The sequence below is a fragment of the Marinobacterium sp. xm-d-579 genome, assembly GCF_013282935.1.
Taxonomy (GTDB): domain Bacteria; phylum Pseudomonadota; class Gammaproteobacteria; order Pseudomonadales; family Balneatricaceae; genus Marinobacterium_E.
The window spans coordinates 173015-229828 of the sequence record NZ_WBYP01000004.1 but is presented as its reverse complement, the minus strand read 5'-3'; the positions used below and the strand labels follow the sequence as shown (position 1 = coordinate 229828).

Annotated in this window: 58 protein-coding genes and 1 other RNA gene (2 of these 59 only partly in view); 39 read left to right on the top strand and 20 right to left on the bottom strand. The window is 48.7% G+C overall.

What is annotated here, in order from left to right:
- Positions 1 to 347: the 5' portion of an NAD(P)/FAD-dependent oxidoreductase gene (locus XMD579_RS10195; protein ID WP_173484610.1), read on the bottom strand. The gene continues 1012 nt to the left of window position 1, outside the view; the window shows 347 of its 1359 coding nt (coding positions 1-347); the start codon lies at positions 345 to 347; its stop codon lies off the left edge, out of view.
- Between the two features lie 162 nt (positions 348 to 509).
- On the opposite strand from XMD579_RS10195, the gene XMD579_RS10190 reads away from it, so the two are divergent.
- The 5 genes from XMD579_RS10190 to XMD579_RS10170 are packed head-to-tail and all read left to right on the top strand — an operon-like array spanning position 510 to position 4940.
- Positions 510 to 1115 (top strand): sigma-70 family RNA polymerase sigma factor, encoded by a 606-nt coding sequence (locus XMD579_RS10190; RefSeq protein WP_173506325.1) that lies wholly within the window; start codon positions 510 to 512, stop codon positions 1113 to 1115.
- Positions 1112 to 1762, top strand: a complete 651-nt coding sequence (locus XMD579_RS10185; protein WP_173481377.1) for a ChrR family anti-sigma-E factor — start codon at positions 1112 to 1114, stop codon at positions 1760 to 1762. The genes XMD579_RS10190 and XMD579_RS10185 overlap by 4 nt, the downstream gene beginning before the upstream one ends.
- A gap of 55 nt (positions 1763 to 1817) precedes the next feature.
- Positions 1818 to 3203 carry a deoxyribodipyrimidine photo-lyase gene (locus XMD579_RS10180; protein ID WP_173481376.1) on the top strand — a complete coding sequence of 462 codons (1386 nt, stop codon included), beginning with the start codon at positions 1818 to 1820 and terminating at the stop codon, positions 3201 to 3203.
- Between the two features lie 41 nt (positions 3204 to 3244).
- Entirely contained in the window at positions 3245 to 4564 is a 1320-nt protein-coding gene (locus tag XMD579_RS10175) for a deoxyguanosinetriphosphate triphosphohydrolase (RefSeq protein ID WP_173481375.1), read from the top strand.
- A 1-nt stretch (position 4565) separates the two neighbouring features.
- Entirely contained in the window at positions 4566 to 4940 is a 375-nt protein-coding gene (locus XMD579_RS10170) for a translation initiation factor Sui1 (protein ID WP_173481374.1), read from the top strand.
- Here the strand turns inward: XMD579_RS10170 and XMD579_RS10165 are convergent.
- The 3 genes from XMD579_RS10165 to XMD579_RS10155 form a co-directional block, all read right to left on the bottom strand.
- Positions 4937 to 5896, bottom strand: a complete 960-nt coding sequence (locus XMD579_RS10165; RefSeq protein ID WP_173481373.1) for a hypothetical protein — start codon at positions 5894 to 5896, stop codon at positions 4937 to 4939. The two genes, XMD579_RS10170 and XMD579_RS10165, sit on opposite strands and share 4 nt — an antisense overlap.
- 110 nt (positions 5897 to 6006) lie before the next feature.
- Positions 6007 to 6657 carry an O-methyltransferase gene (locus XMD579_RS10160; RefSeq protein ID WP_173481372.1) on the bottom strand — a complete coding sequence of 217 codons (651 nt, stop codon included), beginning with the start codon at positions 6655 to 6657 and terminating at the stop codon, positions 6007 to 6009.
- 11 nt (positions 6658 to 6668) lie between these two features.
- Positions 6669 to 6980: a hypothetical protein gene (locus tag XMD579_RS10155; RefSeq protein ID WP_173484612.1), complete on the bottom strand. Its 312-nt coding sequence runs from the start codon at positions 6978 to 6980 to the stop codon at positions 6669 to 6671.
- Positions 6981 to 7030: 50 nt separating this feature from the next.
- On the opposite strand from XMD579_RS10155, the gene XMD579_RS10150 reads away from it, so the two are divergent.
- The 4 genes from XMD579_RS10150 (at position 7031) to ftsZ (ending at position 10957) form a co-directional block, all read left to right on the top strand.
- Positions 7031 to 7387 carry a hypothetical protein gene (locus tag XMD579_RS10150; RefSeq protein ID WP_173481370.1) on the top strand — a complete coding sequence of 119 codons (357 nt, stop codon included), beginning with the start codon at positions 7031 to 7033 and terminating at the stop codon, positions 7385 to 7387.
- Between the two features lie 512 nt (positions 7388 to 7899).
- The gene (locus XMD579_RS11540; RefSeq protein ID WP_173481369.1) at positions 7900 to 8361 is read left to right on the top strand and encodes an Lrp/AsnC family transcriptional regulator; all 462 of its coding nucleotides are present in this window, start codon (positions 7900 to 7902) and stop codon (positions 8359 to 8361) included.
- A gap of 47 nt (positions 8362 to 8408) precedes the next feature.
- Positions 8409 to 9686 (top strand): cell division protein FtsA, encoded by a 1278-nt coding sequence (gene ftsA / locus XMD579_RS10140; RefSeq protein ID WP_173481368.1) that lies wholly within the window; start codon positions 8409 to 8411, stop codon positions 9684 to 9686.
- Between the two features lie 65 nt (positions 9687 to 9751).
- Entirely contained in the window at positions 9752 to 10957 is a 1206-nt protein-coding gene (ftsZ, locus tag XMD579_RS10135; RefSeq protein ID WP_173481367.1) for a cell division protein FtsZ, read from the top strand.
- Positions 10958 to 10992: 35 nt separating this feature from the next.
- Here the strand turns inward: ftsZ and XMD579_RS10130 are convergent, their stop codons facing one another.
- Entirely contained in the window at positions 10993 to 11757 is a 765-nt protein-coding gene (locus XMD579_RS10130; protein ID WP_173484613.1) for a TlyA family RNA methyltransferase, read from the bottom strand.
- 109 nt (positions 11758 to 11866) lie between these two features.
- Here XMD579_RS10130 and XMD579_RS10125 point away from each other — a divergent pair, with 109 nt between their 5' ends.
- Complete coding sequence (locus tag XMD579_RS10125) at positions 11867 to 12256, top strand: RidA family protein (RefSeq protein ID WP_173481365.1); 390 nt, start codon at positions 11867 to 11869, stop codon at positions 12254 to 12256.
- A 2-nt stretch (positions 12257 to 12258) separates the two neighbouring features.
- Positions 12259 to 13326 (top strand): alanine racemase, encoded by a 1068-nt coding sequence (gene alr / locus XMD579_RS10120; RefSeq protein ID WP_173498383.1) that lies wholly within the window; start codon positions 12259 to 12261, stop codon positions 13324 to 13326.
- Positions 13327 to 13449: 123 nt separating this feature from the next.
- Here the strand turns inward: alr and XMD579_RS10115 are convergent, their stop codons facing one another.
- On the bottom strand, positions 13450 to 13992 hold the full coding sequence (locus tag XMD579_RS10115; RefSeq protein ID WP_173481363.1) for a DUF2058 domain-containing protein: 543 nt from the start codon (positions 13990 to 13992) through the stop codon (positions 13450 to 13452).
- A gap of 64 nt (positions 13993 to 14056) precedes the next feature.
- On the opposite strand from XMD579_RS10115, the gene XMD579_RS10110 reads away from it, so the two are divergent.
- The 10 genes from XMD579_RS10110 (at position 14057) to XMD579_RS10065 (ending at position 21991) form a co-directional block, all read left to right on the top strand.
- Complete coding sequence (locus XMD579_RS10110) at positions 14057 to 14671, top strand: LysE family translocator (RefSeq protein ID WP_173484615.1); 615 nt, start codon at positions 14057 to 14059, stop codon at positions 14669 to 14671.
- A gap of 71 nt (positions 14672 to 14742) precedes the next feature.
- Positions 14743 to 14839: signal recognition particle sRNA small type (ffs, locus tag XMD579_RS10105), an RNA gene on the top strand.
- 98 nt (positions 14840 to 14937) lie between these two features.
- Complete coding sequence (gene dnaX / locus XMD579_RS10100) at positions 14938 to 16950, top strand: DNA polymerase III subunit gamma/tau (RefSeq protein WP_173481361.1); 2013 nt, start codon at positions 14938 to 14940, stop codon at positions 16948 to 16950.
- Positions 16951 to 16960: 10 nt separating this feature from the next.
- Positions 16961 to 17287 (top strand): YbaB/EbfC family nucleoid-associated protein, encoded by a 327-nt coding sequence (locus XMD579_RS10095; RefSeq protein WP_173481360.1) that lies wholly within the window; start codon positions 16961 to 16963, stop codon positions 17285 to 17287.
- A gap of 2 nt (positions 17288 to 17289) precedes the next feature.
- Complete coding sequence (gene recR, locus XMD579_RS10090) at positions 17290 to 17892, top strand: recombination mediator RecR (RefSeq protein WP_173481359.1); 603 nt, start codon at positions 17290 to 17292, stop codon at positions 17890 to 17892.
- Positions 17840 to 19075 carry a ribonuclease D gene (gene rnd, locus XMD579_RS10085; RefSeq protein WP_254442830.1) on the top strand — a complete coding sequence of 412 codons (1236 nt, stop codon included), beginning with the start codon at positions 17840 to 17842 and terminating at the stop codon, positions 19073 to 19075. The genes recR and rnd overlap by 53 nt, the downstream gene beginning before the upstream one ends.
- Positions 19075 to 19362 (top strand): YcgL domain-containing protein, encoded by a 288-nt coding sequence (locus tag XMD579_RS10080; RefSeq protein ID WP_173484617.1) that lies wholly within the window; start codon positions 19075 to 19077, stop codon positions 19360 to 19362. Before rnd ends, XMD579_RS10080 begins: the two co-directional genes overlap by 1 nt.
- Positions 19362 to 19802: a YcgN family cysteine cluster protein gene (locus XMD579_RS10075; protein WP_173483100.1), complete on the top strand. Its 441-nt coding sequence runs from the start codon at positions 19362 to 19364 to the stop codon at positions 19800 to 19802. The genes XMD579_RS10080 and XMD579_RS10075 overlap by 1 nt, the downstream gene beginning before the upstream one ends.
- A gap of 93 nt (positions 19803 to 19895) precedes the next feature.
- The gene (locus XMD579_RS10070; RefSeq protein ID WP_217362075.1) at positions 19896 to 20153 is read left to right on the top strand and encodes a FeoA family protein; all 258 of its coding nucleotides are present in this window, start codon (positions 19896 to 19898) and stop codon (positions 20151 to 20153) included.
- Entirely contained in the window at positions 20153 to 21991 is a 1839-nt protein-coding gene (locus tag XMD579_RS10065) for a ferrous iron transporter B (RefSeq protein ID WP_173506324.1), read from the top strand. The genes XMD579_RS10070 and XMD579_RS10065 overlap by 1 nt, the downstream gene beginning before the upstream one ends.
- Here XMD579_RS10065 and XMD579_RS10060 read toward each other — a convergent pair.
- Positions 21969 to 22766, bottom strand: coding sequence for a DeoR/GlpR family DNA-binding transcription regulator (locus XMD579_RS10060; protein ID WP_173484619.1), 798 nt, complete (start codon positions 22764 to 22766; stop codon positions 21969 to 21971). The two genes, XMD579_RS10065 and XMD579_RS10060, sit on opposite strands and share 23 nt — an antisense overlap.
- Positions 22767 to 22833: 67 nt before the next feature.
- Positions 22834 to 24348, bottom strand: coding sequence for a glycerol-3-phosphate dehydrogenase (gene glpD / locus XMD579_RS10055; RefSeq protein WP_173506323.1), 1515 nt, complete (start codon positions 24346 to 24348; stop codon positions 22834 to 22836).
- 175 nt (positions 24349 to 24523) lie between these two features.
- Between glpD and XMD579_RS10050 the strand changes: the two genes are divergently transcribed.
- Genes XMD579_RS10050 through glpK form a run of 7 tightly spaced genes read left to right on the top strand, consistent with a single transcriptional unit; the run spans position 24524 to position 31933 of the window.
- Positions 24524 to 26257 (top strand): ABC transporter substrate-binding protein, encoded by a 1734-nt coding sequence (locus tag XMD579_RS10050; protein WP_173481353.1) that lies wholly within the window; start codon positions 24524 to 24526, stop codon positions 26255 to 26257.
- Positions 26258 to 26312: 55 nt separating this feature from the next.
- Positions 26313 to 27377, top strand: coding sequence for an ABC transporter ATP-binding protein (locus XMD579_RS10045; protein WP_173506322.1), 1065 nt, complete (start codon positions 26313 to 26315; stop codon positions 27375 to 27377).
- A 5-nt stretch (positions 27378 to 27382) separates the two neighbouring features.
- Positions 27383 to 28471, top strand: a complete 1089-nt coding sequence (locus tag XMD579_RS10040; RefSeq protein WP_173481351.1) for an ABC transporter ATP-binding protein — start codon at positions 27383 to 27385, stop codon at positions 28469 to 28471.
- A 2-nt stretch (positions 28472 to 28473) separates the two neighbouring features.
- A complete protein-coding gene (locus tag XMD579_RS10035; RefSeq protein WP_173481350.1) occupies positions 28474 to 29334 on the top strand; it encodes a carbohydrate ABC transporter permease in 861 nt (286 codons plus the stop codon).
- 9 nt (positions 29335 to 29343) lie between these two features.
- Entirely contained in the window at positions 29344 to 30141 is a 798-nt protein-coding gene (locus tag XMD579_RS10030) for a carbohydrate ABC transporter permease (protein ID WP_173481349.1), read from the top strand.
- Entirely contained in the window at positions 30141 to 30419 is a 279-nt protein-coding gene (locus XMD579_RS10025; RefSeq protein WP_173506321.1) for a DUF2160 domain-containing protein, read from the top strand. Before XMD579_RS10030 ends, XMD579_RS10025 begins: the two co-directional genes overlap by 1 nt.
- Entirely contained in the window at positions 30419 to 31933 is a 1515-nt protein-coding gene (gene glpK / locus XMD579_RS10020; RefSeq protein WP_173506320.1) for a glycerol kinase GlpK, read from the top strand. The genes XMD579_RS10025 and glpK overlap by 1 nt, the downstream gene beginning before the upstream one ends.
- Positions 31934 to 32000: 67 nt before the next feature.
- Here glpK and XMD579_RS10015 read toward each other — a convergent pair whose 3' ends face one another.
- From XMD579_RS10015 to XMD579_RS10005, 3 genes are all read right to left on the bottom strand, one after another.
- Positions 32001 to 32897: an aldo/keto reductase family oxidoreductase gene (locus tag XMD579_RS10015; RefSeq protein WP_173506319.1), complete on the bottom strand. Its 897-nt coding sequence runs from the start codon at positions 32895 to 32897 to the stop codon at positions 32001 to 32003.
- A 128-nt stretch (positions 32898 to 33025) separates the two neighbouring features.
- The gene (gene rpsA, locus XMD579_RS10010; protein WP_173481345.1) at positions 33026 to 34699 is read right to left on the bottom strand and encodes a 30S ribosomal protein S1; all 1674 of its coding nucleotides are present in this window, start codon (positions 34697 to 34699) and stop codon (positions 33026 to 33028) included.
- 398 nt (positions 34700 to 35097) lie between these two features.
- The gene (locus XMD579_RS10005; RefSeq protein WP_173495286.1) at positions 35098 to 37149 is read right to left on the bottom strand and encodes a carboxy terminal-processing peptidase; all 2052 of its coding nucleotides are present in this window, start codon (positions 37147 to 37149) and stop codon (positions 35098 to 35100) included.
- Between the two features lie 109 nt (positions 37150 to 37258).
- Between XMD579_RS10005 and XMD579_RS10000 the strand changes: the two genes are divergently transcribed.
- The 4 genes from XMD579_RS10000 to XMD579_RS09985 are packed head-to-tail and all read left to right on the top strand — an operon-like array spanning position 37259 to position 41709.
- Complete coding sequence (locus tag XMD579_RS10000; protein ID WP_371739690.1) at positions 37259 to 37795, top strand: FKBP-type peptidyl-prolyl cis-trans isomerase; 537 nt, start codon at positions 37259 to 37261, stop codon at positions 37793 to 37795.
- A complete protein-coding gene (locus tag XMD579_RS09995) occupies positions 37795 to 39075 on the top strand; it encodes a M18 family aminopeptidase (RefSeq protein ID WP_173506318.1) in 1281 nt (426 codons plus the stop codon). The genes XMD579_RS10000 and XMD579_RS09995 overlap by 1 nt, the downstream gene beginning before the upstream one ends.
- A gap of 12 nt (positions 39076 to 39087) precedes the next feature.
- Positions 39088 to 39498, top strand: coding sequence for a PaaI family thioesterase (locus XMD579_RS09990; RefSeq protein ID WP_173481342.1), 411 nt, complete (start codon positions 39088 to 39090; stop codon positions 39496 to 39498).
- A 39-nt stretch (positions 39499 to 39537) separates the two neighbouring features.
- The gene (locus XMD579_RS09985; RefSeq protein ID WP_173498389.1) at positions 39538 to 41709 is read left to right on the top strand and encodes an OsmC domain/YcaO domain-containing protein; all 2172 of its coding nucleotides are present in this window, start codon (positions 39538 to 39540) and stop codon (positions 41707 to 41709) included.
- A gap of 8 nt (positions 41710 to 41717) precedes the next feature.
- Here the strand turns inward: XMD579_RS09985 and XMD579_RS09980 are convergent, their stop codons facing one another.
- From XMD579_RS09980 to XMD579_RS09960, 5 genes are all read right to left on the bottom strand, one after another.
- A complete protein-coding gene (locus tag XMD579_RS09980) occupies positions 41718 to 42590 on the bottom strand; it encodes an MBL fold metallo-hydrolase (protein ID WP_173506317.1) in 873 nt (290 codons plus the stop codon).
- Between the two features lie 2 nt (positions 42591 to 42592).
- Positions 42593 to 43579: an aldo/keto reductase gene (locus tag XMD579_RS09975; RefSeq protein ID WP_173481339.1), complete on the bottom strand. Its 987-nt coding sequence runs from the start codon at positions 43577 to 43579 to the stop codon at positions 42593 to 42595.
- 140 nt (positions 43580 to 43719) lie between these two features.
- Positions 43720 to 44220, bottom strand: a complete 501-nt coding sequence (tpx, locus tag XMD579_RS09970) for a thiol peroxidase (RefSeq protein WP_173495290.1) — start codon at positions 44218 to 44220, stop codon at positions 43720 to 43722.
- A 74-nt stretch (positions 44221 to 44294) separates the two neighbouring features.
- A complete protein-coding gene (locus tag XMD579_RS09965; RefSeq protein ID WP_173481337.1) occupies positions 44295 to 44489 on the bottom strand; it encodes a YqaE/Pmp3 family membrane protein in 195 nt (64 codons plus the stop codon).
- A gap of 100 nt (positions 44490 to 44589) precedes the next feature.
- The gene (locus XMD579_RS09960) at positions 44590 to 45771 is read right to left on the bottom strand and encodes an acetyl-CoA C-acyltransferase family protein (protein ID WP_173481336.1); all 1182 of its coding nucleotides are present in this window, start codon (positions 45769 to 45771) and stop codon (positions 44590 to 44592) included.
- A 121-nt stretch (positions 45772 to 45892) separates the two neighbouring features.
- Between XMD579_RS09960 and XMD579_RS09955 the strand changes: the two genes are divergently transcribed.
- Positions 45893 to 46543, top strand: a complete 651-nt coding sequence (locus tag XMD579_RS09955) for an HAD family phosphatase (RefSeq protein WP_173481335.1) — start codon at positions 45893 to 45895, stop codon at positions 46541 to 46543.
- 42 nt (positions 46544 to 46585) lie between these two features.
- Here the strand turns inward: XMD579_RS09955 and XMD579_RS09950 are convergent, their stop codons facing one another.
- Both XMD579_RS09950 and XMD579_RS09945 read right to left on the bottom strand, forming a co-directional pair.
- Complete coding sequence (locus tag XMD579_RS09950; protein WP_173506316.1) at positions 46586 to 48007, bottom strand: MFS transporter; 1422 nt, start codon at positions 48005 to 48007, stop codon at positions 46586 to 46588.
- Positions 48008 to 48051: 44 nt separating this feature from the next.
- Entirely contained in the window at positions 48052 to 48795 is a 744-nt protein-coding gene (locus XMD579_RS09945; protein ID WP_173481333.1) for a FadR/GntR family transcriptional regulator, read from the bottom strand.
- Positions 48796 to 49017: 222 nt separating this feature from the next.
- Here XMD579_RS09945 and XMD579_RS09940 point away from each other — a divergent pair, with 222 nt between their 5' ends.
- From XMD579_RS09940 to glcF, 4 genes are read left to right on the top strand one after another with little or no spacing between them, the layout of a single operon-like run.
- The gene (locus XMD579_RS09940; RefSeq protein ID WP_173481332.1) at positions 49018 to 49446 is read left to right on the top strand and encodes a heme-binding protein; all 429 of its coding nucleotides are present in this window, start codon (positions 49018 to 49020) and stop codon (positions 49444 to 49446) included.
- A 30-nt stretch (positions 49447 to 49476) separates the two neighbouring features.
- Positions 49477 to 50988: an FAD-linked oxidase C-terminal domain-containing protein gene (locus XMD579_RS09935; protein ID WP_173481331.1), complete on the top strand. Its 1512-nt coding sequence runs from the start codon at positions 49477 to 49479 to the stop codon at positions 50986 to 50988.
- Positions 50981 to 52045, top strand: a complete 1065-nt coding sequence (glcE, locus tag XMD579_RS09930) for a glycolate oxidase subunit GlcE (RefSeq protein WP_173506315.1) — start codon at positions 50981 to 50983, stop codon at positions 52043 to 52045. Before XMD579_RS09935 ends, glcE begins: the two co-directional genes overlap by 8 nt.
- Before the next feature lie 11 nt (positions 52046 to 52056).
- Positions 52057 to 53265 (top strand): glycolate oxidase subunit GlcF, encoded by a 1209-nt coding sequence (gene glcF / locus XMD579_RS09925; protein ID WP_173484634.1) that lies wholly within the window; start codon positions 52057 to 52059, stop codon positions 53263 to 53265.
- 56 nt (positions 53266 to 53321) lie between these two features.
- Here glcF and XMD579_RS09920 read toward each other — a convergent pair whose 3' ends face one another.
- Both XMD579_RS09920 and XMD579_RS09915 read right to left on the bottom strand, forming a co-directional pair.
- Entirely contained in the window at positions 53322 to 54551 is a 1230-nt protein-coding gene (locus tag XMD579_RS09920; RefSeq protein WP_173483086.1) for an MFS transporter, read from the bottom strand.
- The gene (locus tag XMD579_RS09915) at positions 54548 to 55327 is read right to left on the bottom strand and encodes a trimeric intracellular cation channel family protein (RefSeq protein WP_371740564.1); all 780 of its coding nucleotides are present in this window, start codon (positions 55325 to 55327) and stop codon (positions 54548 to 54550) included. The genes XMD579_RS09920 and XMD579_RS09915 overlap by 4 nt, the downstream gene beginning before the upstream one ends.
- Before the next feature lie 34 nt (positions 55328 to 55361).
- Between XMD579_RS09915 and XMD579_RS09910 the strand changes: the two genes are divergently transcribed.
- Positions 55362 to 56774, top strand: coding sequence for a phosphomannomutase (locus XMD579_RS09910; RefSeq protein ID WP_173481327.1), 1413 nt, complete (start codon positions 55362 to 55364; stop codon positions 56772 to 56774).
- Positions 56775 to 56814 carry the 5' end (the start) of a 2-oxo-tetronate isomerase gene (gene otnI / locus XMD579_RS09905; RefSeq protein ID WP_173481326.1) on the top strand. The gene runs 746 nt beyond the window's last position, so 40 of the gene's 786 nt are visible here — the first part of the coding sequence; it begins with the start codon at positions 56775 to 56777; the stop codon falls past the right edge of the window.

The window sequence follows — 56814 nt, the reverse complement described above, 5'->3', positions numbered from 1 at the left end:
CGCTGTGCAAAAAAGCCGCCCAAGCCAGAGCCACTATACTCCACTTTGCCTTTCTCTAGTGAGACGCCGAAGGTCATATTGGTATCGGTAGTGTCTACTTCGAGATATTTGAAGAACTCGACCAGATTGGGATAGTTAACGGGGTTGAATACAATAAACCCTGTATCCACCGGAACGTTGCCTTCGGGAGTGTCGATCTCAACGGTATTTGAGTGGCCGCCAAGGCGATCATCTTTTTCAAAAAGTGAAACGTTATGGCGTTTACTTAAAAGCCAGGCGGCGGATAATCCGGAGATACCAGAACCGATAACTGCGATATTCAATGGTTTTAAAGGCCTTACATTCATTATTGAGTCCATGCAAAAACAAGCTTGAATTTCGTTACGAACAGTCTACCTTGATAGATCAAAAGATGTCGGTTATTTTCAAAAAAGTGGCCAACGGTCAATTTTTACTATTTACTGTTCAAAATGTGATCCATTTATAAACCCTCTAACGTAGTGAAAGCGATGACTGATAACAGATCCGAGGAAACTGATGTGACTGCAGCAGTGGCAATAGCGGAGCAAAAAAAGAAGAAGGAGCGGGATGCATGGTCAGACCTGCTCGCGTCGCTTTCTGAAACCCGCAGTAAAGTGGATTTCAGCCGCTTATACGAACATTTTGCACCCAGAGTGAAAGCGTACATTATCCGTTTTGGAATGCCGGTAGCGGCAGCCGAAGAGCTGACACAGGAATCGATGCTGGCCGTATGGCGTAAAGCGCACCTGTACACGCGCAGTAAAGCCAGTGCCAGTACCTGGATTTTTACATTGGCAAGAAACCAATGCATCGATCGCCTTCGCAGAGAGAAAGCGGTTGAATACGAGTTACCTGAAGAAGAGATCGATCCCGATCAACGTCATTACGGCGAGCATGCCGTTCTCGAAGAGAGAATGAGCGGAGCGATCGCCAAGTTGCCTGAAGCTCAGGCACATGTTCTCTACCTCTCATATTATGAGGGTAAGAGTCATTCAGAAATTTCAGAGCAGTTAGGTATACCGCTCGGCAGCGTTAAATCGAGATTGAGATTGGCATTCAGCAAACTCAAAGCTCATTGGGGAGAAGAAGAGTGAAAATAAGTCATCATCTTGACGATGCTACCCTTATGGCACGTGCCGCCGGCGCGCTGTCTGATGGTATGACACTGTTGGTTGATAGTCATCTTCACTGGTGCAAGACCTGTCAAACTAAAGCTTGGGAAGCAGAGTGTATCGGCGGTGAGTTACTTGCTGACATCCAACCGCAAGCGATGAGCGAAGGCTCTTTAGACTCCATTTTGGGTATGCTCGATGGTAGCGAAGAGGTGGTTGCTGAACGAGCTGTCAAAGTCAAAGGCAGTGCAGAAGTTCCAGAACCTCTGGCGCAAATTGTCGGATCTGACCTGGATGCCATTGAGTGGAAGCGTCTTGGCCCGGGTGTGCAACATTACGATTTTAATTTCCCTGGAGAGGGAGCGTGTCGTCTTCTTAGAATTCAGCCTGGCGTCTCGGTGCCGCACCATACCCACAAGGGTAATGAGCTGACGATGATCCTTCGTGGCTCGTACAGTGACGATGTGGGGCGTTTCTGTCAGGGCGATGTCGCAGATCTTGATGAAGAGATCAAACACCAGCCGATCGTTGATACCGGTTCTGAGTGCATCTGTCTGATCGCAACTGAAGCGCCACTTAAATTTACAGGTATTATGGGTCGTCTGGCTCAGCCATTCATTGGTCTGTAATCACTATTGAAATAAGAAGACCGGTTTTAAAGCCGGTCTTTTTTTTGGGGAAAACATGAATATCGTCTGGTTTCGCAATGACCTTAGAGTAGCCGCAAACCCAGCATTGGAAGCTGCGCAACGTAATGGATTGGCCACGGTGGCCCTTGTCTGTCTGACTCATGAGAGCTGGTCGGAACATAACGAATCGCCTCAACGTATGGGGCTATGGCGAGATCGGTTACTGCAGGTTAAAGGCGAGCTTGAATCTCTGAATGTGCCTTTAAAAGTGATTCAGGCAGGGCACTTTGATCACTGTGCCAGTGCCATTAGAAACCTGGCAACAGAGTTGTCAGCAACTCACTTTTTCTTCAATCACGAGTATCCACTAAATGAGCAGTTGCGCGATGATGCAGTCGTTGCAGCCCTTCAACCCGATGTGAGCTGTCAGGGCTTTCATGGTGAGGTGATCATTCCACCGGGTGAGGTTAAAACTCAAACGGGCACAGACTTTAAAGTCTATACCCCATTCTCGCGTGCATGGCGGGCAGCGTTACCTCGATTTGACTACCTAATTAAAGCGATGAACATCCCTTTTCCAGCTGCCTCTGTTCCCTCGGATGAGATTCCAGATGATCTTGGCTGGCGCCCACTGTCCTATGATAAAGAGTTGTGGCCCGTTGAGACCGAAGCGATCCGTGAACGTGTCTACGAGTTTGTCCGTGAACGGGAGTTGGATTACAAAGAGCATCGTGACTTTCCAGCAATCAACGGGACCTCCCAGTTATCGCCTTACTTGACCATTGGTGCTGTGTCACCACTACAGTTGATGCATGTTCAAAGACAGGAGCGTGAGAACGATGGCTGGTTAGAGAGCAGTTGGCTCAATGAGATCATCTGGCGTGAGTTCTATCGTCACCTGACGGTTGCGTTTCCAGAGCTGTCTAAACTTGAGCCGTTTAGACCAGAAACTGAGCAGAAGATTCAGTGGTTGGATCGTGAGCCGCTGTGGCAGGCTTGGTGTCAGGGTGAGACAGGGTTTCCGATTGTCGATGCAGCGATGAAACAGCTGTTAACAACAGGTTGGATGCACAATCGACTGCGTATGGTCGTGGCCAGCTTTTTAACTAAATTAATTGGCATCGATTGGCGCCGCGGTGAGAAGTTCTTTATGGAGCATCTGATTGATGCTGATTTCCCATCCAACAACGGTGGTTGGCAGTGGTCTGCTTCAGTGGGTGCTGATGCCGCTCCCTATTTTCGAATCTTCAACCCGACTGCGCAAAGCGAGAAGTTCGATGCCAAAGGTGAATTTCTTGTGAAGTGGTTGCCAGAGCTGGCCGCGCTACCGCCTAAAGAGCGTCATAAGCCGGGGGCAGGGCAGGCGTTTGGTCGTCCCGCGCCGATCATTGATTACTCTCTTGAGCGAAAACGCGCGTTGGACGCTTATAAAGAGGGCTAGGATCTGGCACACTTCCTTCCAAGTTTTTTGGGAGAGTGTAAATGGATTGGGAAAGGCTGCTAACGCGCAAACGTTATGGTCACGACGAAGTAGAATCGGCGGAGCAGGGTCGAAGCCACTTCCACAAAGATCATGACCGAATCATCTTTAGTAGTGCTTTCCGTCGCTTGGGTCGTAAGACGCAAGTGCACCCTATGTCCCTCAACGATCACATCCATACTCGTCTGACTCACTCCATTGAGGTAGGCAGTCTTGGGCGTAGTCTGGGCATTCGTGCCGGCGAGTTGATTGCTGATCAGCTGCCAAAGGGCATATCGCCTGATGACTTGGGGATGATTGTGCAGTCGGCCTGTCTGGCTCACGATATTGGTAACCCCCCTTTTGGTCATGCTGGCGAGTACGCCATTCGTGATTGGTTCCGTCAGCGTCAAGAGGATCAGCGTTTCTCGCAGCTCTCTGAAGACGAGTTTTTAGATCTAAAAACCTTTGAAGGTAATGCGCAGGGGCTCAGGGTCGTCACCAAGATCGAGAACCATCTCTTTGATGGTGGTCTGCGCTTAACCTACCCAACTCTAGGAACACTATTGAAATACCCTTGGACAGCTCGTCACGGTGGTAAGAAGGGTAAGTTCAGCTGTTATCAAGCGGAACTTCCTTTAGTAGCATCACTGGCCAAAGATCTTGGTCTGCCTCAGCTTGAAGAGGATCGCTGGGCGCGTCACCCTCTGAACTTCCTAATGGAGGCGGCGGATGATATCTGTTACGCCATATTGGATCTTGAAGATGCTATTGAGTTGAACCTGCTTAGTTTCGATGAGGTTAAACCTATCTTGTTAACGCTCTGCGGCGACCTGGAGTTTGATGATGAGATCTTCGCGACCCAGGCCTCTGCACGACGTAAGATTTCGGCACTTCGTGGTCGAGCGATGGAGAACATGGTCGACTCAGCGGTGCAGGTGTTTGCCGATCAGCTGCCAGAGATCTTGTCAGGTCAATATCAGGGTGAGCTTCTCAGTGATGGCGATCCCATGGTTAGAGATGGGTTGGCTGCAGCGAAACGTATCGCCCAAGAGCGGGTCTTTCCAGACAATCGAAAAGCAGAGCTAGAGGTGGGTGCCTATACTATTCTAGGTGTGTTGGTTGAGGCTTTTATCGAGGCGGTCTGGGAGCAGCACCAAAAGCAGGGAGAAGATCTCTGTTATCGCAGTGAAAAGATTATCGGTCTGATGGGGATTCATGCCCCCTCTTCGGGTGAGTCGCTCTATCAAGGCTACATGCGTGCCTTGGACTTTATTAGCGGTATGACCGACTCCTATGCAAGCTACCTTGCTCGACAGATCGGTGGAGGAATAAAGGTTTAATATGGCATCACTTCAAGATCAGCTTAGTCGACTCGTCTACAGCACGGAAAAAGGTAACCTCTGTCCTGATTGTGGCGAAGCGTTAACCGCTTGTATCTGTTCAGAGCAGGCAGAGCAGACGCGCATTGCCGCAATGGATGGGGTAGTTCGCATTCGTCGTGAAACCTCTGGGCGAAAAGGCAAAGCCGTCACTACCATTTCCGGTGTGCCAAGAGTTGAGTCTGAATTAAAGACGCTTCTGAAAAAGTTGAAGCAGGGGTGTGGTTCAGGCGGTGCTGTCAAAGAGGGAATTATTGAGATTCAAGGTGATCACCGCGACAAACTTAAAACCCTCTTAGAGAAAGAGGGTTTTACCGTTAAGTTAGCGGGCGGTTAGAGGCCGATTGCTCGCTCCGAGAGTGCCAGTTCCATTCGGGCGCGCAGCAAAGAGTAAAGCTGTATTGCCGCATCAATCTCCTCTTTGCGGTTCGTAAGACTCTCGATATTTAAGCCGAGCGGTAGATCCAATTCGGCGCAAGATTCCAAAATCATCTGCAAGTTGGTGTAACAGATCTTAATAGACTCTTTAAGTGGCTGATCGGCATCCAAAATTCGGTAGCTGGTCGCCTCTGGTACCGAAATACCCAACCACTTCATAAACTCAAGGGTCTTCTCACTGCCACAAGGTGTGAAAGTCAAAATGATTCGTGCCGGCTCCATATCGAGCTGTTTGCAGCGACGAGCATAGGAGGTCAGCATGTCGATGGTCGCTTGTGCGTTATAAACCGCTTGCGAGATGAAGAAGTGACAGCCCTCTTTCTGCTTGGTCACCATGCGCTCGTGTTCATCGCCTTTTTTCTGATGGCGCTCTGCGATACAGACACCGCCAAGGGCAATTGTTTTATGAGACTCTTCCAGTGATTGGTAGGCATCATTCAAACTGAACTTGTAGTCACCTTCCGAGGAGGGGGCGCCAACCAGGACGATATTGTTCTGGTGGTAGGTCTCAGTCGTCTCTTCTACCCACTCTTCAAACTCTTGTCGACTACCTTGAGCAACACTGTTGTAGGTGATGGTTCCGCAGCCGCTCTTTTCGTGAAGCAATTTAGCGTAGTGGCGCGGGTCACGTGTTTGAGCAAAGGGGAATGGGCGAGGTGTGTCGATGCGAGTGCTCTCGTCCTGAATGTCATAAACGATAATGCCATCGAACGCGATACGGTCGAGTCGTTCCAGCAGCTTGTCAGCAATGCCTGACATCACTTCATCTTCGGTGCCCATTTTGGGTGGGGTAGTACCGATGACATAAACCCCTTGGTCCGTACCGATTAATTTGTCCTGAAGTGAGCAGCTCATCTCTATTCCAATTGCTTCTTTTAAGTGTGGCTTAGTATAAACGTGAGTGGATTTCATGAAAATTGCATATCCCATGAAATTTTTTTCTTAAGATATGCATGACGTTCAATTTAGAGCTTTCGAACGACGTTGACACCGTCGCGCAGAGTCAGAAAGACGTTTTCCACCTCGGGGTCCTCTGCAATCAGTCGGTTTGTTTCAACTAACACATCATCGATATCGGATTCTGGTTGAATGACCTTGCCAGACCAGAGCACGTTATCAAGTACGATTAAGCCACCTGGGCGAGTCAGCTCTTTAACCTTTAAGTAGTAGTTTAGGTAGTTGCGTTTGTCGGCATCGATAAAGGTGAAATCCAATGGGCCATCAAGTTGATCTGCAAGAGTTTCAAGGGTGTCGATGGCAGGACCAAAGATCACGTCAATCTTTTTGCCGTGTTCGCTTCGCTCATAAAAGGTTTTTGCGAAGTCGATCGCGCGTGGGTTGGTTTCACAGCAGATAAGCTTGCCATTATCCGGCATGCCTTCCGCAATGGATAGCGCTGAATAGCCTGTGAACATACCAATTTCAAGGGCGCGTTTCGGCTGAGCAATCGCAGAGAGCATCTTAAGTGTTCGGCCGACCAGGCGGCCAGATAGCTTTTGTGGCCATCCCATATTTTGGTTGGTTTGGTCGATCAACTCCTGCAGGAGTTCGGGCTCTGCTGAAGTAGAGATAAAGGCATAGTCTTCGACCTGTTCGTCGACGAGAAAGTCAGGCATGGGATACTCAGTTATTGATTAAGGGTGGAGATGATGGCGCTGCCCCACATGGTGACGCTCTTTCCATCTTCGGTCCAAAGGTATTGGCAAAGTTTAATATCAGACTCAATGCAGCTTTGCTGGCTGATTGCGACACCGGTAGGTAGGGTTTGGCAGCCCTGTTCTGGCTCCTTGCCCACTCCATACAGACGTGCGCTCAACAGCGAGCGATAGAGAGACTCGGTTTCGCACACCCAGTGCTTTCCTTCATCGCTAAGAGCGTTGGCGGTTGGAGTGAGTGCAAGTGCAGCGAGCGATCCTAAAATTATTTGTCTAACTTTCATTTTAATCTCTGTGCAGGTCCGTACAATATCGCTAAAAGGAGATTATAACTATGAACGAATCGCTATACATCTTTCTGTTAACCGGCGTCTTCTCAATGTCGGCTGCGCTGAGTGTAGGTGCCATCAACAAAATGCCAGAATCTGATCGTCCTGCATGGTTTGCGGTGAAGCAGAATATGGTCATGATGGTGGTGCTCGGTAATCTTGCTGCGCTAACGCTGGTGGGTTCTCTGGCCTATGGATTTCAGACCTTGCACTGGTCGATTCCATTGAGCTCAATGTTCATCACCTTCCCGATCGTGCATCAGTTATTGGTGGTCAAATTGATCGGTGCTACCAAGGCACTATTCTTAACAGTTCCTGCTACCTTGGCCTCTATTGCGGTGCTCTATATCTACTGGCCCTAATCGTTAATTTGTCCTACCTAAAAACGCAGCCTCGGCTGCGTTTTTTGTTTTTAGTTCTTAAGACGCAAAAATGTTGCGATGTTATGTGTAAATCTAATGTAAACCTAAGAGAGTGTTTTTTGCCGGTTATCAATAATATATTTTGATTTTGTGCTTACAATCTAATTTTAATGCAAATATTTTGCATAAATTAAAAATTATTGGCGTTTTATTTGTGTGTTAGTATTGTTGTTTCATATCTATAATTTGCATTAGTTTCGTTAATTTTTTGTAAATATAATTAAGTTACTGTCTATTTATCAATAATGACGCAAAATTTGTGCGTAAATTAGAAAATATTGTTATTTATATGATTTATATGGGTTGCATTGGTAGCTTTTGCAAAAATTTCTCATTAAATTAAAGATAAACGCAAATATTTTGCGTTAAGTGTTGGAATGCTTGGTTGGGTTGTGTATATTTTGAGCAATGGACGATTTAATCGTCATCACTGGCTTTAGGATTTGTAATCTGTGGATGCAAAAGATTGGGAGATAATTCGTGCGCTCCAGCAAGATGGACGTCGCACCACGAATGAGATCGCGGATAGCGTTCGTCTCTCAGGCTCGGCCGTGTCTCGCCGTATCGCACGTCTAGAAAAAGACGGCATCATTTCTGGTTACACCGCACTCGTAGATCCCGATAAGGTTGGTTATACCGCCACCGTCATGGTTGAAATTACGCTCGATAGCCAGTCTGATGCGGCTCAATCAGAGTTTGAGCGTGCGGTTGCTAAGGTCCCGAGTGTCAGATCCTGTTACCTAATGAGCGGCGATGCGGATTATCTATTAAAGGTAGCAGCAAGAGATTTGCGTGACTTTGAACGGTTGCGCCGAAAGGTTTTGAGTGATTTACCGCATGTTTCACGTATGCAGACGTCGTTTGCTTTACGCGAAATCGTCAATCACTTGGAGTACGCGCCGGAGAGCGCATAACAATGGTTAAACGTAATGAAAATTGGGTGTGAATCGTGGATTCAAAAATGATTGTAGCTCTTGATATCGGTACCTCTAAGGTTGTCTGTATGGTGGCCGAGATCGGTACGGACGGTGATATTGAGGTCGTGGGCGTCGGCTCTCACCCATCACGCGGTTTAAAACGCGGTGTGGTCGTTAACATCGAATCTACTGTGCAGTCGATCCAGCGAGCGGTTGAAGCGGCTGAGTTGATGGCGGGAGTCAAAATTCACTCAGTCAGTGTGGGCGTCTCTGGTAGCCATATTGCGAGTCAAAACTCACACGGTATTGTTGCTCTGCAGAGTAAAGAGGTGACTCAATCAGACGTAGAGCGTGTCATTGAGGCTGCTCAAGCGGTCGCGATTCCGGCGGATCAGCGCATTCTGCACATCCTTCCGCAAGAGTATTTGATTGATAACCAAGAGGGCATCAAAGAGCCGCTTGGCATGTCCGGTGTGCGTTTGGAAGCTAAGGTTCATCTGATTACCGGTGCGACTAACGCCATTCAGAATATTGAGAAGTGTGTTCGCCGCTGTGGTCTTGAGATCGATGCCGTAGTTCTTGAGCAGTTGGCATCGGGTTACGCGGTGTTGACTGATGATGAGAAGGATCTGGGTGTCTGCATGGTTGATATCGGCGGTGGTACCACCGATATCGCGATCTTTACTCAAGGTTCAATTCGTCACACAGCTGTGATTCCTGTTGCGGGCGATCAAGTCAGCAATGATATTGCCATGGCATTGCGCACCCCAATGCAGCATGCCGATCAGATCAAAATGAAGTACGCCTGTGCATTGGCGCAGTTAGCGCGTGCTGATGAGACGATCAAAGTTCCAAGCGTCGGTGATCGTCCTGCGCGAGATCTATCACGCCAAGCTCTGGCTGAAGTGGTGGAGCCGCGTTATGAAGAGCTGTTTACCCTAGTTCAGCAAGAGCTTCGCCGCAGTGGGTTTGAAGATCTAGCGGCAGCCGGCATCGTCCTGACCGGCGGTACTTCGAAGATGGAAGGCGCGGTTGAGCTCGCTGAAGAGATATTCCACATGCCTGTTCGTTTGGCTAAGCCAACGGGTGTAGGCGGTGTTGATGATCTGTTGAGTAACCCTATCTACGCAACGGCGATTGGTCTGTTGCTCTACTCGGCGGATAACGACCTTGATCAGCATGTGGATGCCGAAACAATGACCGATTTTGGTTTGATGCCGGACGATATTGCTGAGCATCAGCCCGAGAAAAAACGAGTTAAAAAAGAGCCATCAGAAGGGTGGGTCTCTAAAACAAAATCTTGGTTAAAAGGTAACTTTTAATCAGAGCTTAGTGGGCAGTAACCGGCAAAGATCGGGCCTGCCTTACATAAAACCTGGAGGAAGATATGTTTGAGTTAGTAGAAGATACAAACGAGAACGCAGTAATCAAAGTTGTCGGTGTCGGTGGTGGTGGCGGTAACGCAGTCAACCACATGGTCGCGTCGGATGTAGAGGGTGTAGATTTCATCTGTGCCAATACCGATGCTCAGGCACTTGGAAAAATGGCCGCTAGTACAGCCCTTCATATCGGTGGTGATATGACGAAAGGCTTGGGTGCTGGCGCTAACCCAGATGTTGGTCGTCAAGCAGCAGTCTCTGACCGTGAACAGATTGCCGACTCTTTGCGTGGTGCCGACATGGTCTTCATCACTGCAGGCATGGGTGGTGGTACCGGTACGGGTGCTGCACCGATCGTTGCCGAAGTGGCTAAAGAGATGGGAATTCTTACGGTGGCGGTCGTCACTAAACCCTTCCCATTTGAAGGCAAAAAACGCATGAAGATCGCGGAAGAGGGTATTCGTGAGCTGCAGGAGCAGGTCGACTCTCTGATTATTATTCCTAACGAGAAACTGCTTCCTGTCCTAGGTAAAAACACCAGCTTGATCAAAGCCTTTGGTGAAGCCAACGATGTACTTAAGGGCGCCGTTCAAGGCATTGCTGACCTCATTATCCGTCCGGGTATGATCAACGTCGACTTTGCAGACGTTCGTACGGTGATGTCTGAAATGGGCATGGCCATGATGGGTACTGGTCATTCACGTGGTGATGAGCGTGCAGCAGAAGCGACGGAAGCGGCGATTAAGAGTCCACTGCTTGAAGATGTTGATCTGAAAGGCGCAAGTGGCATTTTGGTGAACATCACAGCGGGTATGGACCTTAGCCTGGGTGAGTTCGCTGAAGTGGGTGAAATTGTTGAAGAGTACGCGTCAGACAATGCGACCATTGTGGTCGGTACCGTTATCGATCCAGATATGAGTGAAGAGCTCAAAGTCACGGTAGTAGCGACTGGTTTAGCTCAGGCTCAACAGGCGGGTGCCCGTGTTGTAAACAGTGATGTGACAACCGGTGGTCCAACTCAAGTAGAGGTGAAAACGGCGCCACCTACGGCCTCTGATTTCAGCCAGCTTGAGTTGCCAACAGTAATCCGTAATCGTCAGGCTCAACAAGCCGAGCAGGCGGTTGAGATGGAAGAGCCAGTACAACAGAAAACCGGTACTGATGATATGGAGTTCTTGGATATCCCAGCCTTCCTGCGTCGTCAGGCCGATTAATTAAGTTTTAAACCGTCCAGGTTTCCCGCTCCCCATTATTGGGTGAGCGGGTCTTTTACTGCGACGAGCAGAAACTCGTGATTCCCATCACCCCCTTTAATAGGGCTGTCGATGTAGGTCACTACTCTCATCTCTAACTCGGACATCAGCGTTTTAAAACGCTCCTCCAGCTCTTTATAGAGATCCGTCGATTTGACGATTCCCCCCTTGCCTATGTGCTCCTTTCCTAACTCAAACTGAGGTTTCACCAGTGTGACTAGGTAGCTCCCTCTGTCCAGTAGTTGGCAAAGTCCCGGCAAAATAAGGGTTTGCGAAATGAATGAGACATCCATAACGGCTAGATCAAACTGTCCAGTGGGGCTGTGTGCTTTTAGCTCAGGCTTGAGTTCACGCGCGTTATAGCCTTCAAGGCAGGTCACCTTTGGGTTGGATCTCAGCTTCTGTGCCAGCTGGTCATGTCCCACTTCAATACCTAGTACAGAGGCGGCACCCTGTTGAACGAGGTAATCGGTAAAGCCACCGGTTGATTGTCCAACATCGATGGCATGAACATCGTTAAGATCAATTTGGCAGATCTCAACGGCGCCTTTCAGTTTCAGTGCACCACGCGAAACGTACTGGTCGACTTCAGACAGAGTCACCTGAAACTCAGTCGACTCGGGAAGCTTGATGCCGGGTTTGCTTAAGATGCGCCAGGCTTTATCAAGGTAGCTAACGCGCCCCTCTTTAATGGTACGTTGTGCTTGCGTGCGACTATCACACAGACCTTTATCCAGCAGTAGTTGATCAGCGCGTTTCATCTTGGCTCCCAAATTAGTTGGCTAATAGTAAACAAAGTTCTACTACTTGTCAGAACCAGGATCTCTGCGATAATGGCCTGAGTTTAATATTCTTGATCAGGAGCGCTTCATGTCTAATCGCAGCACCATCTCTACACCCAATGCACCGGCTGCCATTGGTACCTATTCACAAGCTGTCAAAGTGGGTAACACGGTCTACATCTCAGGTCAGATTCCTTTGATTCCAGAATCGATGGAGCTGGTGACTGAAAGCTTCGAAGCGCAGGCCGTTCAGGTGTTTGAAAATTTAAAAGCGATTGCTGAAGCGGCAGGTGGCTCGCTCAACGAAGCAGTGAAATTGACTATTCTTTTGAGTGATATGTCGCACTTTGCCAAGGTCAATGAGGTGATGGCGCGTTACTTCGACGAGCCCTATCCAGCGCGTGCTGCGTTTGCTGTGAAAGAGTTGCCTAAGTCAGTCGATATCGAGATCGATGCCATCATGGTGACAGCCGACTAATCATGCCTCGTCCTCTTGTTGCTGAGATCGATTTAGCTGCCCTCAAACATAATTTGGCACTGGCCAAGCAGCAAAATCTGCAGGCCAAAACTCTGGCCGTGGTTAAAGCGAATGCTTATGGTCATGGCGCTGTTAAGGTGGCGCTAGCCTTAGAGTCTGATGCCGATGCCTTTGGTGTTGCCTCTATCGAGGAAGCGCTAGAGCTGCGTGAGGGTGGCCTTAAAGCGCCTGTTCTGCTGCTTGAAGGTTGCTTTTCAGAGGAGGAGTTAGCCTCTTGTGAGCGTCAAAACTTTTGGGTGGTCTGTCACAGTGACTATCAAATTGAGTGGCTAATTCGCTATCTGTCGACGACCGATTGGCGACCACAGATCTGGTTAAAAGTGGACTCTGGTATGCATCGCCTCGGTTTTGATGCAGATGCCGTAGCGGGTGTAATGGAGCAGTTCTCCTCTATAGAGGGACTGCCTATACCGGTTATGATGAGTCACTTTGCCTGCGCCGATCAGCCTGCCCATCCTCGTAATGAGGTTGCACAGTCGCGGTTTAATCCAGTCAAAACTAACCTCAGTAGTTTTGCTAACTCTGCCGGAATTTTTACCCAAGCAACGCCTGCTGATAGTTGGCAGAGGCTAGGCATTGGGCTTTATGGTGGAACGCCGAGTGAGCTGGGTTTGCAAGGTTTGCAGCCTGCTATGACGCTGAAAACAGCCATTATTGCGTTGCGCGATATTTCACCGGGTGAGTCGGTGGGTTACGGTGCAACCTATACCGCGGAATCACCTCGTAAAATTGCGACAATCGCCATTGGGTATGCCGATGGCTATCCGCGCCAAGCGAAGCAAGGTACACCTGTGTTGGTTAATGGTGTTGAAGCACCGATCGTCGGTCGTGTCTCAATGGATATGATTACCGTTGATGTGACCGATTTGCCGTCAGTGTCGGTAGGTGATGAGGTGATCATGTTCAATGAACAGTTACTTGCGGATAGGGTCGCTAAATGCTGCGATACCATCGACTACACGCTGTTTGCGGGGCTAACAGCGCGTGTTCCTAGGCGGTATTCTGAGTGAGTCTCTGGAAAACGCTGTCAGAGCGGGTGACAGGCTGAAGGCCAGTCACCATGACTCCGTAATACGTTACGTGCACCGGTGACTGGCTTTAGCCTGTCATCCGCCTTCTATTTACGCTCCAACCTACCACATCAAATCATCAGGAATCGCGTAATCCGCATAAGGATCATCCTCATCACTCACCTGTTGATCGCTAGACAGAGGAATGATTCGTTCAGGACGACGCTGTTCTATTCGTTCTGCCACAACGGCCGGTACTAAAGCATAACCTTCACCGAGTTTAGCGACCCGTATCTGGGCGCGAGTAAGCGGCTGAAACATCGATTCATCGATGTAGATGTGCTTGATGGTCTTGCCATCAGCGAACTGGTAACGAGTCTCTGCGCGCTCAGATATCGTAATTTGATGATGTTCAATCAGCTGCTTCACTTGAGCGTCGATTGCTCTCTCTGCCTGTTCCGCATCACGTGCCTCATTCAAGGCGCGATCTTGTGCCGCTTTCTGCTCGCGTTTGGCTTGGATATCCGCTTGCTGTTTGGCTTTTTCTGCAGCGACCTCATCAGGAGACTGCTTTTTCTTTTTGCGCTTCTCAATCGTCGCCTTTTTTGCCTGTTGTTTGTTAGCAAGGCCCGCTTTTAACAATTGGTCCTGAAGTGATCCCGCCATGACACCTGTTTCCATAAGTTCTAGAATGCGCGGAGTTTAACATAGCTTTTTCATTGAGGTATTTGTGAATTTAGTTGAGTGGTTAACCCTATTAGCGGTCTGTACTTTGGGGGCAGTTTCACCCGGTCCCAGCCTTTTGGTTGTTGTAAACCAGGCGTTAAATGGATCCCGTGTTCATGGTCTATTAACTGCAATCTCGCACGGTTTAATGGTCGGTGGTTGGGCTCTATTGACGGTCGTAGGGTTAAGTCAGCTGCTGGCTCGTTTGCCTTGGATAGAGGTGGGTTTAACCGTCATCGCCGCCCTTTATCTACTGAACATGGCTCGCGGCGCTTGGCAGGGTGGATCGATGAAGATTGCGCCTGAAGAGCGCTCGCGAACCAGTTATTGGCAGGCGATTCGTGATGGGGCCGTTATTGCGACCTTCAATCCTAAGTTGATGCTCTTTTTTATTGCGATTTTTGCCCCTTTTGTCGGCTCTGAATCAACCTTTGAAACGCAGACGCTGCTGGTCGTAACGCCCTGGGTTACTGATACCCTCTGGTACATCATCGTTTCGCTACTGCTAAGTACACGCAAAAGCTTGGCGCTACTGGAAAAGCACGAGCAGCGAATCAATCGAGGCATGGCGGTGGCATTGACGCTTCTGGCGGGTGTGATGCTGTCAGGTCTGCTTTAACTTCATTTGCAATAGCCTAGCGGGGTGCTTATACTTCGCGCTCCTCATTCGAGGTGTTTTTGTGGTGGCTCCATTGGTCCTCCCGCAATGATAAACCGTGAACCTGGTCAGGCCCGGAAGGGAGCAGCCACAGCGGTCGACTCATGTGCCGGGATGTGGCTGGTGGGGCCATCTCCATTTCTGGTAAAAATTCCCGCTGTTTGACTCTCCCTCACCAACGATAAATGTTAGTATCGGGTTAAAATTTTCCGACCACTGAGGATAGGATGAGTTATCAGGTTTTAGCCCGTAAATGGCGTCCCCGTCGTTTCGTTGAAACGGTAGGGCAGGAGCACGTTCTAAAAGCGCTTGTGAATGCGCTCGACGAGAACCGGTTGCACCACGCCTATCTGTTTACCGGCACGCGAGGTGTGGGTAAAACCTCCATTGCACGTCTGTTTGCTAAAGCGCTGAACTGCCAAGAGGGCGTCAGCTCGGAGCCATGTGGTCGTTGTAGCTCCTGTATCGAAATTGCTGAAGGTCGATTTGTTGATCTTATCGAGGTCGATGCGGCTTCACGTACCAAAGTGGAAGATACCCGTGAGCTGTTAGAGAACGTGCAATACGCACCAACTCAAGGTCGCTACAAAGTCTACCTAATAGACGAGGTACACATGTTGTCGACCTCGTCATTCAATGCCTTGTTGAAGACGTTGGAAGAGCCACCACCGCACGTTAAATTCCTACTGGCGACAACCGATCCACAGAAACTGCCAGTGACCATTTTGAGTCGTTGTCTTCAGTTCAACCTGAAGAACATGGCGCCAGAGAAGATCGTCTCTCACCTTCAGTTTGTACTGGGCGAAGAGTCCATCCCCTTTGATGACGCTTCACTCTGGCTGATTGCGCGTTCTGCGGATGGGTCTATGCGTGATGCGCTGTCGTTGACCGATCAGGCCATTGCGTTTGGCTCTGGTGCGCTGCGTGAAGGTGATGTGCGTGCTATGTTGGGTACCATTGATCATCGCTTGGTGTTTGATCTACTGGATGCGATTGTGGCCGGTGACGGTAAAGCAACGATCGATCGAGTAGCAGCCATGGCTGAGTTTTCGCCCGATTTTGCTGGTGTATTAGCTGAGATGATCTCGATTCTGCATCGAGTAGCCTTGGCTCAAGTGGTGCCTGCTGCGATCGATAATAGCTTAGGGGATCAGGCTCAGATTCAAGCGCTTGCTGGCAAGGTGCGTGCAGAAGAGATACAGCTCTACTACCAAATCGCATTAACAGGCCGTCGTGATCTGCCGATGTCACCGAACCCTCGTGAAGCATTAGAGATGTGCTTGTTACGTATGTTGGCCTTCCGTCCTGTCGATCAGCGTCCTATCGATGCGCCACCCGTTAAGCCGTCTGAGATCTCTAGGCCTGTTGAAAATGAGCCTGCTGTCAGTGAGCCGGAACCACAGCCAGCGATCGAAACGCCAGTTGTTGAAAAGCCGCTAGAGACTCAAGCGACGCTAGCGCAGCCAGAGTCTGCTCCAGTGAATGATCCCCCGCCATGGGAGGATATTCCCGCTGAGGCCTATGCAGATCAGGAGCCAACGGCAAAAAAGTTTGAAGCGGACTCGATGGAGGCCGTATCGGCTCCGTTGGAGTCCGCTAGGGTTGAGCCATCTGAACCATTTAAGCCAGCTGAGCCCATGGATAAACTCATGGATGAGCCGGCTATTGACCCTGTTGAATCTAACGACAGTGCGATTGATCTGTTTGGCGAAGAGACGCCACTAGCCACTTACGATAAGCCGGATGAGCAACCAGTAGTTGAAGAGGTTAAGCCAGTAGAGGCAGTTGAGCCGGTTGAGCAGAAAGAACAGGCTAAAAAAACGCTAGAAAAATCAATTACGCTCTCCAATTTTGCGCTTGAAGATTGGGTGCATTTGATTGCCCAACTGGATCTAACCGGTATGACCGAGAGCTTGGCTAAGGCGATGTCCCTTGAGACACTTCAGGGGAACCGTATGGTGTTGCACTATACGGCTGAGCAGGAAGCGCTCTTCAATGATCAGCACAAACAACGTATTGCTGATGCGATTACCGCCTTTTTCCAAGAGCCGATGTCGGTTGATTTTCAGCTGGCTGAACAGACTCGTGAAACGCCGGTGAACTACCGTATTCGCCGTGCTGAAGAGCGACGCATAGCGGCGGTAAGGCATTTGAAACAAGATCCCAATGTGGAACGATTAATTGAGATGTTCGATGGACAGTTAGATGAACTCTCCGTTGAGCCTTTAGAGATAGAGTGAGGTCATAGTTATGATGAAAGGTGGAATGGGCAACCTAATGAAGCAGGCCCAAAAGATGCAAGAGGACATGCAGAAAGCGCAAGAGGAGATCGCTCGCGCTGAAGTGACGGGTGAAGCGGGTGCAGGTCTTGTCAGCATCGTTATGAACGGTCGTCACGACGTAAAACGTGTCAGCATCGATGACTCTTTGATGGAAGAGGATAAAGAGATTCTAGAAGATCTTATCGCTGCAGCGGTTAATGATGCGGTGCGTAAGGTTGAAACCACCAGCCAAGAGCAGATGTCGAAAATCACCCAAGGTATGGGTATGCCACCTGGCTTTAAGATGCCGTTTTAATTATGTCGTTAACCCCTAAGCTAGAATCGCTAATCAGCGCACTGCGTCGCCTACCGGGAGTGGGCCCTAAGACGGCTCAGCGTATGGCGTTGCACCTGTTAGAGCGTGATCGCGATGCTGCCATCCAGATCAGTGGTGCGCTAGCTGATGCTGCTCAGAATATTGGTGAGTGTGAACAATGCCACTCGCTCTCTGAGCAGGCCGTCTGCGATATCTGCAGTAATGCAGCGCGTGATCGTAAAACCTTGTGTGTTTTGGAATCACCGATTGATCTGATGGCGATCGAGCAGACGGGGGGCTACGCAGGCCTCTATTTTGTATTGGGCGGGCACCTGTCGCCGATCGATGGAGTAGGGCCGGAAGATTTGAAAATCGATCAGCTTTTGGATCGAGTCTACCAGGGCGAGATTAACGAACTGGTGTTGGCCACCAATCCAACGGTAGAGGGTGAAGCGACCGCTCACTACATTGCCGAACAGCTTCGCGATGTTGATGTCAGTATCAGTCGTATTGCTCACGGGGTGCCTGTAGGTGGCGAGCTTGAGTACGTAGATGGCGGTACTCTGGCGCATGCGCTGGCCGGTCGCCGCCAGATGGAGCGATAAGTTGATAGATTTTAGCGGTTACGACTTTGCCAAGCTGAGACAAGCGGCCAAAAACCCAATCTGGATCGATACCGAAGAGCAGTTGGCTCACTACTGTCAGCAGTGGTTAGAGGTGCCGTTGATTACCTTGGATACTGAGTTCATTCGTACCTCCACCTTCTACGCAAAGCCAGGCCTGATTCAAGTCGCTGATCAGCACAGTGTTTATCTGATTGATCCACTGCCTATAAAACGCTGGCGCCCATTCAGAGAGCTGCTAGAAGCGCCTCAGGTCTTAAAGGTTCTGCACGCTTGTGGAGAAGATGTTGAGTTGTTTAAACATCGCTATAAAGCGGCACCCTCACCGATGTTTGATACCCAAGTCGCGGCCGCTTTTTGTGGTTGGGGTTTCAGTATGGGACTTCAGCGTCTTGTTAAACATGCGCTGGATATCGATCTGGATAAGGGTGAAACCAAGTCCGACTGGCTACAACGCCCGCTAACTGATAATCAGACACTCTATGCGGCACTGGATGTCTGCTACCTAGCCGAAATCGTTCAGATGCAGTTTAAAGAGCTTGAGAAGTTGGGGCGCACCGAGTGGGTCAAAGAGGAGTGCGAAGAGCTAGTTGCCAGTGTCATTGCTAACGAAGCGAATATTGATGACTACTATCGACGTTTCTCACAGCTCTGGAATATTCCGACGCGTAAGTTAGCGGCTCTGCGAGACCTGACCATTTGGCGTGAACGCACCAGCCGTTTGAGGGATAAAGCCCGCAATCGCATCTTGTCTAACCATCAGATTATCGATGTGATTCAGCAGTGGCCCAATAAGCGCGACGATTTGAGAAAAATTGAAGGGTTGCGTTCAGGCAACGTCTGGGATTTTGGTAACGATATTATTCGCTGCCTGAAAAATGCCGATAAGTCAGCCCAAGATAACCCGCCAGAGCCGATTGAGCAGCCGCTGAAGTTCAAGTTTCATGCTCACCTTAAAGCCTTGCGTGCAGTTGGTGCCAAAGCGGCGGAGCAACACAATGTGGCGCCGGAGCTGATGCTGAGAAAACGAGATATTGAAGCGTTGATTCGCACAGGTGTTGAGACGGGTCATTATGAATTGCCAGATAGCCTATGTGGATGGCGTAAACCTTTGATTGGTCAGGCTCTGCTTGATCAGCTAGCAGAATTAAACGAGTCAAACTGATGTTAATTTGTTCTATTTATAAAAGCTCAAAAAAAGATGAGATGTATCTCTACGTTGATAAGCGTGAAGGCTTAGAGCGTGTTCCGGATGCCCTTATCGAGATCTTTGGTACTCCTGTTCACTCTATGGATATGCCATTAACTGCCGAACGTAAATTGGCGCGCGCCGATACCGCAAAAGTGCTTGAAAGCATCCGTGACCAAGGTTTTTACCTGCAGATGCCGCCTCCTAAAGAGGACTATATGCTCGATATCCACATGGATCGTCCAGAGACAGGCGTCCGCTAATGTCAGAGGTGTTTTGGCGCAGTAAATCACTGGAACAGATGACCCACGACGAGTGGGAGTCTCTCTGTGACGGCTGTGCCCTCTGTTGTCTGCACAAACTAGAGGATGAGGATACAGAAGAGGTCTACTACACCACCGTCGTCTGTCACCTTCTGAATACCGATAACTGCCAGTGCACGGATTATCCTAACCGATCCACTCGCCAGCCCAGTTGTGTCAAATTGCATCCAAAAGATGTCGAAGAGTTCCACTGGCTTCCGCAAAGTTGTGCCTACCGCCTGATCTATGAGGGGCATGAGCTTCCACAATGGCATCCGTTGGTCAGCGGTGATCAGCGCAGTGTCATCGAAGCTAACGCTTCTGTCTTGAGCTACTACGAAGTCAAAGATAACGAAATCACAGAAGATGAGTTCATCGATTACGTGATTGAGCCTGAATAATCTTCTTTTGCATGATCAATAAATCCTTAAATTTTGGTTTAAATGATTATGATTCTCATTTAGAATTGTTAGATAGGTTTAAGGATATTCATTGTGTCTCAAATTCAATGTGCCAATCTCTGGCAGATGAAACGGGGTATTCAAAGTGTTATTGAAGGGTTTACCCCCGCTTTGGATGCTGCTGTGAAAGCGCGTTTGGAGGAGCTGGGGTTCCATCAAGGCGCTCGCGTTTTATGTACTCAAGCACCTCGTTTGGGCGCTCCTAAATTGTATAAAGTGGGTAACGCAGTCTACTCACTTGAAAAGACAATCGCAGAGTGTGTGATTGCACATCCGGTCACGTCTGAATAATGAAACAACTACTACTGGTCGGAAGCCCCAACTCGGGAAAATCGATGCTGTTCAATCGTCTTACCGGTATGAATCAGCGTGTGGCAAACTTTCCTGGAATTACAGTCGATACCTCAACAGGGCCAGCGGTCGGTCGATCAGACTTATTAGTAGTCGATTTTCCTGGCGCTTACTCTTTAACCCCTCTTTCGGGCGAAGAGCAAGTTGCTGTAGATGCCTTCTATAAATTGTTGGACGTTCCTGTCGGTCACATAGAAGCCGTTGTCTGTGTTGTCGATGCGACCCGCATGGAAAAAGGTCTGGTATTTGCGTTGCAGGTTAGGGAGGCCTGTCGACGTGCTGGTCACCCCGTGATGATTGTGACCAATATGCATGATGTTCTAGAGCGTCATAATCAGAGCGTTGATGCTGAAGGGCTGTCGCAACGCTTGGATATGCCGGTCATTCCGATCTCTGCAAAGAGTGGTGTAGGCGTCGATCAAATCATTACTCGCTCAGGGCAGGGGATAGAGGTTCCAAAGAGCGAGCTAAAAGAGGATCTGATTGCGTTTGATGCTTCTGTGTTTCGAAATCTAGCGGAATCGTTGGCCAATGAATTTGGTCCCAAAGGGGACTACCTGCTTCTGGTTCATAACCGAGCAGATCAATTCTTCCTCAGTACCCTGACGGGTGGTCTGAGTTTTCTGTTGATCATGTTTTTACTCTTCCAGGCGATATTCAGTTGGGCCGCTCCTTTGATGGATGGCGTAGAGTCACTGATTGGACTCACGGCAGACTCTGTGTTGCCTCTGATACCAAGCGGTATGCTGCATGACTTTGTCAAAGATGCTCTGTTTGGCGGGCTGGGTGCTTTTTTGGTGTTTGTACCTCAGATTTTTATTCTGACGTTGATCGTCGGTTTTATGGAGGACTCAGGATACCTCGCTAGGGCCGCTGTCATCTGTCACAGACCGCTTCGCGCTTTTGGTCTAACCGGTAAAAGTTTTGTCCCAATGTTATCGGGTGTCGCCTGTGCTATCCCAGGCATCTATGCGGCACGAACCATAGAATCACCAAGACGTCGCTGGTTAACCTACTTTGCCATTCCGCTTATGCCTTGTTCGGCTCGACTACCTGTCTATGGGCTTCTTATTGTCGCGTTTATTCCCAATGAGTCACTTCTAGGTGGTGCAGTAGGGTTGCAAGGTCTGGCCATGTTGGCGATCTATCTATTCGGAATCTTCATGGCCCTGTTGGTCGTGTCGTTACTCTCAAGAGTAAAGGTAGGTAAGGGGAGTGATCTCCCTTTTGTACTCGAGATGCCTCCCTATCGTCTACCGGGTGCTAAAACCTTAGGCCAGTTGGCCTGGTCACGCAGTGGTGATTTTGTGAAACGTGCAGGCCCCGTGATCTTCTGGGTAAGTGTTGTGGTCTGGGTGTTAGGCTACTTCCCTAATCAGGGAGCTAATTTGGGTGAATCCTGGTTGGGGGCTATTGGTAAATTCATAGCGCCTATCTTTGAACCCATCGGCCTTGATTGGAAGTACGGTGTTGCCATTATCGCGTCGTTCCTAGCGCGTGAGGTCTTTGTCGGCACACTGGGTACTCTCTATGGTATTGAAGGTGCTGAGGAGGAGTTTACATCCTTGGCTCAACAGATTCAGGATTCGGGCATCTCTTTGGCTTCTGGAGTCGCTCTGTTTGTCTTTTTCGCCATTGCTGCGCAGTGTGTCTCAACACTAGCAACGTTGCGCAGGGAGAGCGGTAGCTGGTCGCTGCCGGCCGGTCTGTTTGTGGGGTATGGTGTTTTGGCTTACAGCTTGGCTTTTGTGGCTTTTACTCTGATAGTTGGCGATTAGAGACTGGATTGTTTCCTGGACAGTGAATGACTACATCATTTTGAATTAAAAGATTGGCGAACTGATCATCGGGGCAGTCATTCGTAAACAGTCTTGATATGTCCTTAATGTGCCCTAGTTTCACCATGGGTGTTCTGCCAAATTTGGAGTTATCGCTACAAAGGAGTACCTCTGAGGCATTTGCTATAATGGCTTGTGACACTCTGACCTCCCTGAGGTCGTAATCAAGCAGGGTGCCATCTGGTTGAATACCGCTGATGCCTATGATTGCGTACTCCATCTGAAAGGTGTTTATGAGGTCTGTCGCTGGAGAGCCGACAATGCCACCATCACTGTTTCGAACTTCGCCACCTGCAACAATGACTGTGAAGTCACTCTTAGAGGATAAGGTAACAGCGACATTCAAGTTGTTGGTCACTACGGTCAGATTTTGTTTGCTCAACAGGGCTTCGGCGACTGCCTCTGTTGTGGTGCCGATATTGATAAATAGGGATGCGCCATCGGGGATATAATCAGCAACGAGTTTTGCAATAGTTTGTTTAGCGTCCGAATTAACACTTTTACGAGTTTTATAAGAGCTGTTTGTTGTGCTGTTTTCAACCGCACCAACACCACCATGATAACGTTTTACGCGCCCCTCCGTTTCCAATTGAGTGACATCACGTCTTATAGTTTGGGGCGTCACTTCAAGTGATGAAGTGAGTTCATCTATAGTCACAAAACCACTTTCAGCGATCTTATCGAGTATGAATTCAAACCTGCGATGTTGGCGCATCTAACATTCCGTAATTAACTTTTTTATTATCATAGTCATATATCAGACTTATAGCTATTGGGCTTTTTTACACTCCATCTGCTGCAAGGTAAGCATTAAGTTTGGCTTTGTTCTCTGTATCGATTCTTAAGCCAAGCTTCGTTCTTCGCCAAAGGATATCTTCAACAGTTTTTGCCCATTCATTATCCTGTAACCAGTTAACCTCTAATTCATAAAGGTTATAGCCAAAATGCTGCCCCAGCTCTTCAATATTTGTTGTCTTACCAAGTATATTGAAAGTGTCTGTTCCATAGGTTCTTAGCATTCGTTTTGCCCAACGGTTGTCTAGGAATGGGTATTTCATCTGAATCTTACTAAGCAGATTGTCACTATCTGTTAGTTCATAGTCTCCACCAGGAAGAGGGATACCCGCTGTCCATGCTCTACCCATTTGGGGATGAAATTTTTCAATCTCTCTCAAAGCGGACTCGGCAAGTTTTCGATAAGTGGTAATCTTTCCACCAAACACATTGAGTGCTGCTGCTCGTCCGTTGACAGAATCTACCTTTAGAACATAGTCCCTAGTTGCCTCAGTGGCTGAGGAGGCATTGTCATCGTAAAGGGGACGAACGCCAGAGTAGGTCCAGACAACATCAGAATCTTTTAGTGGTTTCTCAAAGTACTCAGAGGCAGCTTTCAAAAGATATTCTTGTTCTTCTGGAGTACAGTAAGCTTTTTCGGCTGGACCTTCGTGATCCACATCAGTTGTGCCAATTAAAGTGAAGTCATCTTCATAGGGGATAGCAAAAATGATCCGGTTATCACTCTGTTGGAAGATATAGGCGCGATCGTGATCATAAAGTTTCTTCACAACGATATGACTTCCGCGAACTAGCCTGACGCCATGTTTTGAGTTCAGGTGAAGACTGTTATTAAGGACATCTGCTACCCAAGGACCAGCGCAGTTGATAACCGTTTTCGCCTGAACTTTCATTTCTTCATTGGTGATTAAATCTCTGACGGTTACCCGCCATAAACCATCCACTCTTTCTGCGGACTCAACACGTGTCCTAGTGTGAATTTTGGCGCCACGATCCTCTGCGTCTCTTGCATTGAGGACTACTAGACGAGCGTCATCAACCCAGCAATCGGAATACTCAAACCCTTTCTTAAGTGACTTTTTAAGAGGGATACCTGTTTTGTCTTCTGCAAAATTAAGAGTTTTAGTGGCAGGTAAAATTTTTCTGCCCCCTAGATGATCATAGATAAACAGTCCTACTCTTAATAGCCAACTTGGACGAAGCCCTTTGTGGTGCGGTAAAACGAAGCGAAGTGGCCAGCTTATGTGCGGCATGGCTTTTAGTAAACGCTCTCTTTCGATAAGTGCCTCGCGAACCAGTCTGAACTCATAATATTCAAGGTAGCGTAATCCGCCATGAAACAACTTAGTTGAGCCTGAGGAGGTTGCTTGAGCAAGATCACCCATCTCGAAAAGAGAGACAGTTAATCCTCTACCAGCTGCATCACGTGCTATGCCACAACCGTTTATGCCACCACCTATAATAACCAGGTCTTTTACATCATTATGTTGTATTTCGTTCATTTGTGTTGTTTTCTTCGTTCGTTTATATTCGTATTAGGTGAAAGCTAACAAAAAGAAAATTTAAGTCAATAAAAATTTTCTCTTGACTTCGTTTGCTTTCGTTTGCGAGTATCGACTCTAACGAATGATTTCTAGATCACTTCGTTGATAAAAATAATGAAGATGGAGAAAGACCATGAAGAAAAAGCTAGCCTTGGCTGTCGCGTTTGCTTCGGCAACAATCACAAGCGCTGCTTATGCAGACATCAACGCTGCTAAGAAGTGGGTTGATAGTGAGTTTCAACCCTCCGCACTCACTAAAGAGCAACAAATCGAAGAGATGCAGTGGTTCATTAATGCTGCGAAACCATTCGCTGGAATGGAAATCAATGTGCTCTCAGAAACTATCCCTACACATACCTACGAGTCTACGGTTCTCGCAAAAGCCTTTGAAGAGATTACGGGTATTAAGGTAAATCACCAATTACTGGGTGAAGGGGAGGTTGTTCAGGCCGTTCAGACTCAAATGCAGACTAAGCGCAATCTTTACGATGCCTATGTGAACGACTCAGATTTAATTGGTACTCACTCTCGTCTTCAGTTAGCTCATAGCTTGACTGATTTCATGAACGGTCCCGCCAAAGACATCACTAACCCTAATCTTGATCTAGACGATTTCATGGGTCTTGAGTTTACGACTGGTGCAGATGGCGAAGTATACCAACTGCCAAGTCAGCAGTTTGTTAACCTTTACTGGTTCCGTAAAGACTGGTTTGACCGCGAAGATCTCCAAAAACAGTTCAAAGATATCTATGGCTATGATCTAGGTGTGCCTGTTAACTGGTCCGCTTATGAGGACATTGCTGAGTTCTTCTCCGTTCACGTCAAAGAGATCGATGGAACTCCAATCTACGGCCATATGGATTACGGTAAACGTGCCCCCGACCTTGGTTGGCGTATGACGGATGCCTGGTTATCTATGGCAGGTGCAGGTTCTGCTGGTCAACCAAACGGGCGTCCTATTGATGAATGGGGTATCCGTATGGAAGAGGGTAGTTGTAATCCAGCTGGTGCTAGTGTTTCTCGTGGTGGTGCCGCAAACGGTCCAGCTGCAGTTTACGCTATTCGTAAGTGGGATGAATGGCTACGTAAATATGCTCCTCCAGGTGCCGCATCTTATGACTTCTACCAATCACTTCCTGCACTGAGCCAAGGTAATGTTGCTCAACAGATTTTCTGGTACAGCGCGTTTACGGCTGACATGGTTAAATCTCAAGCCGAGGGCAATAATACGGTTGATGCTGAAGGAACACCATTGTGGCGTATGGCTCCAAGCCCCCATGGCCCATACTGGCAAGAAGGTCAGAAGGTCGGTTACCAAGATGTTGGTTCTTGGACCATCCTAAAATCGACACCTGAAGATCGTGCTAAAGCGGCTTGGTTGTACGCTCAGTTTGTGACTTCAAAAACAGTTGATGTGAAAAAGTCTCACGTAGGTCTTACCTTCATTCGTGACTCTTCTATTAATCACGAATCATTCACAGAGCGAGCTCCAAAACTGGGTGGTCTAGTTGAGTTCTATCGTTCGCCAGATCGTAATATGTGGTCTCCAACCGGTGTCAACGTTCCTGACTATCCTAAGCTTGCTCAAATTTGGTGGCAGCAGATTGGTGACGTGAACTCAGGCGCATTCACACCTCAAGAAGCTATGGATCGTCTAGCTCAAGAGATGGACATCACCATGGCTCGCATGGAGCGTGCAGACAAAGGTGCAAACGTTTACGGCGGTTGTGGTCCTCGTCTGAACGAAGAGAAGGATCCATCTTACTGGTTGGGTCGTGAAGGTGGTCCTAAGGCTAAACTTGCTAATGAGAAGCCTCAGGGTCAAACCGTTAATTATGATGAGCTAGTGAAAAGCTGGACTAACTAACGGTTAAAACGGGGGGGCCGTAGGCCCTCTCGATTTCTTTCCCAGAGATATTTCCATGAATTTAGAATTAAAAGATGTTGCAAAGCGCGTCGGCGCCGAAATGCATATACACGAGACAAATCTCGTTCTTGAACCTGGTGAGTTTAATGTTTTACTTGGTGCGACAAATGCCGGTAAAACAACCCTGATGAAACTGATGGCAGGACTGGATTCGCCAACAGCTGGTTCGGTTTTGTACGGCGGTGTAGATGTTACGAAAACACCACCTCAGAAGAGAAGCATCAGTTTTGTGCATCAGTTCTTCATTAATTATCCCCATTTAAGTGTAAGAGATAACATTATTTCGCCACTTAAATTATCAAAAATGTCTGATGCGGAGATTAATAAACGACTGGAAGCTACCGTTGATCTGCTTCGTTTAGGACCTATGTTAGATCGAAAGCCACATGAGCTTTCAGGTGGCCAACAGCAACGTTGTGCGTTGGCTAGAGCCCTTATTAAAGACTCTACAGCTGTATTTCTTGATGAACCACTTGCGAACTTAGATTATAAGTTGCGCGAAGAGTTGCGTGCAGAGTTGCCCAGTATTTTTGCTGATCGTGGTTCAATTGTTGTTTACGCAACTTCTGAACCTGCTGAAGCTTTGATGTTAGGTGGTCATACCGCCGCTCTTAATGAAGGTCATATTGCGCAGTTTGGTGCCACCTCTGATGTTTATCGTACGCCAGTCAATCTGACTGCTGCAGAAGTATTTTCCGATCCTCCTTTAAATACAATCAGCGTTAAAAAGTATGATGGTTGCATTCATTTGAGTGAAACTTTGAGTTGGCCAGCAGAGGGCACCGCTCAACATATGCCTGATGGTAACTATACACTGGGTGTTCGTCCTCATTTTGTTAGACCGACTGGACATGGAGATAGTGCAATTGAGTTAAACGGTCGTATTCAGGTAACTGAGCTATCCGGTTCAGAAAGCGTCGCTCATTTTTCCATGGGGGGTGGTACTTGGGTCTCGCAAGCGAATGGACTGCACCCATTTAAGGTGGGAGAGCACCACCATTTTTATCTTGATAGCAGTAAATGCTTCTACTTTGATTCCCACGGACAAGCGGTTAGGTAGTAATAATGGCTAAAATAAAACTCGATAATATAAGACACTCCTACTACCCCAATCCATCGTCTGATGATGATTTTGCCTTGAAACGGGTTCACTTTGATTGGGATGATGGCGGTGCCTACGCGCTGCTGGGCCCCTCTGGGTGTGGTAAAACGACCTTGCTAAATATCATTTCGGGTCTTTTAGAACCAAGCCACGGCAAGTTGCTTTTTGATGATAATGAAGTTACGAGCCTCTCTCCATCGGAGCGTAATATTGCTCAAGTGTTTCAGTTTCCCGTGATCTACGACACGATGACGGTTTACGATAACCTGGCTTTTCCATTGAGAAATCGTGGGGTCGATGAAGCTAGGATTGATGTAAAAGTCAGAGAGATCTCATCCATGTTGGAGATCGATGATCTTTTACAAACTAAAGCGGCAGGGCTTTCCCCAGATAACAAGCAAAAAATCTCCCTAGGTCGAGGTCTGGTGCGAGAGGATGTTAACGTGATCATGTTTGATGAACCGTTGACCGTTATTGATCCACATTTGAAGTGGAAGCTTCGCTCGAAGCTGAAAGAGCTGCACCAGAAGGTCAAAACAACAATGATCTATGTGACGCATGATCAGACAGAGGCGCTCACATTTGCGGATCAGGTTGTAGTGATGAACTTCGGTCAGGTACTGCAGGTTGGCACTCCAGATGCGCTTTTTGAAAGACCTGAACATACCTTTGTTGGTCATTTTATTGGTTCGCCAGGTATGAATGTATTGCCTGTTGAAATAGTTGACGGTCAAGTATCCCTTGGTGGCCACTTCCTTGAAGTAAGCAGTCCTATTGTTGAAGCTGAAGGTAAATCTTTAGAGATAGGTGTGCGTCCCGAGTTTGTGCGAATCGCCGAGCAAGGCATACCAGCAACGGTAGTCAATGTTATGGATGTTGGGCGTCATAAGGTCTTACAAACGTTAGTAGGCTCACAAAAGGTCTTCGCAGTGTTAAATGAGGATCAGCCTGTTCCTGAAGGGAGCACTTACCTTACTTTCGATAAGCCGCAAACTCGTCTTTATAAAGATGGGTGGTTGGTAGATCTAACCTATGAGTACGAGGTTTTATAACAATGAAAACCGAAAACCCTAGAGCTTGGCTCCTCGTTTTACCTGTTATTTTATTGGTGGCTTTTAACGCACTAATACCACTGATGACAGTAGTGAATTACTCCGTTCAAGAGACGTTTGGTAATAATGTCTTTTTTTGGCAGGGCGTAGATTGGTTTGAACAGGTTCTGCATTCAGAACGCTTCCATGATGCCTTGGGGAGACAGTTCCTCTTCACAGGTATTATTCTCGCGGTGGAAATTCCTCTCGGTGTTGCAATAGCCTTGGCGATGCCTAGAAAGGGAATATGGGTTCCTATTTGCTTGATCTTAATGTCGCTGCCACTCCTTATTCCATGGAATGTTGTTGGCGCAATGTGGAACATATTTACTCTTCCAGATATTGGTCTAATGGGCTACGGATTAAACTGGCTTGGTATTGATTACAACATGACACAGAGTCCATTAGCTGCTTGGGTCACGCTAATAGTTATGGATGTTTGGCATTGGACTTCGTTGGTTGTACTGCTCTCTTATGCAGGTCTTGTCTCAATTCCCGATGCTTACTATCAAGCAGCTGAGATTGATGGGGCCTCCAAATGGTCTGTGTTCAGATACATTCAATTGCCCAAGATGAAGCAGGTTTTGATGATTGCGATACTGTTACGGTTTATGGATAGCTTCATGATCTATACAGAACCCTTTGTATTGACCGGTGGTGGCCCTGGTAATTCCACAACTCTGTTGTCTATCGACCTGGTTAAAGTAGCGCTTGGTCAGTTTGACTTAGGACCAGCAGCGGCTATGTCACTCATATACTTCGCGATCACTCTACTGGTGAGTTGGGTGTTCTACACAATAATGAATAAAGATGTGAAGGATTAAGGGGGCGTTATGAAACTTAAAAGCTTAGCTCCAATTTTTTATATTATCTTTTTGATGTTGCCAATTTACTGGTTGCTATCAATGAGCTTTAAAACAACCAATGAGATTCTGAGTGGCTTCTCCTTTTTTCCGCAAGAGTGGACTTTGGAAAACTACGCAGTCATTTTCAATGATCCAACTTGGTATTGGGGCTACATAAACTCGACAACTTATGTGCTCATTAATACAGTGATTTCACTCTGTGTTGCACTGCCAGCGGCCTATGCTTTTAGCCGCTACCGTTTCATGGGTGATAAACATCTATTCTTCTGGTTGCTGACTAATCGAATGGCACCGCCAGCAGTATTTGCCTTGCCATTCTTTCAGTTGTACTCAGCCGTTGGTTTATTTGATACTCATATTGCTGTGGCTTTAGCCCACTGTCTTTTCAATATCCCGCTTGCTGTGTGGATTTTAGAAGGGTTCATGAAGAGTATTCCGAAAGAGCTTGATGAGACCGCTTATGTTGATGGTTACTCCTTCCCACGATTCTTTGTGACTATTTTTATGCCCAATATTAAAGCGGGTATCGGTGTCGCCGCGTTCTTCTGCTTCATGTTCTCTTGGGTCGAATTGTTGTTGGCAAAAACATTAACATCAATTGATGCTAAGCCGATTGCAGCGACAATGACTAAGACAGCATCGAGTGCTGGTTATGAGCTGGGTCTGCTTGCTGCTGCGGGTTGTTTGACCATAATTCCTGGTGCCATTGTTGTTTACTTCGTAAGAAATCACATTGCGAAAGGTTTCGCGATGGGGAGGGTGTAATGTTTAGTTGGATGGCTTGGACTTTGCCAACGGCGTTGGTGTTTGTCTTTATCTTTTCATGTATTGGAATTCTAGCCTTTCTGGAGGTGAAGTACCCAGGTGGAGCAGAGCGCACAGGTGTGTTTGGCCTAACCACGACTCGTGGAGATCGTCTATTTATCTCGATCTTAGGTACAGTGTTTATTATGCTTGGGTGGTTGGGCTTGATGGGCACACCTCTCTGGGGTGGTTTGATTCTATCTATCATTTGGGCCGTATTCGTTTTTAGGAAAGTCTAGTGGAAAATTACGTTCTATCTATAGACCAAGGAACCACCTCTTCACGGGCAATCTTATTTGACCAAGATCTTAAGATTGCAGCCTCTGGTCAACAGGAATTTACTCAGTACTTTCCGAAGTCTGGTTGGGTTGAACATGATCCTGAAGAGATCTGGTCAACCACAGCTGGAGTGTGCCGACAGGCCATCGAGAGAGCGGGAACCGATAGTTCGCATATTAAAGCGATAGGTATAACGAATCAGCGTGAGACGGTTGTTGTCTGGAATAAACACACTGGTAAGGCTGTCTACAATGCGATTGTTTGGCAGGACCGAAGAACGGGTGAATTTTGTAATGATCTGAAATCTAAGGGCTATGAAAAAACCTTTACTGAAAAGACAGGTCTGCTGCTTGATCCCTATTTTTCTGGAACAAAGCTCGCTTGGATCTTAGATAATGTCGAGGGCGCTCGTGTCTTAGCTGATTCAGGCGAACTGCTTTTTGGAACGGTCGATAGCTATTTGATTTGGCGTCTTACTGGTGGTGCGGTGCATGCAACTGATGCGACCAATGCTTCACGAACACTGATCTACAATATTCATGACGGGTGTTGGGATGAGGAGCTTCTTGCGATTCTGAATATCCCAAGGAGTATGTTGCCAGAGGTAAAAAACTGCGCCGATGACTTTGGTAAAACTCGCGAAGATCTGTTTGGCGGTAATGCGATACCGATTTGTGGTGTGGCAGGCGACCAACAGGCCGCATCAATAGGGCAGGCTTGCTTTCAACCTGGAATGCTCAAATCGACTTACGGTACGGGTTGCTTTGCTTTGCTCAATACAGGTGACCACTGCGTTAAATCAGAGCATAGGCTGTTGAGTACGATTGCTTACCAGTTTGATGGAAAACCTACTTATGCTTTAGAGGGATCCATTTTCATTGCGGGTGCTGTCGTGCAGTGGTTACGTGATGGTTTGAAAATTATTCGTGATGCTAAGGATACCGAGGCTTTAGCGAGTGAGGCTAAGCCGGAGAATCGTGTCTATCTTGTTCCTGCTTTTACGGGGCTTGGGGCACCTTATTGGGATACTGAGTGTCGTGGAGCTATTTTTGGTTTGACGCGTGATACAGGGTTCGCTGATTTGGCTCGAGCCGCTCTTCGCTCAGTGGCTTATCAGACTCGTGACCTTTCGGATGCGATGCGTTCAGACTGGCTTAATTCAGGTGGAAGTAAAGCAGAGGCAGTGCTGCGAATTGATGGCGGTATGGTGGCTAATGATTGGATGGCACAGTCTCTTGCAGATATCTTACAGGCACCTGTAGATCGACCTGAAATTATTGAAACCACTGCTTTGGGTGCTGCGTGGCTGGCAGGTATGCATGTTGGCTTCTATCCAGATCAAGAAGGGTTTGCTAAAACCTGGGCTCTGAATAAGCACTTTGAACCCGTTATGACGGTTGATGACGCCAACGAGCGTTATGCAGGTTGGCGTGACTCAGTTGCTAGACTGCTAATTTCGAAAGATGACCTCTGATGTAGCATTAAAGACACAAGCTCTTCCTAGCGCATTAGTCTTGCCGGCGTGTTTAACGCCGGTTTTTTTATGGTACTTCCGAACCTTTAGCTGCAGTCATAAGCTCAAACCAGGTCTCTCGATCAAGCTCAACATGATTGACCTGATGCAGCGCCTTTATTCGATCTAGATTGTTTGTGCCAACAACAGGAAGAATATTGGCAGGGTGCACTCTTAACCACGCCAGTGCGATATGTTCACGCTGGCACTGTTGGCTCTGCTCGATTCTGTTTAGTAAGCCCTCAAGCTCTGAATTGAGTGGTTGGTTAAACAGTTGTCCACCCGCCAGTGGTGACCATGCCATTGGCAGTAGCTGATCGAGTTGCATCGCTTCCAGTGTTCCATCCCAGAGTGAACTCTGTTCAAAGAGGTTGATCTCAATTTGATTGGTGATCAGTCGATTCGTCATTTTCGACTGCAGGAGTTTCCACTGCCACACTGAAAAGTTAGAGACACCTACGGTTCTGACTAAACCCTCTTTAATGAGATCATCCAAAGCCGCGCCGGTCTCTTCGGCATCCATCAGTGGATCAGGTCTGTGAATTAATAGGGTGTCTAGGTAGTCAGTATGTAAGTTCTTCAGACTCTGCTTGACCTGCTGAAATAGGTGTTCACGCGAGGTGTCGTAATACTTAACTCGTCGCTCTGGGTAGTGATCAGAGATCAGAGCGATATCACATTTGCTAATCAGCTCCATCTGGCCTCTTAGGGATGGATTGGCTTTCAGCGCGTCGCCAAAGAGTTGCTCACACTGATAGTCACCGTAGATATCTGCATGGTCAAAGGTCGTTATTCCCTGATCCAAACAGGCTTGGATTTTGGCTTCGGTACTTGAAGTGGTTGGCTTGGACTCTGCGAGTCTCCAGACACCATAAGCCAGTTCGCTAAATGTTAGATCGGAATGAAGAGTTTTGATTCGTTTCAATCTAGAGCCTCGATTTTTAGATTTTTTACCAGTCTAAAGATTGTCAAATTGAGGTTCAATATAGCAATCAAATAGCCAAAAAAAAGAGCGCCGAAGCGCTCTTTTTCAGTGTGTCGGTAATCTTAGGATTACTGACCCATCTGCTGCTTGATAAGGTCACCGATAGTCGTTGGACCAGCAGTTTCAACTTCAGCGTTCTGTACCGCTTTAAGAGCAGCTTTCTCTTCAGCTTGATCTTTCGCACGGATAGAGAAGGTGATAACGCGGTTGCGACGATCAACACCTACAATCTTACCTTCAACGCTGTCGCCAACGTTTAGAGCAGTTGTAGCGTCTTCGATGCGCTCTGCAGCGATGTCAGATGCTTTAAGAACAGCTTCGATACCTTCAGCAAGTTCAACAGTAGCAGCACGTGGCTCAACTGCTGTAACAGTACCAGTAACGATTGCGCCTTTCTCGTGGCCCGCTAGGAACTCAGAGAATGGATCGCTTTCTAGCTGTTTAACGCCAAGAGAGATACGCTCTTTCTCAGCGTCAATAGACAGGATAACTGCTTCAACTTCGTCGCCTTTCTTGTAGTCGCGAAGTGCAGCTTCAGCATCAGCTTCCCAAGTGATGTCTGACATGTGTACTAGGCCGTCTAGATCGTTGTCTAGACCAACGAAGATACCGAAGTCAGTGATCGTCTTGATTGTGCCAGATACTTTATCGCCAGCAGCGTACTGCTCAGAGAATGCAGCCCATGGGTTAGTTGTACACTGTTTGATACCCAATGAGATACGACGACGCTCTTCGTCAACGTCTAGAACCATAACTTCTACAGCATCACCAACCTGAACGATTTTAGATGGGTGGATGTTTTTGTTAGTCCAAGACATTTCAGAAACGTGTACTAGACCTTCTACGCCATCTTCTAGAGATGCGAAACAGCCGTAATCAGTTAGGTTAGTCACCTTACCTGATACACGAGTACCTGCTGGGTAACGGTTCTTGATCGCTTCCCATGGATCTTCAGATAGCTGCTTAAGACCTAGAGAGATACGTCCGCTCTCTTTGTCGAATTTGATGATCTTAACGTCGATCTCATCACCTGGAGTTAGCATTTCGCTTGGGTGAGAGATACGTTTCCACGCCATGTCAGTGATGTGTAGAAGACCGTCAACGCCGCCAAGGTCGATGAACGCACCGTAGTTAGTAAGGTTCTTAACGTAACCTTTAACTGCTTGGCCTTCTTCAAGATCAGCAAGGATCTCATCACGCTGTGCGCTGTTAGCTTCTTGAAGAACTGCGCGGCGAGAAACAACAACGTTGTTACGCTTCTGATCAAGTTTGATCAGTTTGAATTCAAGTTCTTTGCCTTCTAGGTGATCAACGTCACGTACTGGGCGAACGTCTACCAATGAACCTGGTAGGAAGCCTTGGATGTTGTTGACGTTTACAGTGAAACCACCTTTAACTTTGCCAGAGATGTAACCTTTTACGATCTCTTCCGCTTCAAACTTAGTCTGAAGAACTTCCCATGCTTCTGCACGTTTCGCTTTCTCGCGAGAAAGTTTAGTTTCACCGAAACCATCTTCTACAGCTTCTAGTGCAACTTTAACGTCATCACCAATGTTGATTTCAAGTTCGTTCGCATCGTTAAGGAACTGAGAGCGTGGAATAACCGCTTCAGACTTAAGACCAGCGTTAACAGTTACCCAATCAGCATCGATATCAACAACAGTACCAGTTACTAGGGTACCTGGAGTCATCGCAAGTTCTTGGAGGGATTCTTCAAACAGTTCAGCAAAGCTTTCGCTCATGAAAGTGTCCTATTTTGGGTGCCAGGGGATGGCACACTAGCCTATGACATCAGCTTCATAGGGTCGGTTCATCGTCATCTCCGATGACTTGCTAAGCTGATGGATGCAAGCTGACGGAGTTATAAAGAGGGCGATATTATACAGGAGTGTTAGCGGTGTGCAAAGCGGAATTGGTGTTTTTTTGAGCAGTGGACAGCGGTTGGGAATAGTCTCGAGAAGAAGGGGAAAGAATTACAAATCGCTAGTGCGGTTTGATCGCGGTTTGTCGCTGCGCTCCAATTCGCTCCTACAGTCGAGCTACGTAGATAATTTTTTCCGAAGTCCTACTGTAGGAGCGAATTGCCCGAAGGGCAAGCCGCGAAAGATTCGCTTAGCGAATCGTATCTCACATTCCGCTATCAACCCGCCAAACGAGACTGATCCTCTTGAAAGAACATCTCGATCATATCGATGCTCAGCTCACTGGCTTCGCGAAGCACGGCTTCACTGTCGGGATCAGTGATCTCTTCACCGGGTGCTGTCTCTGTCAGTAGCTCATCAAGCGTCTTAATAGGTTGTTCACCCTTTGCCATGCGACGCTGATTCTCTAGATCGATTTGAGCCTGCTCCATCTGATCGCGTTGGGCTTTTAACTGCTCTTCATTGAGCGGCAGCCACTGCATCGATTTCTGCTCATTGATCAAGGCGATGGTGTCACGCATGTGCTGAAAATCAGGATCAGTTTGCGTTCTTTGAGTATGGCGGTTTTGCAGCTCAGGAACCCAACGATCGAGTGATGAGTAGCTGCCGTAACGAACAGGCCTTACTTTGTCCCAAGGTAGGGCAAAGTCGAGAGCGCTTTCACCGATTTCGCTCTGATCAAACATCGATGGAAACTCGATATCCGGAGCTACCCCTTGGTGCTGAGTACTCTCACCAGAGATACGATAGAACTTCGCGGTTGTGAATTTTAGCTGCCCATGACGCAGTGGTTGAAGAGTCTGCACAGTCCCTTTACCGAATGTGCGACTGCCAACGACCAGCCCTCGGCGGTAATCTTGTATGGCACCGGCGAAGATCTCCGAAGCCGATGCACTGAGTCGATCAATCACAACGGTCAAGGGTCCAGTCCAAGTGGTCTCTGGGTTGTAGTCGCCCAGCACATCGACCCGACCTTCAAGATCACGAATCTGCACGGTTGGACCACGGCTAATAAATAGACCCACCAGTTCATTGGCCTCTCGCAGTGAGCCACCTCCGTTTTCGCGTAGATCAACAACCAGAGCATCAACGCCCTGTTGCTTGAGGTCTTCAATCAGTACCGCTACATCACGAGTCGTGCTGCGGTAATCCTTGTCCCCTTTTCTAAGGGCAGCAAAATCGATGTAGAAGGTTGGGATGTCGATGATGCCAACTTTATAGATGTTGCCGTCACGCTCAACCTCCATGATCCGAGACTTGGCCGCTTGCTCTTCAAGCTTTACACGCTGTCGCTCTAATTTGACGATCTTGCGTGTGCTCTTGTCAGCCGAAGTGGATGGGATGATCTCTAAGCGTACGATGGATCCTTTAGGTCCACGGATCCTGTCAACGACATCATCCAAGCGCATACCCACCACATCTTCGATCTCACCATCCATGTCTTGTCCGACACCCACGATCAGGTCGGCAGGTTTCAGCTGGCCGCTCTTATCGGCCGGGCCCGCCGGTACAAGACTAACGATCTTGGTGAACTCATCTTCGCTCTGCAGGACAGCGCCGATCCCTTCAAGTGATAGACTCATGTTGATCTCAAAGTTCTCTGAGGTCGCGGGTGAAAAATAGGCGGTATGCGGGTCGTAAAGACGTGCCAAGGCATTAGCATATGATTGAAAAATATCTTCGCTATTGGTCTGCAGTGCACGATTAAGTTGCGATTCGTAACGTTTGATCAGTGTCTCTTTAGCTTCAGAAACACTCTTGTCAGAAAGTTTTAGATTTAACACGGCGCTTTTAAGACGCAGTGACCAGTATTGATCCTGTTCGCCTTTCGATTGAAACCAAGGTTTTTCTTCACGACTGATCGGAAGTCTGTCGTCTAGAGTGAAATCAAATGTTTGGTCCGATTTTAGAGCGTCGATCATCTGCTCTGTGCGCTCCTGAAAACGGGTCAAAAAGCGTTCGTAGGCGGCAAATGCAAAGGCTAGATTTCCGGAGCGCATGTCATCGTCCAGAGTACGCTTGTAGTGAGCCAGTGAGTCGATATCGCTCTGCAGAAGGTAGCTTTTGGTTGGATCAATAGTTTCAAAGAAGATATTGAAGAGTTTTTCGGAGAGTTCATCGTCGACGGCCTGTTCACGGTAGTGATGAGATTCCAATCCCGCGACCAGCGACTGAATGGCATTCGAGTGGACGGCCTCAGGCTTAAGAGAGGCCTGTGCTCCTGTCGCTATCGATAATGATAAAACCAAAAAGAGCTGTAACGCTCGCATCCCAACACTCCAAAATCGCAATAAAAGTAAAAATCTAATAGAGAGCAGTTTAGGCCAGCTCTCCTCATGATGTAAAATAACTTTCTTTTACTACGCGGGAGTGGTTGCGGTGGTTTTGCGAATTGCGGGTTTAGCGATTTTTTCTTTGATGTTGGCCGGTTGTGATAGCGCCACTGACCGGGACGAGATCGAAGATAAAGAGGCGTTTCGAAAAGAGCTAATTGAGAAGGCGCTGAATGATGATACTCGCAAAGCAGGGGAGGCTTTCCTAGCTGAAAATCGTCAGAAGCCGGGCGTGATTGTTCGTAAGTCGGGTCTGCAGTACCGTGTCATTTCCGAAGGTCAGGGCAAGCAGCCAGAGTACGACAGTGTTGTGCTGGTTGAATACGAAGGTCGCCGTGTCGATGGCGGTATCTTCGATAAGACCGAAGCCGGAAAGCCGATCAAATTCCCGCTCAATCAGGTGATTAAAGGTTGGCGAGAAGGCTTGGGGTTAATGAAAGAGGGGGCTCAGTATGAGCTCTACATTCCTGCTGATTTGGCTTACGGCGCGCGCAGTCCCAGTCGTGAAATTCCACCCAATTCAGCTTTGATATTTGATGTTAGGTTAATAGAAGTACTCGAGAAGGGTGCGGAGAAACAGTAATGGAACAAGAGCGTTTTAACCAAGATCTACTGACCTTTTTAGCAGATAGTCCAACCCCATTTCATGCCACACAGCAGATGGCAGATCGATTAAGTCAGGCTGGCTTTAAAGAGCTGTTGGAACACGAAGCTTGGAATCCTGTCGCTGGCGAGAGTTACTTTATTCGTCGTAACGGTTCATCGATCATCGCTTGGCGTCATACTAGCAACTTTGAGGCAGGCTTTAGAATGGTGGGCGCTCATACCGACTCACCCTGTCTTCGCGTCAAGCCGACGCCAGAGCTCTACCGACAAAACTATCTGCAGCTTGGCGTTGAAGTCTATGGCGGTGCGCTGTTGAACCCCTGGTTTGATCGCGACTTGTCGTTAGCTGGCCGGGTGACCTACCGCCAAGCCGATGGATCACTGGATAGCTCGCTAATCGATTTCAAAGAGGCGATCGCGACGATTCCAAGCCTTGCGATTCACCTAGACCGTGAGGCCAATAAAGATCGAACGGTTAACCCGCAACTTCACCTTCCTGTGCTGCTAGGGCAGGCGGAACAGAAGCAAGATTTCAGAGCTTTGTTAAAGTCCAAATTGCTTGAACAGGGGGTGACAGAGGTCCAGGAGGTTCTAGATTACGAACTCTCTTTCTACGATGTTCAAACGCCTGCAATGGTGGGATTGAACAGAGAGTTTATCGCCTCAGCTCGCTTGGATAATCTGTTGAGCTGTTTCATCGGTTTGCAGTCTCTACTCGACAGTGATGGTCAGCAGGCCGCTGTTTTGGTCTGTACCGACCACGAAGAGGTAGGCAGTGCGAGTGCCTGTGGTGCTCAAGGCCCAATGTTGGCCCAGTGGCTAGAGCGACTCTTGCCGAACAACGAAGAGCGTAACCGTGTGATTAGCCACTCCATGATGATCTCCGCCGATAATGCCCACGGTGTGCACCCCAACTATGCCGATAAACATGACGAGAATCATGGTCCGCTGATTAATGCAGGACCGGTCATCAAAATTAACTCTAATCAGCGCTACGCCACCAACAGTGAAACCAGTGCAACCTTCCGCGCCATTGCGCAGGATGTAAACGTGCCAGTACAGAGCTTTGTGGTTCGATCTGATATGGGGTGTGGTAGCACGATTGGTCCGATTACCGCATCGGAAGTCGGTATTCGTACTGTGGATATCGGCTGCCCGCAATTTGGTATGCACTCAATTCGTGAGTTATGCGGCAGTCAGGATGCACACTCGCTCTATCTGATTCTGCAACACTACTACGATAAAGCCAGAGTGTAAGAGGATTTAGACGTGTTACAAACGGTTCAAGAGCTGAATGATTTTTTAACAAACCACTTTCCGCAAGGTGAAGGCTTTGGTGCCGTTGAAGAGGCGGGAGATGGTTGGGTATTGATGCGATTAACGGTTGAAGACAGTCATTTGCGTCCAGGTGGTACGGTCTCAGGTCCAACCATGATGGGGATGGCGGATGTGGCCATCTGGTCTGCGTTGCAAACTAAGATTGGCCCATCGCCGATGACCGTGACCGGTAACCTAAACATCAACTTCTTAAGTAAGCCTAAGCCCGTTGATATGTTGGCACGTGCACGTGTACTTCGCGTTGGTCGAAGAAACGGGGTTGGTGAGTGTTACATCTACTCGGGTGATGAAGATTCGATGGTGGCGCACGTTACAGCAACCTATTCGATACCGGCAAAGTAAGGCCTTTAAAACAGACTCAACGACAAGGATTGGTCGATCATGGAAATTAAAGTTAACTACCTCGATAACTTACGCCTAGAAGCGAAGTTTGACGACTTCACCGTGATCGCCGATCAGCCGGTTCGCTACAAAGGCGATGGCTCAGCTCCCGGTCCATTTGACTACTTTTTGGCTTCATCAGCGCTGTGTGCTGCCTATTTCGTAAAGGTCTACTGCGAAGCGCGAGGCATCTCTACCGATAATATCCGTCTTGCTCAGAACAACATTGTCGATCCTGAGAACCGTTACAAACAGATCTTCAAAATCAGTGTTGAGTTGCCAGAAGATCTCAGTGATAAAGATCGCACCGGTATCCTTCGCTCCATTGAACGTTGTACCGTGAAAAAAGTCGTGCAAGAGGGTCCTGAGTTCCAGATAGAGGTCGTCGACAGTCTTGATGAGGATGCCCAAGCTCTACTAGCGATTGCTACCGACAGTGAAACCTTCATTGAAGGTAAAGACGCGCCACTTGAACAGACCATCGTAAAGATGACACAGATTCTTGCTGATCTGGGTATGAAAATAGAGGTAGCCTCCTGGCGCAACATTGTCCCCAATGTCTGGTCGCTGCACATTCGTGATGCGGCCTCTCCTATGTGTTTTACCAACGGTAAAGGGGCCACAAAAGAGGCAGCACTGGCCTCTGCATTGGGTGAGTTTTTAGAGCGTCTCTCCTGTAACTTTTTCTACAACGATCAGTATTTTGGCCAAGAGTTGGCTGAAGCAGAGTTTGTCCACCGCCCAGATGAATGCTGGTTTGAACTGACGGAAGAGGATGATATCCCAGAGGGGTTATTGGATGAGTACACTCTTGAGATCTACGACCCTGATCAGGATTTAAGTGGCTCTAACTTAATCGATACCAACTCTGGTAATGAGGATAGGGGGATCTGCGCTCTACCATTCCAGCGTCGATCGGATGGTGAAACGATCTACTTCCCATCGAACCTGATTGAAAACCTCTTTTTGAGTAACGGTATGAGTGCCGGCAATACCCTTGAAGAGGCTCAGGTTCAGTGTCTTTCTGAGATCTTTGAACGTGCGGTTAAACGTCAGATTCTTGAGCAGGAGATTGCGCTTCCCGATGTGCCCTCGCTGGTGCTTGAACGCTGGCCGGGTATTGTGGAGGGCATCAAGGCGCTAGAAGAGCAGGGCTTTCCTGTTTTGGTTAAAGATGCCTCGTTGGGCGGTCAGTTCCCAGTCGCCTGTGTCACGCTAATGAACCCTAAAACGGGCGGTGTGTTTGCCTCGTTCGGTGCCCACCCCAGTCTGCATGTCGCTATTGAAAGAAGCCTGACTGAATTGCTGCAGGGCCGCAGCTTTGAAGGGTTAAACGACCTGCCACCACCGACCTTTAACTCACATGAGCTGACTGAACCGAATAACTTTGTTGAGCACTTCATCGACTCCAGTGGTGTTGTGAGCTGGCGCTTCTTCAGTGACGCCTTTGATTACGAATTTGTGGATTGGGATTTCTCAGGTACCAACAGAGAGGAGGCTGACAGGCTGTTTGGTATTCTGGAGTCGATGGGTAAAGAGTCCTATCAAGCGAACTATGATGACCTGGGTGTACCGGCGGTTCGAATACTGGTTCCAGATTACTCTGAGGTCTATCCCGTTGAAGATCTGATTTGGGATAACACCAATAAATCACTGGAGTTTCGCGAGGCGATTCTCTGTCTGCACGAGTTGTGTGATGAAGACCTAGAGGAGTTGCTGGTTCGTCTAGAAGAGAGCGAGCTGGATAACTACACTGATATCCGCACGTTGATCGGCATTGAGTTTGATGAGAACAGCGTCTGGGGGCAGCTCACCATTCTTGAACTAAAACTGCTGATTCACCTAGCACTGGGTCAGTTACCTCAGGCTAAAGAGTTGGTTGAGGCCTTCTTGCAGTACAACGATAACACCCTAGATCGCGCGCTGTTCTATCGTGCAATGGATGCTGTCATTGAGGTGGAGTTAGATTCAGATATGGCCCTTGAGCACTATCTCAACAACTTTACCCGCATGTTTGGTAAAGATCGGATTGAGGCTGTGGTTGGCTCGGTGAATGGAACAATTCGTTTCTATGGTCTCGAGCCAGTCGGTATGGAATTGACTGGATTAGAGCGCCATCAACGACTGATACAGAGCTATCAGAAATTGCATCAATGGCGTGCCTCTAAATAGTTAGGCCCTCAGTTACTGAGAGCGCTAACCTGTTTACTGGTCTGTTCAACCGAGTACTTGCCTTTAGCATCCTTGGTCACACGGCCTATCGCTACAAAAGGGTCGTGTACAAAGAGTAAACGTCCACCCCGACTTTCAAGCCCTTCAAGCAGTTGTCGTTTCTCATCAATCAACTGCTCTGGGAAACGGTCATAGCCCATGGTGATGGGGAGATGAACCCAGGCGCTGCCGGGAATAAGATCCCCAGGGTAAACGACCGGTCCCTCTGGCATCTCGACTTCTGGCAGTATTTGGCCGGGTGTATGCCCTGAGCTCTCATGCAGTGTCCAGCCATCTCCCAGTGTTGCTGACTGTTGGCCCTCAGGAATGATCTCTAATCGACCTGACTCCTCCAGCAGTTTGATCAACATAGGTATGTAAGAGGCGCGATCACGAGCATGAGGGTCGTTTGCGCGCTGCCACTGGACTTCACCGACTAAGTATTTCGCATTTGGGAAGAGCAGGTAAGGATTCTCACCCTCTTGCCACTCAGACAATAGCCCGCCTGCGTGGTCAAAATGGAGGTGGGTCAATAGAACAATGTCGATCTCTTCGTGGGAGACACCTGCAGCCTGAAGATTTTTGATCAGGCAGTGCTCTTGCTCTTGAATACCATAGCGATCTTTCATCTCAGGGCTGAAGAATGCGCCAACGCCAGTCTCAACCAAGATGTTACGTTTTGGGCTGCTCTCCTGAACCAGCATGGCGCGGCAGGCTAAGGGAATACGGTTAAGCTCATCAGGCTCTATCCAGCGTTGCCATAACGCGCGAGGCGCATTACCAAACATTGAACCGCCATCCAGCTTCTGTGTATTCCCCTCTATCGAGGTAATGCTACGCATGATTAAGCAAACTCTTCGGTGTCGATCTCAGTTTGTTGACCGGCACTATAGCGCTCACCGGCCACGGTATCGCGGTTAATGAGTTGTTCTAACTCATTAACAATGTCGCTACTCAGTGTGACATCGGCTGCGCCTAGGTTGTCACGCATGTGCTCGACAAAGCGAGTGCCTGGAATCGAAACAATCGAGGGATCCTTTGCACGGATCCAGGCCAGCGCTAATTGCGCTGGGGTACAGCCAGCACGCTCAGCAATGGCAACATAGTCACTCAGTAGCGCTCTGTTCTGTTCAAAGTTCTCTGGGTAGAAGCGTGGCATGGCACGGCGAATGTCTTTTTCAGCCAGTTCGTCCAAGTTGTCGATTGTGAGACTTAAAAAGCCACGTGCCAGTGGGCTGAAGGCGACGAAGGTAACGTCTAGTTCACGGCAGGCGTCGAGAACCGCGATCTCTGGGTTGCGAGTCCAAAGTGAATACTCAGTTTGGATAGCGGCAACGGGGCACTCTTTATGGGCGGCTCGCAAGGTGTCAGCTGACATTTCTGAAAGACCGTAGCTCGCAATTTTACCCTCTTTGATAAGGTCAGCCATGGCGCCTGCACTCTCTTCAATTGGAACGTCAAAGTCACGACGGTGCAGGTAGTAGAGGTCGATTTGATCTGTTTGAAGGCGTTTTAAGCTGGCTTCACACTGTGCTTTGATGGTTTCAGGGCGGCCGTCTAGTGCTTTACCTTTTTCAGGGTCGATGTAGAGAACACATTTTGATGCCAAAAAGATCTCATCGCGGACCGACTTGAGCGCTTCGCCAACAACTTTCTCATTTTTGCCGCCACCGTATAAGGTCGCCGTATCAAAATGGCGGTAGCCCATCTCAAAGGCTTCACGAAACCCTTTGATCGCCTCGTCATCTGATACCGGGGTGTTGTAGGCGTGTGACATGTTCATACAACCCAAACCGATTGGGTTATTGCGTAGCATCTCAAGTTTGCTCATGAAAAATCCTTAAAAATGAGTCAATTTGTACAGAAGATTAACAAGTTAGTGCGGACGAGTGAACTCGAAAAGGGGAATTAGGTATTCGAAAAAAGAAAAACGATTCGGTGCCAGAATGGACTCTGGCACCGTTATTGAGGTTAGGCTGTTGCAGCGTTTAGAGCGGCATCGTAGTTAGGCTGTTGCGCAATCTCTGGAACCAGTTCTGAATGCAGTACTTTGCCATCACGAATCACCACAATGGCTCTAGCCAGAAGCCCACGCATACCTGAATCGATGATTTCGACGCCAAAGCTTTTACCAAACTCTGGGTTACGGAAGGTGGATGCATTACTGACCCTCTCTAGACCTTCGGCACCACAGAAACGTGCTTGTGCAAACGGTAGGTCTGCTGAGACATTAATCACCTCAACGCCATCATGACTCGCCAACTGCTCATTGAACGTGCGGACTGAGGTGGCACAGGTTGGAGTATCGATGCTCGGGAAGATGTTCAATACAACCGTTTTGCCTGCAAGATCAGATAGAGAGAACTCAGACAGGTCGGCTGCCGTGAGTGTAAAGTCTGGACAGTCGCTCCCAGCAGCAGGAACATCTCCATAGGTATGCAAAACATCACCGCGTCGCGTAATTTGAACCATGTTATTACCTCATTATATAGAGTGATTTAGTTATAGGTATACTCATTACGCTAGCGGCAGACACTTGGATTTAATTACTCAGAGGCAGTGATTGCCTGTTTGATTTTTTTGTCAGTCTTATATTGGCTAAGTGCGTAGACTGACCAGATGGCAGCTGGGATCCAGCCAATCAATGTAAGCTGAAGTATTAAACAGAAGATTCCCGCTATAGGGCGACCGATGGTAAAAAATTGCAGCCAAGGTAGAAGCAGGGCAAGTAACAGTCTCATAAGATTTCCTTTTGGTTTAGATATCTTAACAGTAGTACAAAGTTTAAAAATTGCCCCAAAAAAAACCGGCTACTGCCGGTTTTTTTTAATGTTCCAACGATTAGATTCGTTCGAAGATGACAGCGATACCCTGACCACCACCGATACACATGGTTACTAGCGCGTATTTGCCACCAGTACGTTGCAGCTCGTGAATCGCCTTAGTCGCGATGAAAGCACCGGAACAGCCAACAGGGTGGCCTAATGCAATAGCGCCACCGTTCGGATTGGTTTTGTCTGCAGGAAGACCTAGACCTTTAGAGACTGCAATCGCTTGAGCGGCAAAGGCTTCGTTAGATTCGATCACATCCATATCATCAATGGTTAGGCCGGCACTCTCTAGTGCGGCTTTTGATGATGGGATAGGGCCTTCACCCATGATGTGGTTAGGTACACCGGCAACCGCGTAAGAGACGATCTTAGCGATAGGTGTCTCACCGTTTGCTTTAGCGGTTTCAGCATCTGCAAGCACAAGGAAGGCTGCACCGTCATTGATGCCTGAAGCATTACCTGCTGTAACAGTACCGTCTTTCTTAAATGCAGGACGCATGCCGCTCAGTTTTTCTGCGGTCGTACCTGGTTTAGGGTGTTCGTCCGTATCAAACACAGTTTCGCCTTTGCGAGACTTCAGTGTGATTGGAACGATCTGATCTTTGAATCGACCTTCATTAATCGCTACTTCAGCACGACGTTGTGACTCTGCCGCGAACGCATCTTGCTCTTCACGAGAGATGTTCCATTTTTCCGCCAAGTTTTCAGCCGTGATCCCCATGTGACCAGCGCCAAATGGATCGGTCAGAACGGACACCATCGCGTCAATCATGCCAGTATCACCCATGCGAGCACCGGTACGCATAGCAGGTGCCATGTAAGTACCGCGTGACATCACCTCGACACCACCGCCAACAGCATAGTCGCATTGACCTAGCTCGATCTGTTGAGCACTGGATACCACCGCTTGAAGGCCTGAAGCACATAGGCGGTTAACAGCCATCGCAACTGAGTTCATAGGTAGACCTGCCTGGATAGAGGCAACACGTGCAACGTAGGGGTAGCGTGATTCTGTTGGAATACAGTTACCAACCGTCACGTAGTGGATCTTCTCGGGATCCGCTTTAGAACGTGCAACCGCCTCTTTCATAACAGTGCCCGCTAGCTCTGCTGGCTCCATAGAACTTAGGCTGCCACCAAAAGCACCGATTGGTGAACGCATTGCGCTTAGAACAACTACTTCACGTGTCATCTGCATATCTCCTTATGCACAATTAATTTTGGTATTCCGACAATATATAGGGTTATCGCTACAAATACATGACCAAGTCGACTAATTGATAGTTATAATCAAGAAAAAATTTGAGGTGTTTATGTTTGTTCTTTTCGATATGGATGGCGTGTTGGTCGATTCCGAACCGCAGTGGAAGCTTGTGGAACAGGAGGTGTTGGCTAAGTTTGGTATCCATATGGAGATCGAAGAGCTCAAAAAACACGCCGGCGCAACGACCTTTGATTTCATGACCAAGATGAACCGTCTCTACCCAGAGAAAGGCCTAGTGGTTGAAGAGATGGTTGACCAAGTCATTTCGGAGATGGAAAAACGGTTGGTGACACTGCCGTTGATGAAAGGGGTAATGGCATTCATCGACCAGCTTCAAGCCGATGCCGTTCCAATGGCGATTGCCTCCAGTTCGGCGATTAGATTGATTGAAGCGGTGATTAAGACTCATAACTTACCGATCACTGTCTATGCCTCAGGCTCAGAGATTGGACTATCTAAACCTCACCCCGAGGTGTTCCTACAAGCCGCGAAACGGATCGGTGCTGATCCTTGGCAAGTGCTCATCATCGAAGACTCTGTCAATGGAACGATTGCCGGTAAAGCAGCTTCGATGTCGGTGGCTGTTGTGCCGGAGAGTTTCCCACCAAGATCTGAATTGTCGATTGCGAATCATGCCTTTGAATCGATGACCGATCTGCATGATTATTATCGTCAAGGTGGGTTTAGCTACCTAGGCTAATTTTAGGGAGCCTACGAATAGGTCCATGACATCTCAGGCTCCCTAGGGTTTCTGTGAAGAGGCTTCCTCTGCCTGTGCTTGAATAGCCTCTTCATGGATATCGAAACTGTGCTCAGACTTCTGTTCCGCCAAGCCCTCTAATGGCTCCAGAGTTTCATCGGTCAGTGAGTCGCTCTCAACTATAGAGTAAACGGGCTGATCCGTTTCATTAACCCCTTGTACCGCCTCAACCACTTCGTCTGGGAATAGCTCTTCAATCGCAGTGTCGGGTAGATCCTCGGTACGAGGGTCAAACTCTGCAATGACCTGTGTTTCTGGCATCGCAGGGATAAACTGCTCCTGCTCTTCGATCGGTACGGGTGGTTTTTGTACCTGTCTGAATAGTGTAAACACGACCAGCATCAGCAGAATAACCACGAATCCCAAGAACAACGAACCGGGTGCAAAAGAGCCCAGTAGCATTGAGCCTAACAGTGGCCCTGCAATACTGCCAAGGCCATAGCTCAGCATCAGTGTCGAGGAGGCGGCAACACGCTCCTCACTGCGAATCAAGTCGTTGGTAATCGCTACCGCTATTGAGTAGATCGCCGCAATCATCGCCATGAACAGTGAGGTCGAAAGAATCAGCAGCACAAACTGATCAGAACCAAACAGTGATGCTCCCAGAGCTGCTAGAGCTGCGACGAGGGCGGTTGCCGTTAACACTTTGCTTCGTGTGACGCGGTCACAAAGCCAACCAATGGGCCAAGCGAACAGCATCGCGCTCATAACCGATATCGACATCAAGGTAGCAATTTGATCCGTTGCAATGTCGCTCAATGTGGCATAGAGCGGAACCAGTGCGTAGAACGAACCGATCAACAGCCCGCCACAAAATGCTGAAAAAAGCCCCAGCGCCGATTTACGCCAGAGTCGCTGCAGTGACATGAACTCTGCAGTCTCTAGGGGCGGTGATTGAAGGCGTGACGCAGAGAGAGGGATGACGGCTGCGATCAGTAGAAGCCCCGCAATGATGAAGGCTGTGGATATTTGCAGGCCAGAGGAGTGGCCGAGAATGACCTGCCCTGATGCTGCCGCTGAATAGGCTGCAATGGTGTACAGAGAGAATAGGGTAGCGCGGTTGTTGTCGCTAGCCACGGCGCTAAACCAACTCTCTATCGCAATGAATAGACCAGCAACGCTGAACCCGCCGATAATCCTGAGTAGACTCCAAACCCAAAAATCCTCAGCGAAGGGGTAGAGCAGAGCGGCCATCGCGGCAAGACTGGCCAGTGTCGAGAATGCCCGAATGTGTCCCACTCTGATCAGCAGCCGTTGAGCAAAGATTGAGCCAATCACAAACCCGATAGAGTAGAAGGTCATGATCCAACCAATCTCGGTTGGCGGTGTATTCGCCATACCCAAACGAACGCCAATCAGCGACATCAAATAGGCATTGCCAGACGCTACAAGCATCAGGCTCATGAATAGAGCCAGAAGAGAGATAAATATTAGGCGCATATTGGGCGTTACTTGCCAGAGGTGGAGTTTTGAAAATCGTTTAGCCGCTTCATTTCGACATCAAACAGCACTTTTAAGGCCTCTCGCACATGTCGAACGTGGTCCATCGCAGCCGATCGAGCCCAGGCCGATTGTCCTGTGGTCACTGCCTGGTAGATTTCGCTGTGGTGTTTATCGACCACCTGCTTAAAGCCCCCTTTCTGGTTGAAGTTTCTAACAGCCTCTTGAATGCTAATCAGCGTCAGATCCTTCAAACTTGACAAGGTGTGTATCAATACCGAGTTGTGGGATGCCTCGATCACGCGTCTATGAAACTCATGGTCCAAGTTGGCATCCCAATCGGGGGCTACCGACTCCATCTTCTTGAACGCCTCACGAATGCGATACTGATCGCGAGCGGTCGCTCGTTGTGCGGCTAGAAAGCAAGCTTGCCCCTCCAGCTGTTCACGGACCTCAAGAATTTCCAGTACAGCCTTGGGATCCTGACCAAACAGATTGATCAGAGCGGACTTGTTTTCTGAACTGGTGACCGCGCAGGAGACAAATGATCCTCTACCGTGGTGCGTTTCAATGATCCCTTTACCCGAGAGTATATGCAGTGCCTCTCGAACAATGGTACGCGACACACCTAGACGTGCAGAGAGGGATCGTTCAGACGGGATCTTGCTCTCCGGTCCTAACTCACCATCAGCAATCAATTTTTGCAGATATTGAGTGACTTCATTAACAGCGCTGCTTGCAGATTGGCTCATCTATTTCGCATCTCGGTATGGATTGGTCAGACCAGTTTTCCACGCCATCAATTGAAACGCAAGCCCCATCTGGGTTTGAATGCATAAACGTTTCATCGAGTGAGTGACCATCAAATCAGTGGTTTGATTTCAAGTGGTCATACCAGTAGACAGCTGCGTAAGTTTTTGTGACAGCATCGCTCTATTGGTCTGTCTACTACTCCAATTTAAGAGGTTGAACTTATGCTCGAACTGAAACGCTTAGATATTGAAGATGCTCGTCTGTTAATCGAAGGGGCTCGAAACCGAGCTAATGAGATTGGTGTACCTATGTGTATCGCGATAACAGATGAGTCAGGGAATTTGATCGCTTTTGAACGTATGGATGGCGGTAAAACCACCAGTGTAACCATCGCTCAAGACAAAGCCTACACCGCAGCGGCTGCTCGCAAAGCGACGCACGAGTACAACGCTGCATGTACACCCGGCTCGTTGGTGTTTGGTATTCACACCTCGATGGGTGGACGTCTGTGTGTTGTGGGCGGCGGTTATCCCGTGGAGTCAAATGGACAAGTAGTTGGTGGCATCGGATTGAGTTCTGGTACACCAATGCAGGATATGGAGTGTGCTCAAGCTGGTATAGAGTACTGGCAACAGCAGACTCAACAATAAAAAGTACCCAGAGTGGGGTCGGAGATCAGTATGCAGAGTGCAGTGGCTAGCCCGGATCGTGTTGCTAAGCGTCAACGCATTGCTCAGCGATTTAATGAGTTCATTGATTCGCACTACGTCATCAGTGACAGCGAAACGTTAAAGCCTTATGAGTGTGACGGCCTTTCAGCCTATTGCGAAGAGGCGTTGATCGTTGTTTTGCCATCAACGGTAGAGCAGGCACAGAAGGTTCTTAAAATTTGTCACGAAGAGAACATCCCTGTGGTAGCTCGTGGTGCAGGTACCGGTTTGTGTGCCGGTGCTATGCCTCATGGTGATGGCGTGGTCTTATCGATGGCGAAGTTCAATAAGATCCTCGAGATCGATACTGACGCTAGAGCGGCTCGCGTTCAACCGGGTGTTCGCAACCTAGCGATTAGTGAAGCGGCAGGTGATTACAATCTCTATTACGGTCCAGACCCTTCGTCGCAAATAGCCTGCACCATTGGCGGTAACGTGGCTGAAAACTCAGGGGGTGTCCACTGCCTTAAATACGGTTTGACCGTGCATAACCTGTTAAGTGTTCAGTTCCTGACGATGGAAGGTGAGCTGCTAACCATCGGCTCAGAAGGTCTTGATAGCTGTGGTATGGATCTGATGGCGCTGTTCACAGGATCCGAAGGGCTATTGGGTGTGGTCACCGAAGTGCGAGTGAAGCTGCTGCCAAAACCTGAGCGTGCTCAGGTAGTGGTTGCAGGATTCGACTCGGTACCCAAAGCGGGTGATGCCGTCGGTGAGATCATTGCTAAGGGTATCATTCCTGGCGGTCTTGAGATGATGGATGGCTTTGCCATTAAAGCGGCTGAAGATTTTGCCAAAGCAGGCTACCCCGTCGATGCTCAGGCTCTATTGCTATGTGAGGTCGATGGCACCGATGAAGAGGTGGCGGAGCATATTGAAGCGGTTGAAACGCTGTTTCGTGAACTGGGAGCCACCTCGGTTCGCACATCTCAAAGTGAAGAGGAGCGTGCACGTCTATGGGCTGGGCGTAAATCAGCCTTCCCAGCCGTTGGACGTATTTCACCAGACTACTACTGCATGGACGGGACGATTCCGCGTGGTCAGCTAACGCATGTGCTGCTCGAGATGCAGAAAATGTCAGAGCACTACGGTCTGCGTGTGGCCAACGTTTTCCATGCCGGCGATGGCAACTTGCACCCACTGATTCTCTTTGATGCGAACGTACCGGGTGAGCTGGAGCGCACCGAAGAGTTCGGTGGCAAAATTCTTGAACTCTGTGTTGAGGTGGGCGGCTGTATCACGGGCGAGCACGGCGTAGGCTATGAAAAACTCCGTCAAATGCCGGCTCAGTTCAGTGATTCAGAGATCGAGCAGTTCCACAAAGTGAAGCGTGCCTTTGATGCCAAAGAGCTTCTTAATCCCGGTAAAGGTATACCGACCTTGAGAAGTTGTCAGGAGTACCGTTCGTTGGATCTTGATCTAACGCCCAATGCTCAGGTTAGCGCCAATAGCAATACTGATGCAGGAGAGTTCCGTGTCTGATTTAACCAATGAATTGATTAGCCAAGTCCGTGATGCGGTTGAGGCTAAAGAGACGCTGGCTATTTCAGCGGGTGGCAGTAAAGCCTTTATGGGACGTCAGATCGAGACGGATCGTACCATCGATGTCAGTGGTCACACAGGCATTGTTAGCTACCAACCGGTTGAGCTCGTTATGACCGCACGTGCCGGTACCAGACTTGCAGAGATTGAGTCTGCACTATCTGAACACAATCAGATGCTGGCCTGTGAGCCGCCACGTTTCGGTGGCAAAGCAACCTTAGGTGGTACATTGGCCGCTAACGTCTCAGGTCCGGGGCGCCCTTGGTACGGATCCATTCGTGATCATGTATTAGGCGTCAGGTTGATCAATGGCGAAGCGGAACAGCTGCGGTTTGGTGGTCAGGTGATGAAGAATGTCGCCGGTTACGATCTTTCGCGTCTGCAAGCGGGTGCGATGGGTGGATTAGGCCTAATGACCGAGATCTCTCTAAAAGTACTGCCTAAACCAGCGACTACCCGCACTTTGAAGTTCGCAATGGATCAAGCCGAAGCGATACAGCGCATGAACTCCATGTCAGGTCAGCCAAAGCCGATTACAGCGGCTTATTGGCACAACGGAGAATTGTTTGTTCGTCTGGCAGGTGCAGCCTCAGCAGTTGATGCGACTGCAAAAATTTGGGGTGGTGAAGAACTTGCTCCAGAGGTTGCCTTGGCTCTTTGGGCGGATCTGCAAGATCAGAAACCAGCCCTATTCAATGCGGAAAAAGTCTGGCGCTTCTCCGTTAAGGGCAGTGCGGATGTCCTACCCATCGAAGGGGATTCATTAATCAACTGGGGTGGCGCTGAGCGCTGGTATGCCGGTGATCACAGTTTCGATCGTATGGTGGAGCTAGCAGAGAGTGCTGGTGGACAGGTTTCACTCTACCGCGGAGGTGATCGTACTGACGAGGTACTTCATCCGGTTAATCCATCAATTCAGGCTCTGCAACAACGCATTAAAGCGTCTGTCGATCCGCAGGGGGTATTCAATCCCGGCCGTGCGTTTGGTTGGTTGTAGGAGTCAGTGCAATGAAAACGAATATAGTTCAAACCTTCCTAGCGACGCCCGAAGGACAAGAGGCGGAAGAGATTCTGCGTAGCTGCGTTCACTGTGGTTTCTGTACAGCAACGTGCCCAACCTACCAAGAGTTGAATGATGAACGAGACGGCCCGCGTGGTCGAATCTATCTGATCAAACAGCTGTTGGAGACCGATGAGGTGACCGAAAAAACTCGGACACACCTAGATCGCTGTCTGACCTGTCGTTCATGTGAGACGACCTGTCCATCGGGCGTTCAATATGGACGTCTAGTTGATATAGGTCGTGGCATTGTTGAGAAGAAATTGGATCGCCCTGTTACGGAAAAAGTGGTTCGCTGGGGATTGAAACAGGTTCTGCCTCACGCTAACCGCTTTGGTCCGCTACTAAAAGTAGGTCAGGTGTTTAAACCGATTCTACCTGGCGCTCTGGGTAAGAAGGTCCCGCCTAAACGTAAAGCCTCTCCTTGGCCAGCCAAACGTCATGCTCGAGTTATGATGGCTCTTGCCGGTTGTGCTCAGCCCAGTGCTGCACCCAATACCAATGCGGCAACGGCTCGGGTACTGGATAAGCTAGGAATCACTCTGGTTGAAGCACCACAAGCTGGATGCTGTGGAGCGGTGAATTACCACCTGTCGGCACACGAAGCGGGTCTTAATGAGATGCGCAAGAACATTGACGCCTGGTGGCCAGCGATTGAAGGGGGTTGTGAAGCCATTGTGATGACCGCGTCTGGTTGCGGTGCCATGGTTCAGGAGTACGGGCATCTATTAAGAGATGACCCAGACTACGCGGAGAAGGCCAAGCGTGTGAGTGAGCTGACAAAAGATATCAGTGAGGTGCTGCTGGCTGAAGATCTGTCACCACTTGCTCCCAATACTGATGGTGAAAAGATCGCGTTCCACTGTCCTTGTACCTTGCAGCACGCTATGAAACAGAGCGGCTCCGTAGAAAAAGTACTCGAGAAAGTGGGCTTTGATCTGGCCAAGACCAAGGATAAGCATCTCTGTTGTGGTTCCGCGGGCACCTACTCGATTCTTCAGCCGAAGATCAGTCAAAAGCTGCTAGCCAATAAGGTTGAGGCGCTGACAGGGGATAAACCGACACAGATCGCTACCGCGAACATTGGGTGTCAGTTACACATTGAGACAGCTTCGCCGGTACCGGTTAATCACTGGATTGAACTGTTGGATCGATAAGATCGCAGTCACTATTAAAGGGGCCTTGTTAGGCCCCTATTTATTTGTCACTGCTTCTATTTTTCAGTTTCGGATTCGGGTGTGACGAGATGATCTCGGTTCCAAAGAGTGGGGTAGAGCGGAATCCAAAGTGCTACCAGGGCGAGGGTGCCAAAGCCACCAAATAGAATGGAGGGGACCGCACCAATCCAGGCGGCAAGTGCACCTGATTCAAATTCACCCAGTTGATTGGAGGTTGCAATAAAGAGTGAGTTAACCGCGCTGACCCGTCCGCGCATCTCATCGGGTGTTTCAACCTGAACCAGTGTTGAGCGAATCACAACACTGATCATATCGGCGGCGCCAAGAACAAACAGAGCGGTCAGCGATACCCACATCACTTCAGAGAAACCGAAGACCAGAGTGCCCAAGCCAAAGACCCAGACGGCCGCATAGAGCCAACGCCCGGAGTGTCGTTGAATCGGGTATTTTGCAAGCAAGAACGACATCGCAACGGCCCCCGCCGCTGGTGCGCTTCTTAACAGGCCTAAACCGACTGAATCGGTCTGTAATATATCGTGCGCAATCATCGGTAGAAGAGCAGTAACGCTGCCGATTAGAACCGCCAGCGTATCGAGCATTAACGATCCCCATACCGGTTTGTTGCGCCAGACGTGGACAAAGCCCTCAAACAACTCTTTGCGACGCTGCTCGCTTCGGTCCCGTTTGATGGCTGTATCTTTCATGCCAAACAGCGTCACAATCGATATTAAGACGAACAGCATGCTAGTGGCATAGAGTGTGCCGGCTCCAAAAATATAGATGACGCCACCTAAAGCCGGACCAATAATTGTAATGGTCTCACGAGCTGAAGCGGTCAGTGTCATCGCTTGGGTCAGAAGCTGGCGCGGCACCAGATTCGGCACCATCGCTTGCCCCGCAGGCATGCTGAAGGTTCTAGAGACGCCCAGCATGAAACAGGCTATGTAGATGATCCCTTCTGTAATGGTCTCAGTGAAACTGGTTAAGGAGAGCGCACCAATGGTGATTAACAGCAGCACCCGACTCCAAATCATCACCTTATGACGATCGTATCGATCGGCCATGTCGCCTGCGTGCAGCGTAAACAGAATCTGAGGTACATAACGCGCCAGACCAACCCAGCCAAGCGCCATAGCGCTTTCGGTCATCAGGTAGACCTGCCAGCCCAAGCCGATCAGCATCATCTGAATCGCCATGCCGGAGGTGAGTTGGCTGGTGAGGAACCGAACAAATAATCCCTGTTTTAATAGCCGGGTGTCACTCACTGGTCTGAATCCTTAGAGGGGTTTCTGGCCTCTTCATGACTCTCTAATCTATGGCCTGCATCAATAAATTTTGGCAGACGCAAATTGCCAAATATGGCGGCCAGTCGGGTTAGAAAAATGACTAACATTGCCAAGTAGGAGAGGAGTATCGGATCGATGTAACCCTCACCTAATACAAATACCATCGCACCGAGTATGGTGCAGGTGGCATAGAGTTCGCCGTCGCCACCGCCAAGAATCATCGGGTCTTCATTGGTTAGCACATCACGGATAAGGCCGCCTGCAACGGCTGTGATACAGGCCATCATGACGACCAGTAGGGGCGATAGATCAGCCATCTGGGCCTTTTGCGCACCGATGATTGCAAAAAGTGAGATACCGGCGGCATCGAATATCAGCAACAGTCGGCGCGGGTAGCGAAGATAACGCGCTAAGATAAAGGTCACGAGACCCGCAATCAGTGCCGTTGATATATACCAGGTCTCTTCAAGCCAAAAGATGGGGCCGTTGTTGATGGTTAGGTCACGAATAGTCCCTCCACCTACCGCAGTGACGACGGCTAATACCATTACGCCAAAGATGTCGATGCGCTTACCGGTGGCGGCTAAGGCACCGGTGATAGCAAATACAACCGTCCCTAGAAACTCGGCAGCGAGTAGTGGCTGACTAAACAACAAAAGCCTCCCTTTGCTCTCTATGGATGCAAGCTTATCTGTGCGACAATCGGACTCATATTTATATGGGTCAGTGTTGGTATGAATTGTGCATTCTTTCACTCAAATCATCCATGAGTAAAGGATCTATTTGATTATGAAAATTTCTGAAGCGGGCGTTAAGTTTGGTACCAGTGGCGTTCGAGGCTTGGTCAGTGAGCTAACCAATGAGGTCGCGTACGCCTTTGCTGCTGCGTTTTGGCAAGCGGCAGGTCAAGGGACCCGTGTTGTTATAGGTCATGACTTACGACCCTCCAGCCCGCAAATTACCCGAGCCTGCATGGCGGCCATGAGAGACTTAGGTGTCGAGGTGATTTATGTCGGTGCATTGGCAACACCAGCCGTCGCCTACTACGCGTCTAAGATGCATGCGCCTGCGATTGTGGTGACTGGCAGCCATATCCCGTTCGATCGGAACGGAATCAAGTTTTACAGCGTCGAGGGTGAGATCAATAAGGCACATGAAGAGTCGATCTCATCGGCCGAGGTAGTGCTGCCTCAAATTATTGAGTGTCCAGAACTGCCTGCGATTGATGCTGGTGCTAAGTCGGCTTACCTATCACGCTATGTTGACTGTTTCGGTCAAGATCTTTGTTCTGGCTTGAAGGTCGCTATCTATCAGCACTCAAGTGTTGCTCGTGATCTGTTAAGTGAACTGTTCGAGGCGATGGGGGCAGAGGTGATTGCCCTTGGCAGGACAGAACAGTTTGTGCCTATCGATACTGAAGCGGTGCGTACAGAGGATATTGAACAGGCTAAGCGTTGGGCGTCTGAGGTTGGATTTGATCTTTTGGTCTCTACCGATGGTGATGCGGACCGTCCTCTCATCGCCGATGAGACAGGGACCTTTTTCCGCGGTGATATTCTGGGTGTCCTCACAGCAAAGGCGGTCGGTGCAGAAGCGGTTGTGACTCCCGTCAGCAGTAATACGGCACTGGAATTAAGCGGTTGGTTTGATCAAACGCTGCGTACACGAATAGGCTCACCCTATGTGATTGCAGGAATGGAGTCGGTTGCAGAGGGTGTTGTTGCCGGTTTTGAAGCGAACGGTGGATTTTTGTTAGGTAGCGATGTTGGACTGAATGGGTCAACGCTTTCAACGTTGGCGACGCGTGATGCTGTTCTGCCAATGCTGGCGGTCATCTACCTCGCCAAACAGAATCAGCTTAAGGCCAGTCAACTGTCGGCCGAGCTGCCAGAGCGATACACCGCATCGGATCGCATTCCAGGGATAGCGACCGAGTGGAGCCAATCGATGTTACAGCGTCTGAATGAAGGGCAGCTGCAGTTTGAATCGCTAATGCCTTGGTCTTTGGGTGGTATTCGATCAGTCGATCAGACCGATGGTTATCGTGTCGACTTTGATACTGATACGATTGTCCATCTTCGTCCCTCTGGTAATGCTCCAGAGCTGCGCTGTTATGTCGAGATGAACAGTGAACAGGATGCGACAGAACTCTGTCGTCGGGTACTTAACAAGGTCGAGCAACTGTTTAAGAGTGAAGTATAGATGTTAAATTTTGCTGCTAACCTATCGTTTCTATTTTCAG

Excerpts from the sequence above, each read along its gene's own strand:
- XMD579_RS09995 (WP_173506318.1), top strand. The coding sequence starts at position 37,795 with ATGGAACAAGAGCGTTTTAACCAAGATCTACTGACCTTTTTAGCAGAT.
- XMD579_RS10155 (WP_173484612.1), bottom strand. The coding sequence starts at position 6,980 with ATGAAAGTTAGACAAATAATTTTAGGATCGCTCGCTGCACTTGCACTC.
- XMD579_RS09945 (WP_173481333.1), bottom strand. The coding sequence starts at position 48,795 with ATGAGCCAATCTGCAAGCAGCGCTGTTAATGAAGTCACTCAATATCTG.
- XMD579_RS10125 (WP_173481365.1), top strand. The coding sequence starts at position 11,867 with ATGTCTAATCGCAGCACCATCTCTACACCCAATGCACCGGCTGCCATT.
- XMD579_RS10115 (WP_173481363.1), bottom strand. The coding sequence starts at position 13,992 with ATGGCGGGATCACTTCAGGACCAATTGTTAAAAGCGGGCCTTGCTAAC.
- XMD579_RS09980 (WP_173506317.1), bottom strand. The coding sequence starts at position 42,590 with ATGCGTAGCATTACCTCGATAGAGGGGAATACACAGAAGCTGGATGGC.
- XMD579_RS10045 (WP_173506322.1), top strand. The coding sequence starts at position 26,313 with ATGAATTTAGAATTAAAAGATGTTGCAAAGCGCGTCGGCGCCGAAATG.
- recR (WP_173481359.1), top strand. The coding sequence starts at position 17,290 with ATGTCGTTAACCCCTAAGCTAGAATCGCTAATCAGCGCACTGCGTCGC.
- XMD579_RS09910 (WP_173481327.1), top strand. The coding sequence starts at position 55,362 with ATGAAAATTTCTGAAGCGGGCGTTAAGTTTGGTACCAGTGGCGTTCGA.
- XMD579_RS10040 (WP_173481351.1), top strand. The coding sequence starts at position 27,383 with ATGGCTAAAATAAAACTCGATAATATAAGACACTCCTACTACCCCAAT.
- tpx (WP_173495290.1), bottom strand. The coding sequence starts at position 44,220 with ATGGTTCAAATTACGCGACGCGGTGATGTTTTGCATACCTATGGAGAT.
- XMD579_RS10175 (WP_173481375.1), top strand. The coding sequence starts at position 3,245 with ATGGATTGGGAAAGGCTGCTAACGCGCAAACGTTATGGTCACGACGAA.
- glcF (WP_173484634.1), top strand. The coding sequence starts at position 52,057 with ATGAAAACGAATATAGTTCAAACCTTCCTAGCGACGCCCGAAGGACAA.
- ftsA (WP_173481368.1), top strand. The coding sequence starts at position 8,409 with ATGATTGTAGCTCTTGATATCGGTACCTCTAAGGTTGTCTGTATGGTG.
- rpsA (WP_173481345.1), bottom strand. The coding sequence starts at position 34,699 with ATGAGCGAAAGCTTTGCTGAACTGTTTGAAGAATCCCTCCAAGAACTT.
- XMD579_RS10035 (WP_173481350.1), top strand. The coding sequence starts at position 28,474 with ATGAAAACCGAAAACCCTAGAGCTTGGCTCCTCGTTTTACCTGTTATT.
- dnaX (WP_173481361.1), top strand. The coding sequence starts at position 14,938 with ATGAGTTATCAGGTTTTAGCCCGTAAATGGCGTCCCCGTCGTTTCGTT.
- XMD579_RS10130 (WP_173484613.1), bottom strand. The coding sequence starts at position 11,757 with ATGAAACGCGCTGATCAACTACTGCTGGATAAAGGTCTGTGTGATAGT.
- XMD579_RS09935 (WP_173481331.1), top strand. The coding sequence starts at position 49,477 with ATGCAGAGTGCAGTGGCTAGCCCGGATCGTGTTGCTAAGCGTCAACGC.
- alr (WP_173498383.1), top strand. The coding sequence starts at position 12,259 with ATGCCTCGTCCTCTTGTTGCTGAGATCGATTTAGCTGCCCTCAAACAT.
- XMD579_RS09975 (WP_173481339.1), bottom strand. The coding sequence starts at position 43,579 with ATGAGCAAACTTGAGATGCTACGCAATAACCCAATCGGTTTGGGTTGT.
- XMD579_RS10160 (WP_173481372.1), bottom strand. The coding sequence starts at position 6,657 with ATGCCTGACTTTCTCGTCGACGAACAGGTCGAAGACTATGCCTTTATC.
- XMD579_RS10075 (WP_173483100.1), top strand. The coding sequence starts at position 19,362 with ATGTCAGAGGTGTTTTGGCGCAGTAAATCACTGGAACAGATGACCCAC.
- rnd (WP_254442830.1), top strand. The coding sequence starts at position 17,840 with ATGGCGGTACTCTGGCGCATGCGCTGGCCGGTCGCCGCCAGATGGAGC.
- XMD579_RS10165 (WP_173481373.1), bottom strand. The coding sequence starts at position 5,896 with ATGAGCTGCTCACTTCAGGACAAATTAATCGGTACGGACCAAGGGGTT.
- XMD579_RS10005 (WP_173495286.1), bottom strand. The coding sequence starts at position 37,149 with ATGCGAGCGTTACAGCTCTTTTTGGTTTTATCATTATCGATAGCGACA.
- XMD579_RS09940 (WP_173481332.1), top strand. The coding sequence starts at position 49,018 with ATGCTCGAACTGAAACGCTTAGATATTGAAGATGCTCGTCTGTTAATC.
- ftsZ (WP_173481367.1), top strand. The coding sequence starts at position 9,752 with ATGTTTGAGTTAGTAGAAGATACAAACGAGAACGCAGTAATCAAAGTT.
- XMD579_RS10095 (WP_173481360.1), top strand. The coding sequence starts at position 16,961 with ATGATGAAAGGTGGAATGGGCAACCTAATGAAGCAGGCCCAAAAGATG.
- XMD579_RS09955 (WP_173481335.1), top strand. The coding sequence starts at position 45,893 with ATGTTTGTTCTTTTCGATATGGATGGCGTGTTGGTCGATTCCGAACCG.
- XMD579_RS10180 (WP_173481376.1), top strand. The coding sequence starts at position 1,818 with ATGAATATCGTCTGGTTTCGCAATGACCTTAGAGTAGCCGCAAACCCA.
- XMD579_RS09950 (WP_173506316.1), bottom strand. The coding sequence starts at position 48,007 with ATGAGCCTGATGCTTGTAGCGTCTGGCAATGCCTATTTGATGTCGCTG.
- XMD579_RS10190 (WP_173506325.1), top strand. The coding sequence starts at position 510 with ATGACTGATAACAGATCCGAGGAAACTGATGTGACTGCAGCAGTGGCA.
- XMD579_RS10030 (WP_173481349.1), top strand. The coding sequence starts at position 29,344 with ATGAAACTTAAAAGCTTAGCTCCAATTTTTTATATTATCTTTTTGATG.
- glpD (WP_173506323.1), bottom strand. The coding sequence starts at position 24,348 with ATGAACGAAATACAACATAATGATGTAAAAGACCTGGTTATTATAGGT.
- XMD579_RS10065 (WP_173506324.1), top strand. The coding sequence starts at position 20,153 with ATGAAACAACTACTACTGGTCGGAAGCCCCAACTCGGGAAAATCGATG.
- XMD579_RS10170 (WP_173481374.1), top strand. The coding sequence starts at position 4,566 with ATGGCATCACTTCAAGATCAGCTTAGTCGACTCGTCTACAGCACGGAA.
- XMD579_RS10050 (WP_173481353.1), top strand. The coding sequence starts at position 24,524 with ATGAAGAAAAAGCTAGCCTTGGCTGTCGCGTTTGCTTCGGCAACAATC.
- XMD579_RS10025 (WP_173506321.1), top strand. The coding sequence starts at position 30,141 with ATGTTTAGTTGGATGGCTTGGACTTTGCCAACGGCGTTGGTGTTTGTC.
- XMD579_RS09965 (WP_173481337.1), bottom strand. The coding sequence starts at position 44,489 with ATGAGACTGTTACTTGCCCTGCTTCTACCTTGGCTGCAATTTTTTACC.
- XMD579_RS09985 (WP_173498389.1), top strand. The coding sequence starts at position 39,538 with ATGGAAATTAAAGTTAACTACCTCGATAACTTACGCCTAGAAGCGAAG.
- XMD579_RS09960 (WP_173481336.1), bottom strand. The coding sequence starts at position 45,771 with ATGACACGTGAAGTAGTTGTTCTAAGCGCAATGCGTTCACCAATCGGT.
- XMD579_RS10080 (WP_173484617.1), top strand. The coding sequence starts at position 19,075 with ATGTTAATTTGTTCTATTTATAAAAGCTCAAAAAAAGATGAGATGTAT.
- XMD579_RS10060 (WP_173484619.1), bottom strand. The coding sequence starts at position 22,766 with ATGCGCCAACATCGCAGGTTTGAATTCATACTCGATAAGATCGCTGAA.
- XMD579_RS10150 (WP_173481370.1), top strand. The coding sequence starts at position 7,031 with ATGAACGAATCGCTATACATCTTTCTGTTAACCGGCGTCTTCTCAATG.